General features: G+C 71.2%; 55 protein-coding genes and 1 pseudogene (1 of these 56 running past the window's edge). 27 read left to right on the top strand and 29 right to left on the bottom strand.

Annotated features, from left to right (window positions below; all coding sequences use genetic code 11):
- Nucleotides 1–210 precede the first annotated feature (210 nt).
- Complete coding sequence (locus EXE41_RS09575) at nucleotides 211–1101, bottom strand: hypothetical protein (protein WP_137690837.1); 891 nt, start codon at nucleotides 1099–1101, stop codon at nucleotides 211–213.
- 117 nt (nucleotides 1102–1218) lie between these two features.
- Here EXE41_RS09575 and EXE41_RS09570 point away from each other — a divergent pair, with 117 nt between their 5' ends.
- The 3 genes from EXE41_RS09570 to EXE41_RS09565 all read left to right on the top strand — a co-directional run bounded on the left by EXE41_RS09570 (nucleotide 1219) and on the right by EXE41_RS09565 (nucleotide 3803).
- Nucleotides 1219–2202: a nucleoside recognition protein gene (locus EXE41_RS09570; RefSeq protein WP_086216765.1), complete on the top strand. Its 984-nt coding sequence runs from the start codon at nucleotides 1219–1221 to the stop codon at nucleotides 2200–2202.
- Between the two features lie 58 nt (nucleotides 2203–2260).
- Nucleotides 2261–2425 carry a hypothetical protein gene (locus tag EXE41_RS19290; protein ID WP_167373072.1) on the top strand — a complete coding sequence of 55 codons (165 nt, stop codon included), beginning with the start codon at nucleotides 2261–2263 and terminating at the stop codon, nucleotides 2423–2425.
- Between the two features lie 136 nt (nucleotides 2426–2561).
- A complete protein-coding gene (locus EXE41_RS09565) occupies nucleotides 2562–3803 on the top strand; it encodes a CaiB/BaiF CoA-transferase family protein (RefSeq protein WP_094580439.1) in 1242 nt (413 codons plus the stop codon).
- A 113-nt stretch (nucleotides 3804–3916) separates the two neighbouring features.
- Here the strand turns inward: EXE41_RS09565 and aceA are convergent, their stop codons facing one another.
- From aceA to EXE41_RS09550, 3 genes are read right to left on the bottom strand one after another with little or no spacing between them, the layout of a single operon-like run.
- Entirely contained in the window at nucleotides 3917–4954 is a 1038-nt protein-coding gene (gene aceA / locus EXE41_RS09560; protein ID WP_086216767.1) for an isocitrate lyase, read from the bottom strand.
- Between the two features lie 4 nt (nucleotides 4955–4958).
- Nucleotides 4959–5171 carry a hypothetical protein gene (locus tag EXE41_RS09555; RefSeq protein ID WP_049931563.1) on the bottom strand — a complete coding sequence of 71 codons (213 nt, stop codon included), beginning with the start codon at nucleotides 5169–5171 and terminating at the stop codon, nucleotides 4959–4961.
- Nucleotides 5168–5500: a hypothetical protein gene (locus EXE41_RS09550; protein WP_049931564.1), complete on the bottom strand. Its 333-nt coding sequence runs from the start codon at nucleotides 5498–5500 to the stop codon at nucleotides 5168–5170. The genes EXE41_RS09555 and EXE41_RS09550 overlap by 4 nt, the downstream gene beginning before the upstream one ends.
- A gap of 352 nt (nucleotides 5501–5852) precedes the next feature.
- Between EXE41_RS09550 and thiL the strand changes: the two genes are divergently transcribed.
- Nucleotides 5853–6770: a thiamine-phosphate kinase gene (gene thiL, locus EXE41_RS09545; protein ID WP_086216769.1), complete on the top strand. Its 918-nt coding sequence runs from the start codon at nucleotides 5853–5855 to the stop codon at nucleotides 6768–6770.
- Nucleotides 6771–7159: 389 nt separating this feature from the next.
- Here thiL and EXE41_RS09540 read toward each other — a convergent pair whose 3' ends face one another.
- The 6 genes from EXE41_RS09540 to nadA form a co-directional block, all read right to left on the bottom strand.
- Nucleotides 7160–8302, bottom strand: coding sequence for a thiolase family protein (locus EXE41_RS09540; protein WP_086216589.1), 1143 nt, complete (start codon nucleotides 8300–8302; stop codon nucleotides 7160–7162).
- A 63-nt stretch (nucleotides 8303–8365) separates the two neighbouring features.
- Nucleotides 8366–9889, bottom strand: a complete 1524-nt coding sequence (gene gpmI, locus EXE41_RS09535) for a 2,3-bisphosphoglycerate-independent phosphoglycerate mutase (protein WP_137690836.1) — start codon at nucleotides 9887–9889, stop codon at nucleotides 8366–8368.
- A 122-nt stretch (nucleotides 9890–10011) separates the two neighbouring features.
- A complete protein-coding gene (locus EXE41_RS09530; protein WP_049931568.1) occupies nucleotides 10012–10965 on the bottom strand; it encodes a DUF6293 family protein in 954 nt (317 codons plus the stop codon).
- A gap of 109 nt (nucleotides 10966–11074) precedes the next feature.
- Nucleotides 11075–11899 carry a carboxylating nicotinate-nucleotide diphosphorylase gene (nadC, locus tag EXE41_RS09525; RefSeq protein ID WP_086216591.1) on the bottom strand — a complete coding sequence of 275 codons (825 nt, stop codon included), beginning with the start codon at nucleotides 11897–11899 and terminating at the stop codon, nucleotides 11075–11077.
- Nucleotides 11899–13446 (bottom strand): L-aspartate oxidase, encoded by a 1548-nt coding sequence (locus EXE41_RS09520; protein WP_137690835.1) that lies wholly within the window; start codon nucleotides 13444–13446, stop codon nucleotides 11899–11901. The genes nadC and EXE41_RS09520 overlap by 1 nt, the downstream gene beginning before the upstream one ends.
- Nucleotide 13447: 1 nt before the next feature.
- Nucleotides 13448–14578, bottom strand: coding sequence for a quinolinate synthase NadA (gene nadA / locus EXE41_RS09515; protein WP_137690834.1), 1131 nt, complete (start codon nucleotides 14576–14578; stop codon nucleotides 13448–13450).
- Between the two features lie 341 nt (nucleotides 14579–14919).
- Here nadA and EXE41_RS09510 point away from each other — a divergent pair, with 341 nt between their 5' ends.
- Nucleotides 14920–16227: an acetamidase/formamidase family protein gene (locus tag EXE41_RS09510; RefSeq protein WP_137690833.1), complete on the top strand. Its 1308-nt coding sequence runs from the start codon at nucleotides 14920–14922 to the stop codon at nucleotides 16225–16227.
- A gap of 155 nt (nucleotides 16228–16382) precedes the next feature.
- On the opposite strand, the gene EXE41_RS09505 is transcribed toward EXE41_RS09510, so the two are convergent.
- Nucleotides 16383–17369 carry a M48 family metallopeptidase gene (locus EXE41_RS09505; RefSeq protein WP_137690832.1) on the bottom strand — a complete coding sequence of 329 codons (987 nt, stop codon included), beginning with the start codon at nucleotides 17367–17369 and terminating at the stop codon, nucleotides 16383–16385.
- Between the two features lie 169 nt (nucleotides 17370–17538).
- On the opposite strand from EXE41_RS09505, the gene EXE41_RS09500 reads away from it, so the two are divergent.
- Complete coding sequence (locus tag EXE41_RS09500; protein WP_049931574.1) at nucleotides 17539–18618, top strand: aminopeptidase; 1080 nt, start codon at nucleotides 17539–17541, stop codon at nucleotides 18616–18618.
- Nucleotides 18619–18657: 39 nt separating this feature from the next.
- Here EXE41_RS09500 and EXE41_RS09495 read toward each other — a convergent pair whose 3' ends face one another.
- On the bottom strand, nucleotides 18658–19050 hold the full coding sequence (locus tag EXE41_RS09495; protein WP_049931575.1) for a hypothetical protein: 393 nt from the start codon (nucleotides 19048–19050) through the stop codon (nucleotides 18658–18660).
- A gap of 111 nt (nucleotides 19051–19161) precedes the next feature.
- Between EXE41_RS09495 and EXE41_RS09490 the strand changes: the two genes are divergently transcribed.
- Nucleotides 19162–19446 carry an amphi-Trp domain-containing protein gene (locus EXE41_RS09490; protein ID WP_089308128.1) on the top strand — a complete coding sequence of 95 codons (285 nt, stop codon included), beginning with the start codon at nucleotides 19162–19164 and terminating at the stop codon, nucleotides 19444–19446.
- 114 nt (nucleotides 19447–19560) lie between these two features.
- Here the strand turns inward: EXE41_RS09490 and EXE41_RS09485 are convergent, their stop codons facing one another.
- Nucleotides 19561–20118, bottom strand: coding sequence for a response regulator (locus EXE41_RS09485; RefSeq protein WP_049931577.1), 558 nt, complete (start codon nucleotides 20116–20118; stop codon nucleotides 19561–19563).
- A 260-nt stretch (nucleotides 20119–20378) separates the two neighbouring features.
- On the opposite strand from EXE41_RS09485, the gene EXE41_RS09480 reads away from it, so the two are divergent.
- The 3 genes from EXE41_RS09480 to EXE41_RS09470 all read left to right on the top strand — a co-directional run bounded on the left by EXE41_RS09480 (nucleotide 20379) and on the right by EXE41_RS09470 (nucleotide 23056).
- Entirely contained in the window at nucleotides 20379–21602 is a 1224-nt protein-coding gene (locus EXE41_RS09480; protein WP_049931578.1) for a proteasome-activating nucleotidase, read from the top strand.
- A 439-nt stretch (nucleotides 21603–22041) separates the two neighbouring features.
- Nucleotides 22042–22587: a pyruvoyl-dependent arginine decarboxylase gene (locus EXE41_RS09475; RefSeq protein WP_137690831.1), complete on the top strand. Its 546-nt coding sequence runs from the start codon at nucleotides 22042–22044 to the stop codon at nucleotides 22585–22587.
- 91 nt (nucleotides 22588–22678) lie between these two features.
- On the top strand, nucleotides 22679–23056 hold the full coding sequence (locus EXE41_RS09470; protein ID WP_006628157.1) for a DUF5811 family protein: 378 nt from the start codon (nucleotides 22679–22681) through the stop codon (nucleotides 23054–23056).
- A gap of 29 nt (nucleotides 23057–23085) precedes the next feature.
- On the opposite strand, the gene EXE41_RS09465 is transcribed toward EXE41_RS09470, so the two are convergent.
- The 3 genes from EXE41_RS09465 to EXE41_RS09455 all read right to left on the bottom strand — a co-directional run bounded on the left by EXE41_RS09465 (nucleotide 23086) and on the right by EXE41_RS09455 (nucleotide 26733).
- Nucleotides 23086–23994: a succinylglutamate desuccinylase/aspartoacylase family protein gene (locus tag EXE41_RS09465; protein ID WP_137690830.1), complete on the bottom strand. Its 909-nt coding sequence runs from the start codon at nucleotides 23992–23994 to the stop codon at nucleotides 23086–23088.
- 56 nt (nucleotides 23995–24050) lie between these two features.
- Complete coding sequence (locus EXE41_RS09460) at nucleotides 24051–25655, bottom strand: lipopolysaccharide biosynthesis protein (RefSeq protein ID WP_137690829.1); 1605 nt, start codon at nucleotides 25653–25655, stop codon at nucleotides 24051–24053.
- A gap of 91 nt (nucleotides 25656–25746) precedes the next feature.
- A complete protein-coding gene (locus EXE41_RS09455; RefSeq protein ID WP_137690828.1) occupies nucleotides 25747–26733 on the bottom strand; it encodes an aldo/keto reductase in 987 nt (328 codons plus the stop codon).
- 91 nt (nucleotides 26734–26824) lie between these two features.
- Between EXE41_RS09455 and EXE41_RS09450 the strand changes: the two genes are divergently transcribed.
- The gene (locus EXE41_RS09450; protein ID WP_233127177.1) at nucleotides 26825–27052 is read left to right on the top strand and encodes a hypothetical protein; all 228 of its coding nucleotides are present in this window, start codon (nucleotides 26825–26827) and stop codon (nucleotides 27050–27052) included.
- On the opposite strand, the gene EXE41_RS09445 is transcribed toward EXE41_RS09450, so the two are convergent.
- Nucleotides 27012–27434, bottom strand: a complete 423-nt coding sequence (locus EXE41_RS09445; RefSeq protein WP_094582958.1) for a hypothetical protein — start codon at nucleotides 27432–27434, stop codon at nucleotides 27012–27014. The genes EXE41_RS09450 and EXE41_RS09445 overlap by 41 nt on opposite strands.
- Before the next feature lie 66 nt (nucleotides 27435–27500).
- The gene (locus tag EXE41_RS09440) at nucleotides 27501–28583 is read right to left on the bottom strand and encodes an alanine--glyoxylate aminotransferase family protein (protein WP_137690827.1); all 1083 of its coding nucleotides are present in this window, start codon (nucleotides 28581–28583) and stop codon (nucleotides 27501–27503) included.
- A 145-nt stretch (nucleotides 28584–28728) separates the two neighbouring features.
- Here EXE41_RS09440 and EXE41_RS09435 point away from each other — a divergent pair, with 145 nt between their 5' ends.
- From EXE41_RS09435 to EXE41_RS09425, 3 genes are all read left to right on the top strand, one after another.
- Nucleotides 28729–29325, top strand: a complete 597-nt coding sequence (locus tag EXE41_RS09435) for a metal-dependent hydrolase (protein WP_176450665.1) — start codon at nucleotides 28729–28731, stop codon at nucleotides 29323–29325.
- Between the two features lie 97 nt (nucleotides 29326–29422).
- Nucleotides 29423–30451 (top strand): thymidylate synthase, encoded by a 1029-nt coding sequence (gene thyA, locus EXE41_RS09430; RefSeq protein ID WP_049931586.1) that lies wholly within the window; start codon nucleotides 29423–29425, stop codon nucleotides 30449–30451.
- Complete coding sequence (locus EXE41_RS09425; RefSeq protein WP_094495544.1) at nucleotides 30451–30984, top strand: dihydrofolate reductase; 534 nt, start codon at nucleotides 30451–30453, stop codon at nucleotides 30982–30984. Before thyA ends, EXE41_RS09425 begins: the two co-directional genes overlap by 1 nt.
- 42 nt (nucleotides 30985–31026) lie before the next feature.
- Here EXE41_RS09425 and EXE41_RS09420 read toward each other — a convergent pair whose 3' ends face one another.
- Nucleotides 31027–31443: a thiol-disulfide oxidoreductase DCC family protein gene (locus EXE41_RS09420; protein WP_086215411.1), complete on the bottom strand. Its 417-nt coding sequence runs from the start codon at nucleotides 31441–31443 to the stop codon at nucleotides 31027–31029.
- A gap of 214 nt (nucleotides 31444–31657) precedes the next feature.
- Here EXE41_RS09420 and EXE41_RS09415 point away from each other — a divergent pair, with 214 nt between their 5' ends.
- Together EXE41_RS09415 and endA are read left to right on the top strand one after the other, a co-directional pair.
- Nucleotides 31658–33325: an HTTM domain-containing protein gene (locus EXE41_RS09415; RefSeq protein WP_137690826.1), complete on the top strand. Its 1668-nt coding sequence runs from the start codon at nucleotides 31658–31660 to the stop codon at nucleotides 33323–33325.
- Nucleotides 33326–33380: 55 nt separating this feature from the next.
- The gene (gene endA, locus EXE41_RS09410; RefSeq protein ID WP_137690825.1) at nucleotides 33381–34547 is read left to right on the top strand and encodes a tRNA-intron lyase; all 1167 of its coding nucleotides are present in this window, start codon (nucleotides 33381–33383) and stop codon (nucleotides 34545–34547) included.
- A 96-nt stretch (nucleotides 34548–34643) separates the two neighbouring features.
- On the opposite strand, the gene EXE41_RS09405 is transcribed toward endA, so the two are convergent.
- Nucleotides 34644–34835, bottom strand: a complete 192-nt coding sequence (locus tag EXE41_RS09405) for a helix-turn-helix domain-containing protein (protein ID WP_241987210.1) — start codon at nucleotides 34833–34835, stop codon at nucleotides 34644–34646.
- Here EXE41_RS09405 and EXE41_RS09400 point away from each other — a divergent pair.
- Nucleotides 34824–35356: pseudogene (locus EXE41_RS09400) on the top strand (P-loop NTPase); the annotation flags it as partial. The gene EXE41_RS09405 and the pseudogene EXE41_RS09400 overlap by 12 nt on opposite strands.
- Nucleotides 35357–35373: 17 nt before the next feature.
- Here EXE41_RS09400 and EXE41_RS09395 read toward each other — a convergent pair.
- The gene (locus EXE41_RS09395; RefSeq protein WP_137690824.1) at nucleotides 35374–35865 is read right to left on the bottom strand and encodes a hypothetical protein; all 492 of its coding nucleotides are present in this window, start codon (nucleotides 35863–35865) and stop codon (nucleotides 35374–35376) included.
- 130 nt (nucleotides 35866–35995) lie between these two features.
- Here EXE41_RS09395 and EXE41_RS09390 point away from each other — a divergent pair, with 130 nt between their 5' ends.
- A complete protein-coding gene (locus EXE41_RS09390; protein WP_137690823.1) occupies nucleotides 35996–36598 on the top strand; it encodes an LURP-one-related/scramblase family protein in 603 nt (200 codons plus the stop codon).
- 27 nt (nucleotides 36599–36625) lie between these two features.
- Here EXE41_RS09390 and serS read toward each other — a convergent pair whose 3' ends face one another.
- From serS to EXE41_RS09375, 3 genes are all read right to left on the bottom strand, one after another.
- Nucleotides 36626–37996 carry a serine--tRNA ligase gene (gene serS, locus EXE41_RS09385; protein ID WP_137690822.1) on the bottom strand — a complete coding sequence of 457 codons (1371 nt, stop codon included), beginning with the start codon at nucleotides 37994–37996 and terminating at the stop codon, nucleotides 36626–36628.
- A 91-nt stretch (nucleotides 37997–38087) separates the two neighbouring features.
- The gene (locus EXE41_RS09380; RefSeq protein WP_086215416.1) at nucleotides 38088–38327 is read right to left on the bottom strand and encodes a hypothetical protein; all 240 of its coding nucleotides are present in this window, start codon (nucleotides 38325–38327) and stop codon (nucleotides 38088–38090) included.
- Between the two features lie 87 nt (nucleotides 38328–38414).
- Entirely contained in the window at nucleotides 38415–38936 is a 522-nt protein-coding gene (locus EXE41_RS09375) for a hypothetical protein (RefSeq protein ID WP_137690821.1), read from the bottom strand.
- Between the two features lie 127 nt (nucleotides 38937–39063).
- Here EXE41_RS09375 and EXE41_RS09370 point away from each other — a divergent pair, with 127 nt between their 5' ends.
- The 5 genes from EXE41_RS09370 (at nucleotide 39064) to yciH (ending at nucleotide 45478) form a co-directional block, all read left to right on the top strand.
- Nucleotides 39064–40431: a dihydroorotase gene (locus tag EXE41_RS09370; RefSeq protein ID WP_137690820.1), complete on the top strand. Its 1368-nt coding sequence runs from the start codon at nucleotides 39064–39066 to the stop codon at nucleotides 40429–40431.
- Nucleotides 40432–40646: 215 nt separating this feature from the next.
- The gene (locus EXE41_RS09365) at nucleotides 40647–41687 is read left to right on the top strand and encodes a MoxR family ATPase (RefSeq protein WP_086215419.1); all 1041 of its coding nucleotides are present in this window, start codon (nucleotides 40647–40649) and stop codon (nucleotides 41685–41687) included.
- 27 nt (nucleotides 41688–41714) lie between these two features.
- Complete coding sequence (locus tag EXE41_RS09360; RefSeq protein ID WP_094519839.1) at nucleotides 41715–42857, top strand: DUF58 domain-containing protein; 1143 nt, start codon at nucleotides 41715–41717, stop codon at nucleotides 42855–42857.
- Entirely contained in the window at nucleotides 42854–45130 is a 2277-nt protein-coding gene (locus EXE41_RS09355; RefSeq protein WP_089308142.1) for a transglutaminase domain-containing protein, read from the top strand. Before EXE41_RS09360 ends, EXE41_RS09355 begins: the two co-directional genes overlap by 4 nt.
- Before the next feature lie 54 nt (nucleotides 45131–45184).
- Entirely contained in the window at nucleotides 45185–45478 is a 294-nt protein-coding gene (yciH, locus tag EXE41_RS09350; protein WP_004596695.1) for a stress response translation initiation inhibitor YciH, read from the top strand.
- Nucleotides 45479–45597: 119 nt separating this feature from the next.
- Here the strand turns inward: yciH and EXE41_RS09345 are convergent, their stop codons facing one another.
- Nucleotides 45598–46431 carry a geranylgeranylglycerol-phosphate geranylgeranyltransferase gene (locus tag EXE41_RS09345; protein WP_086215422.1) on the bottom strand — a complete coding sequence of 278 codons (834 nt, stop codon included), beginning with the start codon at nucleotides 46429–46431 and terminating at the stop codon, nucleotides 45598–45600.
- 138 nt (nucleotides 46432–46569) lie between these two features.
- Here EXE41_RS09345 and EXE41_RS09340 point away from each other — a divergent pair, with 138 nt between their 5' ends.
- Both EXE41_RS09340 and EXE41_RS19060 read left to right on the top strand, forming a co-directional pair.
- Nucleotides 46570–47175 (top strand): helix-turn-helix domain-containing protein, encoded by a 606-nt coding sequence (locus EXE41_RS09340; RefSeq protein ID WP_137690819.1) that lies wholly within the window; start codon nucleotides 46570–46572, stop codon nucleotides 47173–47175.
- Nucleotides 47176–47245: 70 nt separating this feature from the next.
- Nucleotides 47246–47404, top strand: a complete 159-nt coding sequence (locus EXE41_RS19060) for a hypothetical protein (protein ID WP_155120037.1) — start codon at nucleotides 47246–47248, stop codon at nucleotides 47402–47404.
- A gap of 21 nt (nucleotides 47405–47425) precedes the next feature.
- On the opposite strand, the gene EXE41_RS09335 is transcribed toward EXE41_RS19060, so the two are convergent.
- The 3 genes from EXE41_RS09335 to fer all read right to left on the bottom strand — a co-directional run bounded on the left by EXE41_RS09335 (nucleotide 47426) and on the right by fer (nucleotide 49658).
- The gene (locus tag EXE41_RS09335) at nucleotides 47426–48661 is read right to left on the bottom strand and encodes a TIGR04347 family pseudo-SAM/SPASM protein (RefSeq protein WP_137690818.1); all 1236 of its coding nucleotides are present in this window, start codon (nucleotides 48659–48661) and stop codon (nucleotides 47426–47428) included.
- The gene (locus EXE41_RS09330) at nucleotides 48658–49053 is read right to left on the bottom strand and encodes an Htur_1727 family rSAM-partnered candidate RiPP (protein ID WP_086215424.1); all 396 of its coding nucleotides are present in this window, start codon (nucleotides 49051–49053) and stop codon (nucleotides 48658–48660) included. The genes EXE41_RS09335 and EXE41_RS09330 overlap by 4 nt, the downstream gene beginning before the upstream one ends.
- A 215-nt stretch (nucleotides 49054–49268) precedes the next feature.
- Nucleotides 49269–49658 carry a ferredoxin Fer gene (gene fer, locus EXE41_RS09325; protein ID WP_049931604.1) on the bottom strand — a complete coding sequence of 130 codons (390 nt, stop codon included), beginning with the start codon at nucleotides 49656–49658 and terminating at the stop codon, nucleotides 49269–49271.
- A gap of 264 nt (nucleotides 49659–49922) precedes the next feature.
- Between fer and EXE41_RS09320 the strand changes: the two genes are divergently transcribed.
- Together EXE41_RS09320 and EXE41_RS09315 are read left to right on the top strand one after the other, a co-directional pair.
- Entirely contained in the window at nucleotides 49923–50792 is an 870-nt protein-coding gene (locus EXE41_RS09320; RefSeq protein WP_049931605.1) for a CheF family chemotaxis protein, read from the top strand.
- 79 nt (nucleotides 50793–50871) lie between these two features.
- A complete protein-coding gene (locus EXE41_RS09315) occupies nucleotides 50872–51786 on the top strand; it encodes a hypothetical protein (protein WP_137690817.1) in 915 nt (304 codons plus the stop codon).
- A gap of 118 nt (nucleotides 51787–51904) precedes the next feature.
- On the opposite strand, the gene EXE41_RS09310 is transcribed toward EXE41_RS09315, so the two are convergent.
- Nucleotides 51905–52125 carry the final stretch of an MOSC domain-containing protein gene (locus tag EXE41_RS09310; RefSeq protein ID WP_137690816.1) on the bottom strand. The gene runs 682 nt beyond the window's last position, so the window shows 221 of its 903 coding nt (coding positions 683–903); the start codon falls outside the window, past its right edge — the gene reads right to left on this strand; its stop codon occupies nucleotides 51905–51907.

Raw genomic sequence — 52125 nt, 5'->3', positions numbered from 1 at the left:
ACTCGAAGGGGCGGGCGCGAATCGGGCGCAGGCGAAGTGAGGACCGCAGCGAGCGAGCGAAGCGAGCGACTGAGGATCACAGCGAGCGTGCGCCCGATTCGCGGCTGGGGCTTTGGGAGTATTCACCGCCGACCTGCTGAATCCCGTTTATAATCCGACGGGGAATTTGGAGGGAGCTCCCACCGAGCCGTCAACATCGACGTACTCTGCCTATTCTACGACCGCGAGCGCCACGCCCGCCACGTCGCGAACGCCGACCACCTGGTGTCGCCACCCGTCGCCGGCGTCGACGCAGAGCGTTCCCGCGTCCGTCACCGCGACCGAGACGCCGGGGCCGTAGCCGAGCGCGACGGGCGTCTCGTCCACGGGCAGGTCCGCGGGCGTCCACGTCTCCTCGCCCCACTCGCCGGCCCCGTCCGAGTGAACGAGCAGGTCACCGCCGACGACCGCCATCGCGTGCCCGTCGCCGTCGGACGCGACCGCCTCCGCGACCGCCTCCCGGGCCGTCATCCAACCGTTGCCAAGCCAGTAGAGCCCCGCACCGGTCGCCGCAAGCGGCATCCCGGCGCCGGCCACGTCGCGCGCGTCGTCGAGGCCGACGTCGGTGATGCCGCGCTCACCGACCCGGTACACCGCCTTCCCGCCCGCGACGAGACCGCCGTCGACCGCGCGCGGGTCCGTGACGGTTCCGATCCGCGTCGTCGACGAGACCGTCGCCTCGTCGCCCTCCCCGACGTTGATACGCTCGATCGCCCCGTCCTCGCGGGCGACAAGGAGCGCGTCGTCACGGTCCCTCGCCGCGCCGACCGCGACCGCCGGCTCGTCGTCGACCGACTCGAACGTCGGGTCGTCGCCGACCGCGGCGACCGAGAGCCCGTCGGGCGTGGCCGCGACGGCGAGGTCGGGGCCGCCGCCGCGAGCGAGGACGGTGACATCGCGGGCGGGGTCGCGGGCGACCATGTCGAACGCGCCGACCTTGTCGGCCGACAGCGAGACGCGGACGATCCCCGTCCCCGTCGCGACGTAGGCGTCGGTGCGGCCGGCGCTGCCCGCGTACACGCGCTTTTCATCGATCGAGATGTCATCCTCGGCGGGAGCCATCGGAGGGCCGTTCTCCGCGGCGGGACATAAGCCCCGCGCGGCGGCGCACGTTCCGACCCTCCGGGAACGCCCGCCCGTTCCGACGGCCATTTGAGCGCCCCTCGCGTACGCTGATTCGTGCAATCGGTCGCCGCCGAGCTCTCGACGCTGCTCGCGGAGGTGGCCCCCCGACTTGCCCGGATCACGGCGTTCATCGCGGGGGGCGTCTTCGCCGCCAACGTCGCCGTCGCGTTCGGGCTGGTCCGGTACGTCGCCGGGCTCGCGGGGTGGCTCACCCGACCGGCGAACCTCCCGGACGAGGTCGGCACGGCGATCCTCACGACCGCGGCGTCGACGACCGCGGGCTACGCGACCCTCGCGGAGTTCCGCGAGTCGGGGCTGCTCGACGACCGCGCGACGCTCGTCGCGGTGACGATGAACACGTTCTTCGGCTTCGTCCAGCACGTGTTCACCTACTACGTCCCGGTGTTGATCCCGATCCTCGGCGTCACCACCGGCGCCGTCTACGTCGGCGCGCGAGCCGGCATCGCGCTTTTGATCACCGTCACCGGCGTCGTCGCGGGCGGGTTCCTCCTCTCCGAGTCGAACGTCGACCGCGCCGCGCTCGCCGACGTCGAGGCGACCGGGCCCGAGGACGACGACCGTACCGACCGGGAGCGCGTGCGCGACGCGGCCGGGAAGTCGTGGCGGACCCTCCGGCGGATTGTCCCGCGGCTCGCGGTCGTGTACACGCTGGTCATCTGGCTCGTCACGACCTACGACGTGGCGGCCCTGACGAGCGTGGCGGAGCCGATCACGAGCGTGCTGGGCCTGCCGGGTGCCGCGGTGCCGGTCATCGCGGTGTTCACGCTCGACACGACCGCGGGCGCGGCGACGCTCGCCGGGACGGAAGCCGGGATCTTCACGACGCGGACCGCGGTCGCGTCGCTGCTCATCGGGAGCATCCTCTCGTTCGCCGTCTCCACGTTCCGGCGCTCGATCCCGTTCCAGTACGGGATCTGGGGGCCTTCGTTCGGGACGAAGGTGATCGCCGTCAACACCGCGCTCAAGCTCGTCTTCATTTCGGCGACGGTCGCGCTACTGCTCGCGCCGGTGTGGTGACAGGGCCGGCGGAGCCCGAATCAGTAGGTTCAACACCGGCCCGGATCGATCGGCGCACATGGCGCTCGAAAAGGACGTGGACTGTCCCGACTGCGGCGGGTCTCGTTCGTTCTACCGGACCGCGGCGATGACGCTTCACCTCGGCGAGAAGACGAAGTGGCGCTGTCCCGACTGCGGCTACGGCTACGTCGAGATCGACGGCATCGACACGCTTCCGGCCTGACGAAACCGTTCGCCGGCGCCGCCTCCTCGCCGGCCCCGGGTTTCCGTCCGCGGCGCCGCCGCAACACTCAGTACCCCCGGGACTGACCCGGGACACATGAACCGAATTCGGCGACGGTCCGCGGGGGTGAACGCGCGTGGTCGGTGAGGCGCGCGATCCCGACGGCGACACCGGACCGCTGGATGGCGTCACCGTGCTGGACCTCTCTCGCGTGCTCGTCGGCCCGTTCTGTACCATGCAGCTCGGCGACCTCGGCGCCGAAGTGCTCAAGATCGAGCGGCCCGGACAGGGCGACCAGACGCGGACATGGGTCCCGCCAGCGTTCGGCGAGGGCGAGGGCGAAGAGAGCGCCTACTACGTCAGCGTTAACCGGAACAAGCGGTCGATCCAGTTGGACCTGACGACCGAGTCGGGGCGCGCGGTCGCGCGGGACCTCGCCCGCGAGGCCGACGTGCTCGTCGAGAACTTCCGGGTCGGTAAGACCGCCGAGTGGGGCCTCGACTACGGCGACCTCGTCGACGAGAACCCCGGGCTGATCTACTGCGGCATTTCCGGCTACGGCGAGTGGGGCCCCGACCGCGACAAGCCCGCCTACGACATCATGATGCAGGCGCGGGGCGGGTTCATGTCGTTCACGGGCGTCGAGGACGGCCCGCCGGTCCGGATCGGCGTCGCGCTCGCCGACGTCGGCGCGGGGATGTACGCGACGCAGGCGATCCTCGCGGCCCTCCTCGAGCGCGAACTCGGCGACGGCCGCGGCCAGAAGATCGACGTGAGCCTGCTGGACGGGCAGGCCGCCTGGACCAGCTACATGGCGACGAACTACTTCGCCAGCGGCGAGCCGCCGGGACGGATGGGGAGCAAACACCCGAACATCGTCCCGTATCAGGCGTTCGAGACGAGCGACGGGTACGTCGTCGTCGCCTGCTCGTCGGACCCGTTCTGGCCGCCGCTGTGCCGCGCGATCGACCGCCCGGACCTGCTCGCGGACGAGCGGTTCGAGACCAACGAGGGCCGCGTCCGCCACCGGGAGGAGCTCGACCGCGAGCTGAGCGAGACGTTCGCGTCCATGACGACCGCCGAGGCGACCGCGGTCCTGGAGGAACACGACGTGCCCGCGAGCCGCGTCCGCGACGTGAGCGAGGTGTTCGCCGACCCCCAAATCGAGGCGCGCGGGATGGTCGCCGAGGCGGAACACCCGACCGCGGGCACCGTCACGTTCCCCGGCTCGCCCATGCACTTCTCCCGGACGCCGACGACCGTCCGGCGCCACCCGCCGGCGCTCGGCGAACACACGGAGTCAGTTCTCGACGAGTACGGCTACGGCGACGGCGACATCGCGGAGCTGAAAGAACGGGGAGCGATTCCGGACGGCTGACGGCGACGGGACGCTCGGTGGTCGGGTTCCGTCGAGCGCTCCGCCGTCGGTCGCCGTCGAGCGCTCCGCCGTCGGTCGCCGCCGAGCGCTCGGTCACCGGTTTTCCCGGGCGCTCAGTCGTCGTTTTCGGCCGTGATCGGGTCGCTCTCGTCTTCGGTGAACCCCGCCGACTCCTCCTGCCGCTCGCGGGCCTCGGGATCGAACTCGGCCTCGATGTCCTGATACCGCGGGACGAAGGAGAGCTCGTGGTGACTCTCCGTCTCGTGGCCGATGTACCGCTCTTCGAGGTCGAACTGCGCCTCCTCGTCGTTCTGCGCGATGTTCTCGAAGTCCTCGTAGGCCGCGTGGGCGCCCGAGTGGAGACCGTACAGCGTGATGAAGATGTACTGGTAGCCCAGGTCGCCGAGCTCCTCGAAGGTGAGCGGGTCCTCCTCGGCGCCCCACTCGAACGAGGAGGAGTAGTTGAAGGCCAGATCGAGGTCGGGGTGGGTCTCGTGGATCGTCTCGGCGTACTCGACCGCGTCCTCGCGGGACGGGTCGGGCATCTCGGGCCAGACGAGGTCGACGCCAGCGTCGGCGTAGATCCGGCCGCGTTCGAGGTGTTCCTCCCAGTCGCCGTTGGCGGAGCCGTACGCGTCGGTGCGGGCGATGATGACGGTGTCCTCGCTCTGCTTGGCGTCGACGGCGGCCTCGAAGCGCGAGCGGGCCTGCTCGCGGGAGACGATCTGCTTGCCGGCGATGTGGCCGCAGCGCTTCGGCGAGGTCTGGTCCTCGATGTGGACGGCGGCGACGCCGGCCTTCTCGTACTCGCGGACCGCGCGCCGGACGTTGTGGACGCCGCCGTAGCCGGTGTCGCAGTCGGCGATGACGGGGAGGTTCGTCGCCTCGACCATGCGCTTCGCGTTCTCGACCATCTCGGACATGGTGACCATCTCCAGGTCGGGGAAGCCGAACTGGCCGAGGACGGTCGAGTAGCCGCTCATGTAGGCCGCGTCGAGACCCGCCATCTCCGCGAGGCGGGCGTCGAGGGCGTGGTAGATCCCCGGCGCGAACGTGTACTCCTGCTCCTCGAACAGCTCGCGGAGCCGGCGGCCGGCCGGGTTGTCGATATCTCTGGTGAAGACGTCGTCGTCGAGTTCGTTGGGATTCATCGGGTTACTGCGTGGTGTCGTCGTCTGCGGTGTGGTTCGGCGCGGTGCGCCGGCCTGATCGGCGTTTGTCGGCGGGGCGAGCGGTCGGCGCGAACGTCGTCGGGTCCGGGCGCGGTCCGTCGCCGGTCCCCGCCATTGGGACGGTGCTGCGGGACGCGTCCTCGCCGGTCGACCGGGCCGAGCGCTCGCGGGAGCGGCGCGTCGCGTTCGCCGTCATCGCGAACCCCCGTCGGTCCGCGTCCGCGAGGCGGGACGCAGGTCGGGGACCATGGGCGCGTCGCGCTCGTCGTCGGCCGGCGGACGGGTCGGGCGACGGGTGTCGGCCCGCGGCGGCGACCCGGGCGAGCGCGTCCCCGTGGTCCGGCGCGTCGTGATCGTCGGGACCAGCGGCGCGCCGGCCTCCTCGGTGGGCGGGATGCGGCCGGGGATCGGCTGCGGAGAAGCAGTCCGGTCGGAGCGCTCCGCGGGCTCCGAGCCGGTCGTGCGGTCGGTCGTGCGATCGGTGCGTCGAGTCGTGTCGTCAGGCGTGTCGTCAGGTGTCGTCATCGGGTCGTGTGGGGGGTTGCGGCGGTCGTCTGGTGATCGGGTCGGTGCCTCGGGTCGTTGCGTGTCCGCGTACGGATACTGCCATTGCGACCGGAGCAAATCGGAGGAAGGCAATAAACATAATGATTGATAATGATAATATTCGTTATGTTGTTTTATTCGGTTAAATGTTCCATGACAACACGGCCCATACAAACGAAGACATCCGGGGCTGCGCGCCCCTCGCCGCCGGTGACAGCGTCCACAACACTGTCGGTGACGCCGCCGAGCGACATCGACGGCGTCGGACCGGGCCAGACCGAGCCGGGCCGGACCGATCGCTTATTGACCCCGCCGCGCGGAGCGTAGGGTAGTGAACGAGCGCGACGCTCTCCGGGCTCTCGCGGCCGACCTCCCGCACGCGGGCGACGACGCCGCCGTCGTCGACGGAACGGTCATCACGACGGACATGCTCCACGAGCGGACCGACTTCCCGGCCGGCACAACGCGGTACACAGCCGGCTGGCGCGCAGTCGGCGCGTCGCTGTCGGACGTGGCGGCGATGGGCGCGACCGCCCGGGCCGCGGTCGCCGTCTACGCCGACGAGGCGTTCGACCGCGACGAGCTGACCCGGTTCGTCGCGGGCGCGGTCGACGTCTGCGAGGCGGTCGACGCCGAGTACGTCGGCGGCGACCTCGACGAACACGTCGAGTTCACGACCGCGACCACCGCCGTCGGGCGCGTGACCGACGCCGGAGCCGTCACCCGAGACGGGGCGGGGCCGGGCGACGCCCTCTGCGTCACCGGCGAGTGGGGCCGGTCCGCGGCGGCGCTGCGGTTATTTAAAAGGGGAGACGACGGGGCTATCGAGCGCGCCAACGAGCTGTTCCGGTTCACGCCGCGCGTGGCCGACGGGCTCGCGCTCGCGGGGACGGCGACCGCGATGATGGACTCTTCCGACGGGCTGGCGCGCTCGTGTCACCAGCTGGCCGAGGCGAGCGAGGTCGGGATCGAATTGGAACGGGACGCGGTTCCGGTTCATCCCGCGGTCGAGGAGGTCGCGGAGGGGTCGGCGGAGCGGTTCGAGCTCGCGGCGCACTTCGGCGAGGACTTCGAGCTGTTGTGTGCGGTGCCGGAAGAGGACGTTTCGGGTGTCAGCGAGGCGTGTCCCGCGGGCCTCACGCGGATCGGTACCGTGGTTGAGGGGTCGGACGGCGACGCGGCGGCGCGCGTCACGGCCGACGGCGACCCCCTGCCCGACCGCGGCTTCACACACGGGACAAATAAATAACCGAAGTCTCAGTGAGTCATTTATAAATAATCGTCCGCAGATCGACGGCGAACACCGCCGATGCCCCGGTCGATCGGCTGTAAGATTCCGTTTTTAAATCTCTGACCGACACGAACGCCACCGAAGCCCCGGCCGTGAGGCGGTCGCACGCTCGCTGCGGTCCTCAGTCACTCGCTCCGCTCGTTTCTTGCGGTCCTTACGTCGCCTGCGACCGCCTCACGGCCGCCCCTTCGAGTCCCGCCCCCGCACCGCACAGCGCCTCACACCTCCCCAGCCTCGTCGGTGGTTCTTCGCTTCGCTCCGAACCACCGACTCCCTCGCGCGTGCTTCTCGCGCCCGGAGGGCGCTCGAAGGCACGCGCCACCGCAGAACGTCGCTTTTTAAGTTGTCTACCGCAGGAACTCGATCGCGGCGCCCTGCCCGAAGCCGACGCAGAGCGTCGCGAGCCCGCGGTCGGCGTCCTGTTTTTGCATCTCGTGGAGCAGCGTCACGGGGAGGCGCGCGCCCGAGGCGCCGAGCGGGTGGCCGATGGCGATGGCCCCGCCGTTGACGTTGTACTGGTCCTCGTCGATGCCGAGCTCGCGCCGCGAGTACTCGCACTGGGAGGCGAACGCCTCGTTGAGTTCGACGAGGTCGTAGTCGTCGATGTCCGTGCCCGCGCGGTCGAGCAGGCTCCGGGTGGCGGGCACCGGGCCGATCCCCATCACGGTGGGGTCGACGCCGGCGACCGCGTTCGTGCCGACCTCGGCGAGCACGTCGAGCCCGTGCTCCTCCGCGAACGCCCTGCTCGTGACGACGGTCAGCGACGCGCCGTCGGAGATCTGCGAGGAGTTCCCCGCGGTGACGCTGCCGTCGCCGGTGAAGGCGGGCGGCAGGTCGGCGAGCTTCTCGGCGGTCGTGTCCGGGCGGATCCCCTCGTCCGCCTCGACGAGCCCGTCGTCCGTCTCGACGGGGACTATCTCGTCGTCGAAGCGGCCCGACTCGGTCGCCTCGGCGGCGCGCTGGTGGCTACGGGCGGCGTACTCGTCTTGGGCCTCGCGGCTCACCTCGTACTCCTCGGCGACCTTCTCTGCGGTCATCCCCATCTGGAGCTGGAAGATGTTGTACTGTTCAGACAGCTCCGGGTGGAGGTGTTCGTAGGAGTCGCCGTCCATCGGGACGCGGCTCATGTTCTCGACCCCGCCCGCGATGATACACTCGCGGTTCCCGGCGGCGATGGCGTCCGACGCCGAGATGATCGCCTGCATCGAGGAGGCGCACCAGCGGTTGATCGAGGTGGCGGGCACCGACTCACCCAGCTCCGAGAGGAGGGCGATGACGCGCGCGACGTTGTTGTCCTGCTCGGTGCGTTGCTGTGCGACCCCCCACATCAGGTCGTCGACGTGGTCGCTCGTCAGCCCCGTCTCGTCGAGCGCATGGTCGATGAGCGTCGTCGAGAGGTCCTCGCTGCGGACGTCCTCGTAGACGCCGCCGTCTTTCCCCTGCGGTGTTCGGTAGGCGGCCGCGATCACGGGCGTGGTCTCGTCTGTCATGAACGATCACAAGCCCGACGACGTATTAAAACGCCGTGGAACGAGCGAGAATCGATCCGAAGTTTATCGTTTACTCTCCAGCAGGCTCTCGCCGGTCATCTCATCGGGGCGGTCGCGCTCCATCAGGTCGAGCAGCGTCGGGGCGATGTCGCACAGCGACCCGCCCTCGCGGACCCGCTTCGCGCCGTCGTCGCCGTCGGGCGTCAGGTAGACGAACGGGACCGGGTTGTACGTGTGGGCGGTGTGGGGGTCGTCCGCGGTACCCATGTCGTCGGCGTTGCCGTGGTCCGCGGTGACGACCGCGTGCGCGCCGGCGTCGGCGATCGCGGAGAGCAGGCGGTCGAGCTGGGCGTCGACGGCCTCGACCGCCTCGACGGCCGCCTCGAAGTCGCCGGTGTGGCCAACCATGTCGGGGTTCGCGTAGTTCAACACGAGCAGGTCGGGGTCGTCCGACGCGATGGTCTCGACGGCCTCGTCGGTCACCTCGGGCGCGGACATCTCCGGCTGCTGATCGTACGTCGGCACGTCCGGGCTCTCGACGATCGTCCGGATCTCGCCCGGGAACTCCACCTCTCGGCCGCCGTTGAGGAAGTAGGTGACGTGAGGGTACTTCTCCGACTCCGCGATCCGGAGCTGCGTGCCGCCGGCGTCCGCGACGACCTCGCCGATCGTGTTCGCGGGGATCTGCGGCGGGAACGCCACCGGGAACTCAAACGTCTCGTCGTACTCGGTCATCGTCGTCATGCGGACCTCGGGCTGGCCGAGGTCGAACTCCCACTCGGGCCGCGTGTCGGTCAGCATCCGGACCAGCTGTCGGGCGCGGTCGGCGCGGAAATTGAAGAATATCACCGCGTCGCCGTCGGCGAGGGCGGGCTCGTCGGCGACGAGCGTCGGCTCGACAAACTCGTCCGTCTCCCCGCGGGCGTGTGCCTCGCGGGCGGCCGCAACCGCGCTCTCGGCCTCGTTCGGGGCCTCGCGACCGACGATGGCGTCGTACGCCTTCTTCGTCCGCCCCCAGTTCTCGTCGCGGTCCATCGCGTGGTAGCGCCCCGTCACGGTCGCGACATGACCGGTGCCGCGCTCGTCGGCCTTCGCGGTCACGTCGGCGAGGAACTCGTCGGCGATCTCCGGGGCCGTGTCGCGGCCGTCGGTGAACGCGTGGCTCGTGGCGGGCACGCCCGCGTCGGCCGCGGCGTCGATCAGCGCGAGCAGGTGTTCCACGTCCGAGTGGACGCCGCCGTCGGAGACGAGCCCCATGAAGTGGACGCGGCCGCCGGTCGAGTCCGCGTGGTCGAGCGCGGCCGCGACCGCGTCGTTGTCCGAGAGCGACCCCTCCTCCAGCGCGTCCGTGATCCGGGTGTACGCCTGCTTGACCACCCGCCCCGCGCCGATGTTGAGGTGGCCGACCTCGGAGTTGCCCATCTGTCCCTCCGGGAGCCCAACGCGCCGCCCGTGAACCACGAGGCGGCCGTCGGCCCCGCGCTCCGTCGCCGCGTCGAACGTCGGCGTGTCGGCCGCCTTCACGGCGTCGCGGCGGTCGTGGTCGCCGAGCCCCCAGCCGTCGAGGATAACGAGTGCCGTCTCCATACCGCAGCGTGCCGCCCGGAGGCTAACTACCCTTCGATGGGCGGCATCTCGCTCGCCGCCGCTCGCGTCACGTCCCGGTCGTTCACTCCGCGTCCCGAGGGTTTACCTCACGTCCCAGCTGTTCACGCCACGTCCCGATCCTCGTCGGCGTGCGAGCGGACCCACAGCTCCCCGATCCGCGAGAGGCTCGTCCGGTAGGACTTCCCGTGCTCCTCGCGTTCGATGTACCCCTTCCCGCCGGGACCGAGCCGGTCGACGTTGTAGATCACCTTCGAGCGGAACGAGTCCGTGTACTCCTCGTTGAGCTCGGCCGCGAGCGTCTCCGCCAGCTCGGAGACGGACTCGAACTCGCCGTGCTCGCCGAGCGTGAACAGCACCAGCTCCTCGAACGGCTTGACGTTCTGGAAGGAGGCGACCGGCAGCTCGATCACGTGGCGGTCGCCGATCCGCTTCGCGCCGATGGTGGTGCCGCGCTCGTCGAACTCCGCGAGGAGGTCCGTGGTGCTCGCGAGCCGATCGGCGACGCGGTCGGGATCGACGCCCGCGTCCGCGAGCGCGTCGGCGTCGCTCCCCTGGTCGAGGTCGCGCAGGAGGTCGCGGGTCGCGCGGAGTTCCTCCGCCAACTCGGTTTCGAGGTACTTCTCGGGGGCGGTGTAGTAGGTGTGGATGCGGTCGCGGTCCGCCTGCCGCTCGACCATTATCGAGTGGGCCGCGGTCGCGAACGCGAAGGAGACGGGCCGGGGCATCGAACAGAGGTTCACCCACACCTCGCGCTCGTCGGACTCGTCGACTCCCTCCTCGCGATCGAGTTCGGCGTTGATCAGGTCGAAGGCGCGCTCGAAGGCGGCGTCGTAGTCGTACACGTCGTCCAACTGCTCGCGGACCGTCTCCGCGCCGAGCAGGTTCTGGAAGTCCTGTTCCAGTTTGCGCGCGATGTTGCGCGAGTACTCGACGTTGGCCTCGCTGCCGACCGTCCCCTCCAAGAGGATCACCCGGTCGACGTCGAACTGGTCCCGGATGAGGGGGGCGATCATCCGGTCGTAGTCGAACCCGACGGGCACGACGTGGGTCTGCATACCCTGACCGTGGGTGTGGGATTCATAAAAACCACCAGATCACTCCGCGACGCGAGCGGTCGCGAACGGAGCCGACCTCGCCGCCGGCGCCCGTCTCGCCGGCGGCGAGCTACCCGTCGCTTCCCGTCCGGAACGACAGGTCGAGCGCCGGCGCGGAGTGGGTGAGCCCGCCCATCGAGATCACGTCCACCCCGGTCGCGGCGTAGTCCGGGACGGTCTCGACCGTGATCCCGCCCGACGCTTCGGTCAGCGCGTCTCCGTCCGCGGCGGCCACGCGCTCAGCCGCCGCCGTCGTCTCCGGTGGCGCCATGTTGTCGAGTAGGACGACATCGGCGCCGGCCGCGGCGGCGCGCGCGGCGGCGTCCGGGCCCTCGACCTCGACCTCGACGCCCGTCGCGAAGGAGGCGCGCTCGCGGAAGCGCTCGATCGCCTCCGTCAGCCCCAGCTCCGCGACGTGGTTGTCCTTGACCATGACCATGTGCGAGAGGTCAAGGCGGTGGGTGTCGCCGCCGGCGGCCGCGACGGCGCGCTTCTCGACCCCGCGGAGTCCGGGCGTGGTCTTGCGGGTCGCCGCGACTTGGACATCCGGGTCGACCTCGCGGGCGGCCGCGACCGCGGCGTCGGTCCGCGTCGCCACTCCCGAGGCGTGGGCCGCGACGTTCACGGCGACGCGCTCGCCGCGGAGGACCGCCTGTGCCGGTCCCGCGACCCGCAGCAGCGCGTCGCCGGGCTCGACCGCGGTCCCGTCCGCGACGCGCTCGGTCACGGTCGCGTCGAGGTAGTCGAACACGGCGCTCGCGGCGTCGACGCCGGCCGCGACGCCGGACTCTTTCGCGACGAGCCGGCCGCTCGTCTCGCCCGGCACGTCGTTCGTCACGTCGTGGTGCCCCACGTCCTCGCGGAGCCAGCGCTCCACGTCGGCGTCGGTGAGCATCAGTCGTCGGCCGCCGGCCCGGGTTCGGCGGGCTCGGCGTCGTCCGCGACGTAGTGCGTCCCGACGCTCTCGTCGTTCGCCAGCGCCTGTCGCGTCACCAACAGCGCCGTCACGGTCGCGTTGCGGAGCTCGTACAGCGAGCGCGAGGTCCGCGTCCGGACGTAGGCGTCGACCTCGCCCTTGAGCCGCCGCAGGACGTTGAGCGCCCGTCGGAGGTCGGCGGGGTCGCGCTCGATTCCGACGTGCTCTCCCATCACTCGGCGGAGTCGACGGAACTTCTCGCGGGCGAACGCTGACGGGAGGTCGGGGTCGCGGTCCAGTAGGTCCGGGGGCGCGACCCGCTCTGGGTCCGCCGGCGCCCCGTCGGAACCTGCCGCCTCGGCCGCGTCGGCGCCCGCTCGGAGCCCCCAGACGAGCCCTTCGAGGAGGCTCGTGGAGGCGAGGCGGTTCGCGCCGTGGACGCCGGTCCGCGCGCACTCGCCGACCGCGTAGAGCCGGTCGAGGGTCGTCCGCCCGCGGTCGTCGACGGCGACGCCGCCGCAGAGGAAGTGTTCGGCGGGCGCGACGGGGATCCCCTCGTCGGGATCGACGCCGCGGTCGGCGCACTTCTCGGCGAGCCCGGGGAACGCGCCCGCGAAGTCGAGCGGCCCCACGTCGAGGCGAACCTCGCCCGTGGCGTCGCGCTCGGCGGCCACGGCCCGCGAGACCACGTCGCGCGGCGCGAGTTCGGCGTCGTCGTGATACTCCGGCATGAACCGCTCGCCGTCGCCGTTGCGCAGCAGCGCGCCCTCGCCGCGGACCGCCTCGCTGACCAGGAACCCCTCCTCGTCCGGGCCCGCGTCGTACGCCGTCGGGTGGAACTGGACGAACTCCATGTCGGTCACGTCGGCGCCCGCGAGCGCGGCCATCGCGACCCCGTCGCCGGTGGCGCCGCGGGGGTTCGTCGAGCGCGGGAACAGGTCGCCGACTCCGCCGGTCGCGAGCACGGTCGCGTTCGCGTACATCGGGACGCGACCGTCGTCCGACGCCACGACGGCCCCGTGGACCCGCCCCTCGCGCGTGATCAACTCCAGCGCGGCCGCGTCGCCGACGACCTCGACGCCGTCGCGTCCGTCGAGGTGGTTCAACAGCGGGACGTGGACGTGCTCGCCCGTCGCCGCGCCCACGTGGAGGATCCGTTCCTCGCTGTGGGCGGCCTCGCGGCCGTAGTCGAACGCGTCGGCGCCCGCCTCGCGGTCGAACTCGACGCCGAGCGTGTCGACGAGCACGTCCCGGACGGCGCCGTCGGCGTTCTCGACGAGCACGTCGACCGCGTCCGGGTCGGCCGTCCCGTCCGAGGCCGCCAGCACGTCGCGCTTGAACCGCTCCGGTCGGTCGCGGGCGACGGCGATCCCGCCCTGCGCCCACCACGACGCGGCGTCCGCGGGGCGCGTGGCCTTCGTCGCCACCGTCACTTCGCGCCCCTCGCGCGCTGCGGCGAGCGCGGCCGTCAGGCCGGCGATCCCCGAGCCGACGACCAGCACGTCTGCGGTCTCGTGGCCCGTCATCTCACACCTCCAGCATGCGGTCGAGCGCGACGCGCGCGAGCTCCTTCTCCTCGGGCGCGACCTCGACGACGTTGCGCTCGCGTCCGGCGGCCAGCTCTTCGAGCACCCACGCGAGGTAGTTCGGGTCGATCTGGCGCATCGCGTTACAGTCCATACACGCCTCGCCGCACAGCGGGACGACGTTCACCTCCGGGTGCCACCGCTGGAGGTGGCGGGTCAGGTGGACCTCGGTGCCGATCGCCCACGTCTCGCCGGGGTCGGCCTCGGCGACGGTCTCGCGGATCGTCGCGGTGGAGCCGACCACGTCCGCCGCCTCGACGACCTCCCGGCGGCACTCGGGGTGGACGACGACTCGCGCGTCCTCGTGGTCCGCCCGGACCTGCTCGACGTGTGACGGGCTGAACCGTTCGTGAACCTGACAGTAGCCGTCCCAGAGGATCACGTCGTTGTCGACGACCGCCGCCGCGTCGGCGGAGGCGGCGTCCCACGGGTCCCACTCGGCGATCTCCTCTTCGAGCCCGAGCCGGTGGGCGGTGTTCTCCCCCAGGTGCTTGTCGGGGAGGAACAGCACTTTGTCGCCCTCGTCGAGGGCGTACTCGAAGGCGCGGTGGGCGTTCGAGGAGGTACACACCAAGCCGCCGTGCTCGGCGCAGAACGCCTTGAGGTCGGCGTAGCTGTTCATGTAGGTGACCGGTACGACGTCCGCGTCGGTCGCGGCCGTCAGCTCCGCCCAGGCCGCGTCGACCTGGAGCGCCTCGGCCATCCCCGCCATCGGGCACGACGCCTCCATGCTCGGGAGGACGACCGTCTGGTCGTCGTCGGTGATGATGTCGGCGGACTCGGCCATGAACGTGACCCCGCCGAAGACGACGTACTCCGCGTCGGCCGCGGCGGCCTCCTTGCTCAGCTGGTAGGAGTCGCCGACGAAGTCCGCGTGCTCGACGATCTCGCGTCGCTGGTAGTTGTGGCCGAGGATTACCACGTCGTCGCCGAGCGCGTCCAGCGCCCCCTCGATCCGTCGCGTTCGCTCGGCCTCGTCGAAGTCGCGGTATTCAGGCGGAAGCTGTTCGAGATTATCGTACTTGAAGAGACTGAGTTCGGTATCGAACTCAGCGGTTTCCATTGCTGGCATAGTGTATTTTCGTCGCGTACTTTCTCACAGACTCGTATAGTGAAAAGATTTTGTCTTCAATAACCCTGTTCGACTGATTACAAGCTCTTTGAGTTCGTTCAGGAGCGCTATTTTCAAACATCTCGGGCGGTCTCGCCAGCGATCTCGGGAGCGCGGGCCGGTGACCACTCCCCGGGGGCCGCGAGCCCGACAGACCCCGAGTGCGGTAGGAGCTCCCCGCCGCGGGCGATCCGCCGAGCGAGCGCGCCTCGTGATTCCCGGGATTCGCGGCCCTCGGGATTCGCCGCGCGAGTGCCGCCTCCCTTACGGTTATGACGTGTCATACCGTACCACTATACGGTATGGCGCAAACAGAGGTCAAAGAGAAACTGTACGTCGACCAGTACACGCTCGGCCTCGTCGGGCCCGACCAGGAGTGGGCCGGGACGGTCGCCGACGGCGGCCGGGTGACGACGTACACGCCGCCGGGCTGTTGGGGGCCGATGGTGACGCCGTCGTTCCGCGGCGGCCACGAGGTGACGCGCCCGATCCGCGTCGAGGGCGCCGAGGTCGGCGACGCGGTCGCGATCCACATCCGCGACGTGGAGGTGACGAGCATGGCGACCAGCACGGGCTCGATGGCGGAGCGGGACGAGGCGTTCGGCGACGACCCCTTCGTCGACCACCGCTGTCCCGAGTGTGGGACGACGTGGCCCGACTCCGTCGTCGAGGGCACCGGCGAGGACGCGATCCGCTGCGCGGAGTGCGGCGCCAACGCCTCCTCGTTCGGCTTCGAGTACGGGTACACCGTCGCGTTCGACCACGAGAACGCGGTCGGGATCACCCTCGACAAGGACGGGGCCCACGAGCTCGCGACCGACGCGGAGCGCGTGATGGACATTCCCGAGAACGCCCGCCAACACCCGATCCTGCTGTACGAGCCGGACGGGATGCCCGGAACGCTGGGTCGCCTCCGCCCGTTCATCGGCAACATCGGCACCACGCCGCCGGTGACGATGCCCGACTCGCACAACGCCGGCGACTTCGGGCAGAACCTGATCGGCGCCGACCACGACTACGGGGTCGAGACCGAGGACGACCTCGACCTGCGCACCGACGGCCACATGGACGTGCCCGAGGTCCGCGCGGGCGCCACGCTGATCTGCCCCGTCGTCGTCGACGGCGGCGGGGTCTACGTCGGCGACCTCCACGCGAACCAGGGTGACGGCGAGCTCTCCCTCCATACCACCGACGTGAGCGGGACCGTCACGATGGACGTGGAGGTGATCGAGGACGTCGACCTCGACGGCCCCGTCCTCCTGCCGAACGAGGAGGACCTCCCCTTCATCAGCGCGCCCTACAGCGACGAGGAGATCGAGGCGGGCGACGACCTCGGAGACGAACACGGCGTCGACATCGACACCGACGCCGCCCCGATACAGGTGATCGGCTCGGGCGCGACCGCCAACGACGCCACGCAGAACGCCTTCGACCGCGCCGGGACGCTGCTCGGCATGAGCGAGGGCGAGGTCCGCGCCCGATGTACGTTCACTGGGGGCGTTCAGATCGGCCGGCTGCCGGGCGTCGTCCAGCTCGACATGCTCGTGCCCGCGGACGTGCTGGAGGAGTCCGGCCTCGGCGGCGTGACGCGCGAACAGTACGGGCTGTAAGTCGGAGCGTCCGTCGCCGCGGTCGATCGCCTCGCTATTGCTGCCGGCGGACCGACGGCACGCACCGGCAGAGCCCCGGTCGCTCGCCGATAGGTGACTGCTGGCCGAGCGGTGACGACCACCGCAATATCCTCCGGCCTCGTGCCCGACGCCTCTCACCGCCGCGCCCGCCCGCGCCCGGCGGTCGTCCGCGACGGCCCCGCCGGGATCCGGCGCGTCGGCCCCTGTGCCTCCGCCCTCTCTCGCAGGCGCTCGACGCGCTCGTCGGTCGACGGGTGCGTCGACAGCCAGCGCTCGACCGCCTCGTCGGTCCGCTTGTGCGTCGAGAACGGGGCGAACGACCACGTCGGATCGGTCGCGCGCTCGATCCGGCGGAGCGCCCGCGCGAGCGCCACCGGGTCGCCGGTCACCTCGGCCGCGCGGTCGTCGGCCGCGAACTCCCGCTTGCGCGACCGCGAGCGAGCGACGAGCGTCGCGAGGACGAATCCGGCGAACAGCGCGCCTGCGAGCGCCCGGTGGAGCCGCGCGAAGGGGCCGGACCGGTCGCCCGGTCGCCCGCGGATCCACGCCGACGCGGCGGCGAGCCCCGACAGCGCGAGCAGCGCCGGGAGGGCCACCACGGTGGCGATCCCGACCAGCGAGCGCCCGATCCCGTCGGCCATCGCGATCGCGAAGCCGTCGTTCCCCTCCAAGTGCGCCAGCTCGTGCGCGAAGATTGCCTCGATCTCGCGGGGGGCGAGCAGCCGGAACAGCGACCGGTCGATCACCAGCGCGCCGCCGTCCGCCCCGCCCCCGACCGCGAACGCGTTCGGCGCGCGGGCGTCGGTGACGTACAGCTTCGGGCGCGCGACGTCCATCCGCGCCGCGAGCGAGTCGACCCGGCGGTGGAGGTCCGGCGCCCGCTCCCGGGGGACGCGGTCCCCCTCCAGGTTCGCGAGGATCTGCGCGGTACCGAGCCGGTAGCTGAGGTACGCCGACCCGAGCGCGGCGGCCGCCAGCAGCGCGAGGAGGACCGGGAGGTCGGGGCGGGCGGCCCAAAGCACGCGTAGCAGGTCCGCGACGAACAGCGCCGCGGTCAGGTAGACGGCGAGCAGGGCGACGCCGACGACCGCCGCGGCCGCGCGGAACGCGAGCCGAGACATGGCCGGAGCTACGCGACGGCGGGGCAAACGCGTTGCGGCCGGGGCGGTCGCGGCGGTCGCCGGCGCCGCGTCGCGACGGCTCGCCGCCCGGGCTCTCGGCGTCCCGACCTCACCCACCCGCCACGCCGGAAGGAAAAGCGGTAATTCCCCGGCGGCGAAACCGGCTGTCATGGACGCACGCGTCCGCGAGCACGCCGAGATAATCGCCGACCACGCCACCGGCATCGAGTCGGGCGACGACGTGGTCATCCAGATGCCCAAGGAGGCCGAGGACCTCGCCGTCGCGCTCCACGAGGTCTGCGGCGACCGCGGGGCGAACCCGATCTACCTCAACTACTCGAAGCGCGCCCAGCGCGCCTTCAAGCGCTCCTCGGAGGAGTTCACCGAGCCGAGTCACCGCCGGGCGCTCTACGAGGAGGCCGACGTGTTCGTCATCGCGCGCGGCGGCGCGAACGCTACCGAGGACGCCGACATCGACCCCGAGACCAACGCCGCGTACAACCGCGCGATGGAGGACGTCAAGCGGACCCGCCTCTCGAAGACGTGGTGTCTCACGCAGTACCCGACCGCGAGCCACGCCCAGCTCGCCGGGATGAGCACCGAGGCGTACGAGAACTTCGTGTGGGACGCTGTCTCGCTCGACTGGGACGAACAGCGCGAGTTCCAGTCGAACATGGTCGAGATCCTGGACGAGGCGGACGAGGTTCGGATCGTGTCCGGCGAGGAGACCGACCTCACGCTCGACGTGTCGGGGAACTCCACGCTCAACGACTACGGCGAGGCGAACCTCCCCGGCGGCGAGGTGTTCACCGCGCCGACGCGCGACGGCGTCGACGGCGAGGTCCACTTCGACCTGCCCCTCTACCGCTACGGCCGCGAGATCGACGGGGTCCGGCTCCGGTTCGAGGACGGCGAGGTCGTCTCCCACTCCGCCGAGCGCAACGAGGATCTCCTCTCCGGCATCCTCGACACCGACGAGGGCTCGCGTCGCCTCGGCGAGCTCGGCATCGGGATGAACCGCCAGATCGACCGGTTCACCTACAACATGCTGTTCGACGAGAAGATGGGCGACACGGTCCACATGGCGGTCGGGTCGGCTTACCCGGAGACGGTCGGCGAGGAGAACGCGGTCAACGAGTCCGCCGAACACGTCGACATGATCGTCGACATGAGCGAGGACTCGGTTATCGAGGTCGACGGCGAGGTCGTCCAGCGGAACGGGACGTTCGTCTTCGAGGACGGGTTCTGAGGCGGCCGGCGTATCGAGCGCCGTCGCCGCGCGCGCCGCTCACGCCGACTCGGCGGCTCGCTCCGCGCTCCGGCGACCGAACGCCGCGTACGCGACGAGGAGGACGCCGAACAGCCCGACGGTGCCGAGCGCGGCGGGGACCGGGTAGTCGGCGAGCGGCGCGATCTCCCCCTCAGGCGTCCCGAACACGTCGACGACGCCGGTGCCAACCGACAGCGCGAGCACGGCGAGCCACATCGTTCCGACGGCGTACCCGAGCGGGACCAGTCGGTCCGTGCGTGCCGCGTGCGCGACGACCGCGCCGCCGCCGAGGACCGGGAGCGCGACGAGCGGGCCGGTCGGGTCGGGGAGAAGAACGCTCCCGCCGAGCGCGATCGCCGTCCAGTAGACGACGACGGCGACGGCCCTGCGGAGCGGGTCGGGGACGGACATGGCGTGAGCGTTCGGGCGGGTGGCACAAAACGGTCCGGGGCGTCCCGCCGCCCGCGCGTTCCCGCGGACACCGCGGCGACATTTATATCGCGAGGACGCGTACGGACCGGTATGCCCGAGGAAGTCATCTTCGAGTCCGAGAGCCGGCGGAGCCGCGAGGAGATTGCCGCGTACCTGCGGACGGTCGCGGACTCGCTCGACGACGGGAGCGCGATCACGCTCAGACGCGGCGAGGAGTCGACGACGCTGGACCCCCCCGCGAGACCGACCTTCGAGGTGAAGGCGGAGCGCGAGGGGCCCGCGGAAGGGCCGGGCGAGCTGAGCGTCGAGTTCGAGCTGGAGTGGGACGAGAACGGCGGCGAGGAGAGCGCGGACGGTGAGCTAGAGATCGAGTAGTCGGACTGTTCCGGGGTCGGCGACGAGAAGGGTGCGTCTCGTTCGCCGCCGACAGTCCCCCGTTCGCCGTCGACCGCCCGCCGTTCGTATATCGACCGCGTCGCGCGTGTCGCGCTACGGGACTTCGCCGGGGACCTCGACGAACGCGTCGCGTGCGGAGAGGTGATCGAGCGTGTCGTCGACCTCGACGCGGACCGACTCCATCCGGTCGAGGAGCTCCTCGTACTCGTCGGAGTTCGTCGTGCCCGCGGCCTCCAGCGCCGCCTTCTTGGAGGCGAGCGCGAAGAACTCCTGGCTGCGCTCGTCGAACGCGGCGCGGTGGAGCAGCACCTCGACGAGCGTGACCAAGTCCTCCTTGGTCACCGGCTTCGTCTTGTAGTCGTCGAACGGCATCTCGACGATGTCGACGTCCGGCTCGACGGCGGTCAGCATCGCCACGCGGGCGTCGTACCCCTCGTCGCGGATCGCGTCTAACACCTCATGGCCCGACATGTCGGGCATCCGTCGGTCCAGGAGGACCACGTCGACCGCGTCGTCCATCGCGTCGAGCGCCTCCTCGCCGCCGGTCGCGATCCGAACGTCGTAGGACGGGTCGAGGTACACCCGATACAGTTCCGCGAGGTCCGGCTCGTCGTCGACCGCGAGGACGGTCGCGTCCGGATCGCCCGTCATTGGCGGGACCTCCCGGTCCGTCCCTCGCGGTTCGCGAGCGCCGGACCGGCGCGTCTGCCCGCCGTTCGTGCGTCCATGAGCGGGTGTTAGCTCACCTCCGTCTAAAACGTTGACTCCCAATTATCGTATTTGATACCGCAGGAGGCTGAGGGCGTTCACCCCCGCTCCGGGGGCTCGGCGGTCGCGCTCGTCTCGCCGATCCAACGGTCTCTCCGTGACCCAAAGGCACATTTACGCCCGCATCCTATTCCGGATAACGAATGTCTCACAGCCCGTCACTCCCCGACCGCCCGCGGTTGGAGCTCGACCCCGAGATGAGCGACGCGGAGCGGCTGGAGGCGATCCGCCAGCACTACCGGCGGATCGTTCAGGTGAACGATGAACTGGAAGATCGGCTCGCCGACGCAGAAGGGCGCCGCGGCGAGCTGAAGGACGACGTCGAGCAGCTGAAACGCGAGAACGAGGTCCTGAAGACCTCCTCGCTGTACATCGCCTCCGTCGAAGAGATCACCGACGACGGCGTCGTGATCAAACAGCACGGCAACAACCAGGAGGTCCTCACGCAGGCCGCGACGCGGCTCGACGAGGACCTCCGTCCCGGCGACCGCGTCGCGATCAACGACTCGTTCGCGGTCCAGCAGGTGCTCGACGACGAGACCGACTCCCGGGCGCAGGCGATGGAGGTCACCGAGTCCCCGGAGGTCGAGTACGCCGACATCGGCGGCATCGACGACCAGATCCGGGAGGTTCGCGAGGCCGTCGAGGACCCCCTCGAGAACCCCGAGCAGTTCGAGACGGTGGGCGTCGAACCCCCGAGCGGCGTCCTGCTCCACGGCCCGCCGGGCACCGGGAAGACGATGCTCGCGAAGGCGGTCGCCAACGAGTCCGACGCGACGTTCATCAAGATGGCCGGCTCCGAGCTCGTCCGGAAGTTCATCGGCGAGGGCGCGCGGCTCGTCCGCGACCTCTTCGAGCTCGCCGCCGAGCGCGAGCCCGCCGTCATCTTCATCGACGAGATCGACGCGGTCGCCGCCAAGCGGACGGACTCGAAGACCTCGGGCGACGCCGAGGTCCAGCGCACGATGATGCAGCTGCTCTCCGAGATGGACGGCTTCGACGACCGCGGCGAGGTCCGGATCATGGCCGCGACCAACCGCTTCGACATGCTCGACGAGGCGATCCTGCGTCCCGGCCGTTTCGACCGCCTCATCGAGGTGCCCGAGCCCGGTCCGGAGGGCCGCGAGCGCATCCTCGAAATCCACACCGCGGACATGAACGTCGCCGACGGCGTCGATCTCGGCGTCGTCGCCCGCGACCTCGACGGGTACAGCGGCGCGGACATCGCCTCGCTGGCGACCGAGGCCGGGATGTTTGCCATTCGCGACGGCCGCACCGAGGTGACGCAGGCGGACTTCGAGCAGGCCCGCGATAAGCTTCAGGATGCGGATACAGAGGACGAGCAGGTCATCAACTACCAGTACTGAGGCGACTGCGACTACGTGATTGAAGTTCGGTTTTTGCGAGGTGCTGTTGTGCCCGTTTCTTCGGCTGAAATTCCAGCGGTTCGTTTATAAATAGTTGACTGTGGATCGGCGGCGACCACCGCCAAAGCCCCAGCCGTGAGGCGGGCGCAGGCGATGTAAGCACCGCAGCGAGTGAGCGGAGCGCAACGAGCGAGGGGCGCAACGAGCGTGCGCCCGCCTCACGGCTGCCCCTCTGAGTCCCGCCCGCACCGCGCAGCACCGCACCTCACGCTTCCCCAACCTCGTCGCTCGCTGCGCTCGCGACTCCCTCGCGCGTGCTGCTCGCGGCCTACCGGCCGCTCGCAGGCACGCGCCACCGCCTTTTTAATGATCTTTATACTCTCCGCGCCGGCGGGCGGGTTCGTAACCCCTTACCGCGCTCGCCGCCGATTCGCCGGTAATGAACACCATCCACGTCGCCGGCGGCGTCGGCGTCGCCGACACGGCGATGGCCTCCTACGACGCCGCGCTCGCGGACGCGAACCTCCACAACTACAACCTCGTGGCGGTCTCCTCGGTCGTCCCCGCCGAGGCGACCGTCGAAGCGGTGTCGGAGGCGCCGGATCTGGGTCCCGCTGGAAACCGGCTCACGGTCGTCGAGGCGCGCCGGACGATCGGTCCCGGGGACGAGGTCGACTTCCGCGAGGGCGGTCGCGCGGGCGCCGAGGGCGCCGAGTCGAAGCGGGCGCCCCGCCGACATCCCGACGCGGTCGCGGGGCTGGGCTGGACGACCGGCCCGGGACCGGGACTCTTCTACGAGGTGACGGGGGAAGATCCCGAGGGCGTCCGCGACCGGATCCACGCGGGGCTCGACGCCGGAGGCGACCTCCGCGACTGGGACCTCCCGGACCGCGAGACGCGCGTCGAGACGGTCGTCGCCGAGCCGGACCGGTACGCGACCGCGGTCGTGGTCGCGGCGTACGGCGAGTCCGAGCCCATCCTGTAGCCGGCGCGAGCGGTCCGGCGTCGGGTCGAAACCGCGGTCGCCGCCGCCGACGCCTTTTTGACTCGGCTCCGCGTACTTGTCGTGTCTTCGAATGAACGGCAACAACCCGTACGCCGGGGCACCGGGTGTGACGGACGCGGGCTCGCCCGCGGCCGTCGACCTCTCTCCGGACCAGGAACGGCAGCTCCGGCGCGCGGTCGCCGGAATCGTATCGCGCACGGAATCGTATCTGCCCGACAGCTACGCCGTCGGCTCCGAGCTGTCCGTCGGCGCGAACGGTCCGCAGGCGACGGTCGCCGTCAACCCCCCGGCCGGCCACCCCGTCTCGGCCGGGTTCACCCCCGACCCGGAGGACTTGGACGCCGGCATCGCCGAGTCCGACACCGACGAGGTCGCCCGCGGCCTCGCCGCCAGCGCGGCGGTTCAGGTGATGGACGCGGTCGGCGACATCACGCCGACCGCGAAGTGAGCTCCGGCTAACACGCAGTCCGACCGTTCTTACCGGTCCGCGCCGTTCCGCGCTCCGTCGCTTTCTCCCGTGCCCTCCGAGTCGTCGCGCGGGTACACCCGCAAGTCGCCCTCGCCCGGCGGCCCCAACGCGCCCGTGACGCGGCCGTACATGCCGAAGATGTCGTCGTACCCCTCCTCGCTCGCGAGGATCGGGACCAGCCCCGGCTCCTCGACGCGGTGGGTGTACACGTCGTCCTCCGCGAACACGGCGCCCTCCGGGATCGCCTCGAAGTTCGCGAAGTGGACGCGCGGCTCGCCGCCGCCCTTCGGCACCTCCTCGTCGCCTTTCACCACGACCGTCTCCGAGAACGTCGGCGGCTCGTCCGCGATCGCGCCGTGAACGCGGAGGAACGCTCGACACGCCTCGTGGCCGAACTCGACGGCCGCCTCGCTCCCCTGTCGGCCCACCTCGATCGAGACGGTGTGCGGGATCGTGGAGTCGAGCGTCGTCGACCGCAGGCCGCTCGCGTCGACGACGTGGTCGACCGGGAGCCCGGTGACGGTGCGGCGGACGGACTCCGTGAGGTCGCTGAAGATGGCGAACGGCGGCGGGGCGCTGTGGGAGGTGTGGAGCGCGAGCACGGCGTCGAACTCCTCCAACTCGGCGGCGAGCCGCGGCGCCAGCGCCCGCTCGTACTCGTCGCTGTCGGCGTCGCCCGGGAAGGCCCGGTTCAGGTCCGCGTCCGTGTAGCGCGTCTCGGCCGCGATCGCCGGTTCGTTGGCGAGTATCAGCCGGACGAGTCCGTCGGACTCCACGCGGTCGTCGTTCGGGTCGAGGGGTGGGAGTTCCTCGGCGAGCCGCTCCACTATCCGGACGCCGGCGGGCTCGTCGCCGTGGATTCCGCCGACGATCGCGACGCGGGCCGACCCCGCCGACCCGCGGTCGATCGTTTGCATACCGTGGGTACGACGCGGTCGGCCAATAAATCGTCGCGATCCGCACGCGGGGATCCTCAGCGGTCGAACCGCTCCGCGATCGCGGCCCGGTACCGGCGCGCCAGCCGCCGCGCGACGAACCGGTCGCGGGGGTCCACGCCGAGGAGTCGGAGCGCGGCCGCGTACGCCGCGAGCCCGATCACGCTCCCCGCGAGGACCGCCGGGAGACCGGCCAGCAGCGCCCGGACCGCGAACATCGCGGCGGCCGCGACGCCGCCGGCCGCGAGCGGGGTGAGGAACGTCCGGTCGAACGGCCACAGCCCCTCGAAGCGGCGGAGGAGGACGACCTGGATCCCGTTCTGGACCGCGATGGCGAGCGACGTGCCGAGCGCGGCGCCGACGAGCCCGTAGCGGACGACGAACGCGTACGTCAGGCCGACGTTGAGGACCGCGAGCAGCCAGTCGAGCGCCATCCGCGCGTACTGGTGGTCCGTCATCATCAGCAGCCAACCGGTCGCGCCGACCGCGCTCCCGACGAAGACGCCGCCGAGGTAGACGACGAGCGGGAGGTACCCGGCGACGTACGCCTCGCCGAACAGGCCGAGTATCTCCCGGCCGTACACCACGAGCGCGGCGAGTATCGGGACGACGGCCGTGACGATCTGGCGCGTGACGGAGCCGTACACCTCGTTGAGCGTCGCCGTCCGGTCGTCCGCGTACAGCTCCGAGGCGACCGGCGGGAGCAGTTGGTTGAAAGATAAGAGCGGGATCCACGCGACCGCGATCACCACGAGGACGACGTTGTACACGCCCGCCGCGGTCGCCGTCAGCAGCGCGCCGACGAGCAGCACGTCGACGCGGTTCTGGAACACCTTCCCGAGGCTGCTCATCGCGACGGGCGCGGCGTGGTCGTAGAAGCGGCGCGCCTCCGCGCGAGCACCGCGGAGCGTCGGGCGAACACCGGTGACGGACGCCGAGAGGGGGACGGCGGCCGCGGCGAGCAGTCCCGTCGCGGCGACGATGGCGCCGGCGACGCCGACGACCGAGTAGCCGAGCGCGAGCGCGCCGACGGCGCCGACCAGCCGGACGCCCGGGCGCAACAGCTTGTTGAACAGGACCTCGCCGCGGGCGGACCCCACCGCGCGGAAGAGCGCGGACGCGACCATCACGACCCCGAGCAGCCCGACGAGGCCGCCGAACGCGCGCATCGTTCCCGTGAACGCCGGCTCGGTGACGGTGCGGGCGTTTATCTCCGGCGCCGCGAGCCAGACGCCGGCCGCGATCGCGACCCCGAACCCGATCGTCGTCGCGTACGCGAGACCGGCGACGGCGCCCTGCCGGCCCCCGTCGTCCGCGTACTCCGGGAGGTACCGCTGGATCGCGGGGACGCTGCCGAACGTCACGAGCCGGGAGCAGAGCTGAGCGATCCGCCACGCCAGCGCGTACACGCCGTAGGCGGTCGGGCCGAGCCCGCGGGTCAGCGCGAACTCGGCCGCCACGATTAGCGCGCGCTGGCCGGCGACCCCGCCGGAGGTGAGCACAGCGCCGTGCGCGATCGTCTCTAACGCCTCGCGCTCGTCGTCGGGGATCTCGCCGCGCTCGCGCTCGTCGTCGGGCTCGGTCGCCGCCGCCTCGCGTTCGTCGTCGGGCTCGGTCGCCGCCGCCTCGCGTTCGCTCTCCACGGTCGTCTCTGCCGATCCGGTCGCGGTCGCGCAAAAAAAGGAACGCGTTTCGCGGCCGGCCCGACCGGACTCGCGGTCCCGCGGCCGCGACCTACCAGCGCTGGTGGACGTGTTCGCGCACGTGTTCGTCGTACACCGCCGCCGCGGCCTCGCGCTCGGCGTCGGAGAGCGCGGCGGCCACGCTCGCGGCCGCGTTCGCCCGGATGTGGTCGGGGGTCGTCGAGCCCGGGATCGCGGTCGAGACGGCGTCGTGGTCGAGGATCCAGCGCAGCGCGAACTCCGAGAGCGGCCGGTCGTCCGGCAGGCGCTCGTCGAGCGCGTCGGCCGCGTCGAGGCCCGCCTCGAAGGGGACGCCGGCGAACGTCTCGCCCACGTCGAAGGCGTCGCCGTCGCGGTTGTAGTTCCGGTGGTCGTCCTCGGGGAACTCGTCGTCGCGGGAGAGCGTGCCCGTCAGCAGCCCCGAGGCGAGGGGCACCCGGCAGATCACGCCCACGTCGCGCGCGGCGGCCTCGTCGAGGAACAGCTCCGCGGGCCGCTGCCGGAACGGGTTGAAGATGATCTGGACGCTCTCGACGCCGGGATACTCGATCGCCTTCAGCCCCTCCTCGACGCGCTCGACGCTGACGCCGTAGGCGTCGATCCGACCTTCGGATTCGAGCGTCGCGAGCGCGTCGAACGTCTCCGGCCGGTAGTACACGTCCGTCGGCGGGCAGTGGAGTTGGACCAAGTCAAGCGTCTCGACGCCGAGGTTCTCCCGCGAGCGGCCGACGAACCGGCGGAGGTTCGCCTCCGTGTACCCGTCGGGCTCGTGGGGGTCGAGTCGGCGACCGGCCTTGGTCGCGACGGTCACGTCGCCGGCCGCGATCTCGTCGGCGAGCGTCTCGCCGAGGATCCGCTCAGAGCGACCGTCGCCGTACACGTCGGCGGTGTCGAAGAAGTCGATCCCGGCGTCGCGCGCAGTCTCGACCGCCGCGACCGCCTCGTCCTCCGTGACCTCGCCCCAGTCGCTCCCGATCTCCCACGCGCCGTAGCCGACCTCGCTGACCTCGCCGACATCGCCGAGTTCGCGGTGGTTCATACTGTCCGCTACTGATCGCGGCGGGGGCAAGGGCGTTCCGGAGGCGGCGAGGCCGCGACGTTCCATTCCACCGCTCACTTTTACCTGGAGCGTGGACGACACGAGAGACATGGCGAAGCTCGGGCTGGTAGTGAACGCGGTCGGTCTCCTGCTCAGCGCGGTCGGCACCCTCCTGCTGTACGCGCACGTGACCGACGAGTACCACTCGCACATTCAGGACATCGGGTCGATCGCGGTCGGCTACCTCGGCGTGATCCTGTTCGGGATGTCGGTGTCGCTCACCGGGATCGCGCTGTTGCTGCGGCGGTCCGCCGACTGAGGCCGCCTCCCTCGTGCGGGAACGGGAGGTGCGCTCGTCCCTGGTCCCACTCGGCGTTCATCACCCGCCAGCGGGGGTTGTCCCGCCACAGCGACAGTTCGTCGCGTTCGGCGAGCCGATGCGCCGTGGACTTGTCGTGGCCGTTCGCCCGGTGGAGGATCTCTCTGAGCTCATGATACAGGATGAACCGGTCGTACCTCGACCACTTCTCGGAGATCCAGACCTCGTTCCTCGGGATGCCTAGGTCGTCGGCCGCTGGCGGGTAGATCAGCTCCCCGTCGAGTTCGACGCGGTAACAGGCGTTGTACTTCGCGATCCTCTCGTGGGGGACGTGTTCGACCGTCCAGCCGTGCTCCCGGATCGCCTCGCGTGGCGACGGCATAACCGGATCGCCCGCCGCGTCTGAGTTGAAGATATCGGCGGTTTGCGGGCTCGTCTCACTCCTCGTTCATAACACCGCCGCCAGCGCGTCCATCGTCTCGTCGACGCGCTCGACTCGCGCGTTGTGACCCATGTGGCCGACGCGGAGTACGTCTCCGGCGTCTTCGCCCAGTCCGGTCGCGAGAATCACGTCGTGCTCCTCGCGCAGCCGCTCCTGAAGCGCCTCGGCCCGACCGGGGACCTCGAAGGCGGTCACCGTCGGCGAACTGCGCTCCGGGTCGGGAACCGGCTCCAGTCCCAGCTCCGCACCGCGCTCGCGGCACCGGGCCGCGGCCGCCTCGTGTCGCTCTCGGACCGCGTCGAGGCCCTCGTCCAGCAGCAGCCCGAGCGCCGCGTCGAGCGCGACGACCTCGGTCGTCAGGTGCGTGTACGGGAACCCGTCGCTCACGTCGCGGAACGGGAGGAAGTTCGCGTACAGCGAGTGCGGGTCCCGCTCCTCCATCGCGGCCCACGCGCGCTCGCTCACCGCGGCGGTCGCGAGCCCGGGCGGCGCGCTGAAGCACTTCTGTGAGGCCCCGAGGCACACGTCGATCCGGTCCGTCGGGACCGAGACGCCGCCGAGCGACGAGACGGCGTCGACGACCGTGAGGACCTCCGCGTCTGCGGCCTCGATCCGGTCGAGCGCCGCCGTAACGTCGTTGAGCGCGCCGGTCGGTGTTTCGCAGTGGACCATCGTCGCGATGTCGAAGTCGGCCTCGTCCCCCGCCAGCGCCTCGTCGAGCGCGTCGACCGGGAGCGGCTCGTCGCGGTCGGCGGCGACCAGGGTCGGGGTCCCCCCGTACGACTCCACGAAGTCGGCGAACCCCTCGCCGTAGAGCCCGTTCGACAGACACAGCACCTCTGTGCCGGGCTCGACGAGCGACGCGACCGCCGCCTCCAGCCCGAGGATCCCCTCGCCGCCGAGGGCGACGACATCGCGGGCGTCCCCTCCGGGTGCGTCGGTGTCGACGCCGTAGACCCTCGCGAGCCGGTCGGTGAGCCGGTCGTATATCTCCCGGAACCGCGGGTCTACGTCGGGGTGTATCAGCTCACGGGACATCGCGTCGCGCACGGGCTCTGGGACCGCGGTCGGCCCCGGCGTCATGAGCATACGTCCCGGTTTGACCGCCCGTATATAAACCGTCCGCGCGAAGCGCGACGGTCGGCGCCGCGGTCGAGCGATCGAGACGGTCGGGCGACGGAAACGGCCGGGCGACATACTCATATATTTCTGTCGCCTGAGTACGATCACAATGATGCTCCCGACCCACGTGCTGGCGGGGATGCTGCTCGCGACCCCGCTGGCGCTCGTGGCGCCGGAGCTGGCGCCGATCGGGTTTGTCGCCGGCTTTCTCGGCGGCCTCACGCCGGATCTGGACATGTACGTCGGTCACCGGCGGACGCTCCACTACCCGGTGTACTACCCGGTGATCGCGGTGCCGGCGCTGCTCGCGGCGGCGCTGGCGCCGTCACCCGTCACCGTCGGCGCCGCGTTCTTCCTCCTCGGGGCGGCGTTCCACAGCGTCACCGACATGTACGGCGGCGGGCTGGAGCTCCGCCCGTGGGAGGGGAACTCCGACAAGGCGGTGTACGACCACCACCGGGATCGGTGGATCCCGCCGCGCCGCGGCGTCCGCTACGACGGCGCGGTGGAGGACCTCGCGCTCTCCGTCGCGATGTCGGTGCCGCTGTACCTCCTGCTCGACGGGCCGCTCCGACGGCTCGTCGTCGCCACGGTGATCGTCGCCGCCGTGTACGCGGTCCTTCGCCGGCGTCTCGCGGACGCCGCCGCAGTGTTCTTCCCGCTGCTGCCGGCGGTGTTGGACCCGTACGTCCCCGAGCGGTACCGGTGACTGCGGCGGGTTCGATCAACGTTATTAGGTTCCCCGCCCCGTTTCATCCGATATCAGCCCGCGCCGGCGACGGCCGTCCCGGCGCGTCCACCCCACCATGCAACAGTACCTCGATCTCGTCGACGACGCGCTCTCGACGGGCACGTACAAGCCGAACCGGACCGGCGTCGACACCATCGCGACGTTCAGCGGGCAGTACACCGTCGACCTCGCGGAGGGGTTCCCCCTCCTGACGACGAAGAAGATGGACGGCTACCGGTGGAACTCGCTCATCCACGAGGTGCTGTGGTACCTCTCCGGCGAGGAGCACATCCGGAACCTCCGCGAGGAGACGAAGATCTGGGACGCGTGGGCCGACGAGGAGGGGAAGCTCGACACCGCATACGGTCGGTTCTGGCGGCGGTACCCCGTCCCGGAGGCGGCGGCCGAACTCCCCGGCGAGACGTGGCCCGACGACGCGGACCGCTGGGTCACCGTGGAGGAGGACGACGACGGGACGCGGCGGCGCACGTTCGACCAGATTCAGTACGTCCTCGACACGCTCGAAGAGAACCCCCACTCCCGCCGGATGGTCGTGAACGCGTGGCACCCGGCGAACGCCGCCGTCTCGACGCTACCGCCCTGCCACTACACCTTCGTGGTGAACGTCCAAGACGGCCGGCTCAACCTCCACCTGACGCAGCGGTCGGGCGACATCGCGCTCGGCGTCCCGTTCAACATCGCGGCGTACGCGCTGCTGGCGAACGCGCTCGCGCAGCGGACCGGCTTCGAGGTCGGGGAGTTCGGCCACACGGTCGTCGACGCGCACGTCTACTGCGGCCGCGGCGAGCGCGGGAAGTGGTACGCGAACAATCTCCGCTACGTCCAGGAGCGGCTCGCGAACGTCGAGAGCAAGGAGGACTACCTCGACGTGAAAAGCTGGGTCGAGCGCACCGCCCCCGACGAGCCGAACGGGCAGGAGGGGTACGACCACGTGCCCGGCCTGCTCGAACAGCTGTCGCGGACGCCCCGCGACCGCCCGCGGATCGAGATCGCGGACAAGCCGCTGGACGAGCTGACCTACGAGGACGTCGAGGTCGTCGACTACGACTCCGCGGACGGCATCTCGTTCGCGGTCGCGGAGTGATGGCGGGCATGGATTCGAACCCGGACCTCGTCCTCGTCGCCGCCGTCGCCGAGAACCGCGTGATCGGCGACGGCGACGCGATGCCGTGGCACTACCCAGCGGACCTGGCACGGTTCAAGCGCCTCACGACCGGCCACCCGGTGATCGTCGGTCGGAAGACGTACGAACGCATCGCCGAGCGCGTCGGCGGCCCGCTCCCCGAGCGGACGAGCGTCGTGTTGACGACCCGCCCCGTCGACGACGGCGACTTCCCCGACGGCGCGGTCGTCGCGCACGACGTCGAGTCGGCGCTCGCGCGGGCGAGAGCGGACGCCGCCGACCGCGGCGTCGACGACGTGTACGTCATCGGCGGCGCGACGGTGTACGAGGCGTACCTCGACCGCGCCGACCGGATGGAGATCACCGAGATCCCCGAGCGCCCCGACGGCGACACGCGGTTTCCGGACTGGGACCGGGAGACGTGGGTCGAGCGCGCCCGCGAGACCGACGACGACCTCGCGTTCGTCACCTACGAGCGGCGCGACGCGGAGTGATCGGCGCGACGCGGAGTGAGCGAGCCGGGGGTAACGCCTCGCTCACTCGATGAACCGCGACTCCACGTCGCCGGTGGGCATCATACACCGGTCCTTCTTCCCGAACCACCGGTATCGGTTGTCGGCGACGAAGTCGTAGACTCGGTCGCGGACCGACTTCGGGACGTAGCGGAACGGCGAGAGCAGCCGGTAGCGGCCGCCGAGCCCCGACGCGATCTCGATGATCGCCGACGACTTCACGTAGCTCTCGCCGTCCTCGATCAGGACGACCGAGTCGAGGTCGTCGCTCGCAAGGTCGTGTTCGGCCAGCAGCGCCTGTCCCACGTCGGACTGGAGCGAGGCGAAGCGGTACTTCCCCTCCGCGTCGCGGGGGACGACGAACTGTACGAACCCGCTACAGAGGTTACAGACGCCGTCGAAGAGGATGACGGCCTCATCGTCGGGGATATCCCCGTCCATCACTCGCGAACCTACGTCGCCGCCGCAGTTCAGGATTGCGGTGGACCCGGAGCCGGGGTTGCGGTGGCGGCGGAGCGGAAGATTGCGGCGAGCGCAGAAGGGGGATACCGGTTGCCGGGTACCCCGGCGGGCGCCGAGGCGGACGCGGTCCGTCCCGCGCACGGAAAACTTATACAGGTCCCTCGGCCTCTCCAACAAGTTGGAGTCCGACATCATGGCTCGAAGTTCCTCCGTCGCGACCGCCCGATCGCGGTTCCGGACCGTCGTGCGACGGCTTTCGGCGGCGCTCGCCGCGCGGTGTTCGGTGGACCTGCGCGCGCTCGCCGCCTTCCGGATCGGCCTCGGTACGCTGGTGATCGCCGACCTGATCCGGCGGTCGCGCTCGCTGTCCGCCTTCTACACGGACGACGGCGTGCTCCCGCGGAGCGCGCTGTTCGCCGACTACGGGGAGGTGTACTCCGTCCACGCGCTCGTCGGTGAGCCGTGGGCCGTGGCCCTGCTGTTCGCGCTCGCGGGCGCGTTCGCCCTCGCGCTGCTCGCCGGCTATCGGACGCGGCTCGCGGCGCTCGCCTCGTGGCTGCTGCTGCTCTCGCTCCACGCCCGGAACCCGATGGTGTTGAACTCGGGCGACAGCCTGCTCCGCATGCTGCTCTTCTGGAGCGTCTTCCTCCCGCTCGGCGCCCGCTGGTCGGTCGACGCCCTCAGGCGGGCAGGCGCGGGGACCGACGCGGACGCCGCCGCTGGCGCGGGCGGCTCCGAGAGAGATCCCGGGGCGGACGACGGCGATGAGTCCGCGACAGCCGGGCCGTCCGGGTCCGCCGTGGCGACCGTCGCCACGATGGCGGTCCTGATACAGGTGCTGTTGATGTACGTGACGAACGGCATCCACAAGCGCGGGAGCGACCTCTGGATGGACGGCGAGGCGGTCGCGTACATCATGCAGGCGGACCACTTCACCTACCTGCTGGGGAACCACCTCGCCGAGTTCACCGGCCTGCTCCGCGGTCTCACGGTCCTGTGGATCGCGCTCCTGTTCGCCTCCCCGCTGCTGATCCTGCTCACGGGAATCCCGCGCGCCGCGATCGCCTCGCTGTTCGTCGGGATGCACCTCGGCATGGCGGTCACGATGCCGATCGGCCTCTTCCCCATCGTCGTCGTCGTCGGCTTCGTGCCGTTCTTCCAGACCCCGGTCTGGGACGCCGCGGAGCGCGCCGTGGATCGGTTCGGCCCGCCGGCGCCCCTCGAACGGTGGCGCGCGCGCCTCGAGTCCGTCGGAGAGTCGCTCGCCTCGCTCGACGCGTCGATACCCCGACCGACGCCGAGCGGCGCCGTCGCCGGCCTCCGCGCGCGAGTCGGACGCGGACGACCGCTCCTCTCGACGGTCGTGCCGTACGTCTTCCTCGTGCTGATCGTCCTCTCGAGCGCCCAGGCGGTCGGCTACGCCGAGACGCCAGACCCGGCCGAAAACGCCCTCGAAACCGTCGAGATGGACCAACACTGGCGGATGTTCGCACCGGATCCCACCCGCACGACCCGGTGGTTCGTGACGGTCGGCACCCTCGCCGACGGGACCGAGCGAGACGTGTTGCGCGACTCGCCCGTGGAGTTCGACCGGCCGACGCGCGCGGAGGCCACCTACCGGAGCGCGCGCTGGCGGAAGTACCTCGGCAACGTCGCGTCGACGGACAACGAGAACCACCGGTCGTACCTCGCGAACTACCTCTGTGAGGACTGGAACCGGACCCGCGAGACGGCCGTGGAAAACGTCACGATCCACCAGCAGTACGAGCGGACCGACCCCTACAACGGGAGCGTGGTGGCCGCGAACGGGTTCGAGCTGATCGAGTACGACTGCTCGGGCGAGTTCATCCAAGACGAGTGACCGGCCCCGACCGCCGACCGCAACCCCCTTCCCTCGCCCGGCCGCCGTGACGGGTATGCAACCGACGGGACACCTGCGGGGCGACGCGGTCCGCGTGGGCGGGGACGCCCGCCAGCGCTTCTACGACGCCCGGGGGTACGGGCGGCCGCTCGACGGCAACGAGATCGCGCTCTCGCGGGTCGAGGCCGCCCACCTCCTGTTCCGCGGCGACCTCTCCGGGATCGAACTCGGGGGCGACGCGGCGGGCGTGTCGGGCGGCGACCCCGTCGGCTTCGAGCGCTTCTTCGTCGCGAGCGCGGCCGCCGCCGACCGCTTCGCGGTGCGGTTCCTCGTCTACTCTGACCTCCGCGACCGCGGCTTCTACCTCTCGCCCGCCCGCGAGCCGTGGCCCGGGGGGAGCGACGCGCCGGGAGACGCGGTCGACTTCGTCGCCTACGAGCGCGGCGAGACGCCCGACACGGGCAAGATCAAGTACCCCATTCGGGTCGTCGGCGAGCGGGAGTCCGTCGCGGCCACGGGGCTCGCGGGCCGCACCCTCGCGGTCGTCGACGAGGAGTCCGACATCACCTACTTCGCGGCCGAGGGCGGCGCGGTCGACGGCGCGACCGACTACGAGCCCCCCGCCGACCTGAGCGGCGTCCTCCTCGCCGACCGCGTCGTCGTCTGGGACGCCCCCGAGGGGCTGTACGAGCGCGGCTTCTACGGCCGCCCGCTCACCGGACGGGCCGCAGACGTCGAGGGCGCGCTCCAGCTCTCCCTCGTCGAGGCCGCGTCGCTGGTCGCGGACGGCCGGCTGGCGCTGTCCACGTCGGTCGGAGACGAGGGGGGTGTTGCCGGCGACGACGCCGCCCGGATCGTTGCCCGCGGCCGCGAGGTGGAGGGGGACCGCTTCGACCGCCGGCTCGCGGTGTACGAGCGCCTCCGCGGTGCCGACGCGGTGCCGAAGACCGGCTTCAAGTTCGGCGCCGACTTCCGGACGTACCTCGACGTGGAGACGGTCGAGGACCTGCCCCACTCCGAACACCTGGTGCGCGTCGTCGAGGCCGACCACCGGTTCTCGCCGCGCGAGCTCTCGCTCGACGTGCGGCTCGCCGGCGGCGTCCGCAAGGAGATGGTGTTCGCGGTGACGTCGGTCGGCGGCGGCGGACGCGGCGTGCGCGCGGCGGACTGGGTCCGCGCCGCCGACGTGGAGTGGGTCTCGGTCGACCGACTGACGCCGTAGCCGACCGGCACCGGAGTTGAGGGATACCGCAGCCGACCGTCTCGCGGCCGACCGATCACCGCCCCGTGGCCGACCGGTCACCGCTCCGGGGGCCGTTCACGACACCGTCACGGTGTCGTCGAACAGCGCGGTGAACAGCTTGTTTTCGGCCGCGCGAAGGTGCTGCGTGAACGTCGTCTGCGAGATATCCATCATCGACGCCATCTCCTCTCCGGTGTGCTCGCTGGGCCACTCGAAGAACCCGGCGAAGTGCGCGGTGCGCGCCGCTTCGCGCTGCCGGTCGGTCAGCTCGGACCGGTCGCGCAGAACACGCTCACCGACCTCTTCGAGGACGTGTCGTGGGGGCAGCTCGACTACCTCGTGGTGGACCTGCCGCCGGGGACGGGCGACGTCCAGTTGACGGTGCTTCAGAACCTCCCCGTGACGGGGACGGTCGTCGTCACGACGCCGCAGTCCGTCGCCGTGGGCGACACCCGTCGAGGCGTTCAGATGTTCGGGGAGTACCGGACGAACGTGTTGGGCGTCGTCGAGAACATGAGCGGGTTCGTCTGGCCGAGCTGCGGGGACAGACACGAGATATTCGGCGAGGACGGGGGCGGACGCTCGCCGAATCGGTCGACGTCCCGTACCTCGGATCGCTGCCGCTGGACCCGGCCGTCCGCGCGGGAGGCGACGACGGTGAGCCGATCGTCTCCGACGGCGACGGCGAGGCCGCGGCGGCGTTCCGGGACCTGGCGGCCGCGGTCGCGAACAAGGTCGGCGTCCTCCGGCGTCACCACCGACAGCGGGAGAGCGAGGAGGCGGTCTGAGCGGCGCGCGCCGCCGTTCACGCCTCGATCTCGAAGGGGATCACGTAGGTCCTGTTGTTCGACCCGAGCGAGAAGACGTACTCGCCCGGCCGGTCGAGCACCGCGTCGCGCCGGTCGGACGCGTCCGTCGCGGTCGGGTCGTAGCGGAGCGCCCACGTCCGCGTCTCGTCGGGGGGCAGTTCGATCACGGTCAGGTTGTACGTTCCCGCCGGCGCGTTCGCCGCCGCCCGCCACTCGGGCGCCCCCGAGTCGGTGGCGTTCCGGAAGACGACCCACCGGTCCGGATTGATCGGGACCGGCTCGTCGCCCACGTTCGTGGCGACGACGCGGACGGTCTCCGCGTCCCGATCGAGGGACAGCGAGAGCCCGCCCGTCCGCTGGTCGGGACACACCGGATCGTCGACCCGTTCGCCGTCCGGTCCTATCGCGGGGCAGCCCGGAGCGCCGCCCGACAGGCAGCCGGCGAGGACGACGAGGCACGCGACCGCGACGAGGGCGAGTCGAGACATTACCGTCACGACGGTGCGCCGTTTCAAAAGGGGTCTCGGAGGCTACGACGATCGCTTGAGCTACCGGCCGGCCGCGGGCGCCGCGGAGAGAGCAGGAAGCTTTTTCCGGCGGTGACGCGCGTCGACACCCATGGTCGACCCCTCCACGTTCCCCGCCGAGTCGAGCGCGTACGACATCTCAACGGTGGACCTCAGCGACGACCGATACGAGGTCACGCAGTCGCTGGTCCGCAACAAGTACGCCGTCACCGACAGCGCCGGCGATGTCGTCCTGCGCGGGAAACAGAAGATGTTCAAGCTGAAAGAGGAGTTCCCGTTCGTCACGGCCGACGGCGAGGACGCCTTCTCGGTGAAGGCCGGCGGCATCATGGACGTCGCGGGCAACTACGCGATCACCGACGCGGGCACCGGCGAGGAGGTCGTCGTCTTGGACGAGGACCTCTCGCTTCTCGTCGAGAACTGGACGATTCGCGACCCCGACACTGGCGAGGCGCTGGCGACGATCCGGTCGAAAAACAAGGTGCTGTCCGCGCTCCGGCACCTCGTCGGCCCCGCGAACCTGATCCCGAACAAGTACGAGATATTCGACGCCGACGGCGGCCACGTCGGCGACATCGCGGGGCAGTTCTCGATGCGCGACACCTACACGGTCACCATCGACGACGCGAGCGGCGTGCCGAAGGAGGCGGTGATCGCCGCCGCGTGTATCCTCGACGCCCTAGAGAACAAGTAGCGGCCGCGACCGAGGGGGCGGCGCCGGCTACTCCCCGCCTAGCTTCGACTCGCCGACCGCGTCGTGACCGTCGATGACCTCGGTGCCGCCCATGTACGGGCGGAGCGCCTCCGGGACGGTGACGGTGCCGTCGTCGTTCTGGTAGTACTCTAGGATCGCGACGACAATCCGCGGGACCGCGAGCCCCGAGCCGTTCAGGGTGTGGAGGTACTCCGCGGACTCGTGATGCTCCTCTCGGTACTGGATCCCGGCGCGGCGCGCCTGGAAATCCTCGAAGTTGGAGACCGAGGAGACCTCCAGCCAGCGGCCCCCCTGCTCCGGGCCCTCGTCCATGTCGTCCGCGGGTGCCCACACCTCGACGTCGTACTTTTTCGCCTGCGTGAACCCGAGGTCACCGGTACACATCTCCAAGATACGGTACGGCAGTTCGAGGCGGCGGAGCACCTCCTCGGCCTCGTCGACGAGCCCCTCGAAGCGCTCGTCGCTCTCCTCGGGCCGGACGAAGTTCACCATCTCCACCTTGTTGAACTGGTGGACGCGGACGATACCGCGCGTCTCGGTGCCGTGTTCGCCCGCCTCCTGTCGGAAGTTGGGCGTGTACGCCTGGTACTTCAGCGGGAGGTCCTCGCCGAGGAGGATCTCGTCGCGGTGGAGGTTCGTGACCGGCACCTCCGCGGTCGGGAGCAGCCAGAGGTCGTCGTCGTCGTAGTCGTCCTCGTTCGACCCTTCGACGCGGTAGGCGTCCTCGGTGAACTTCGGGAGTTGCCCGGTGCCGCGCATCGACTCGGAGTTGACGGGGATCGGCGGGAACACGTCCTCGTACCCCTGCTCGCGGTGGACGTCGAGCATGAACTGGATCAGGGCGTGTTCGAGGCGCGCGCCGTCGCCCTTCGCGACGTAGAACCCGCCGCCGGCGACCTTCGCGCCGCGCTCGAAGTCGAGGATCTCGAGGTCCTCACCGAGGTCGTAGTGCGGCTCCACGTCGGCGGGGACCTCGCGGCGGTCGTCGAACCCCTCGCGGCGCACCTCGACGTTCTCCGACTCGTCCGCGCCGACCGGCACGGAGTCTTGGGGGATCTGGGGCAGTTCGAGCAGCGACGCCTCCAGTTCGCGCTCCAGTTCGCCGGCGCGCGCCTCGACCTCCTGGAGCTCCGACTTGAGCTCCTGCGAGCGCTCGATCGCCTCCTGGGCCGCCTCCTCCTCGCCGGCGGCTTTCAGCTCGCCGATCGTCGAGGAGACCTCGTTGCGCTCGTGGCGCAGGTCGTCGCCGCGCTGTTTCAGCTTCCGCCACTCCTCGTCGACGTCGAGTATCCGGTCGAGGTCGACGTCGACGCCCTTGTTGTCGAGCGCCTCGCGGACGACCTCGGGGTTCTCCCGGACGAACTGTCGAGACAGCATTTGTCGGGAGTTCCGCGGGGCGACCCAAAACCGTATCGGAGCGTCGTCACCGCGTGACAAGGATTCGGGCCGGGGCGCGGAACCGCGGGCCTCAGGGGATGAACGAGAACGTACCGAACGCCATCAGGAGGGCGAGCGCGGCGACGACGACGCCCATCACGCGCATCAGCAGGATCCGCGTGTCGCTCGGTTCGATCCGCCCCGTCGATCCGTCTGGCGAGCGGGTCTGCCAGCTCGTCATCTTTCGCGGGAACGCCGCCATCGCCAGCGCGCCGGCGCTAACGAGGAGGGGGACGGCAACGAAGAACAGCCGGAATGGTGCGGGGAGCATGCGCGGGGGAGTCTCGACGCGAGGCAACAAAGTGTTATGGAATTGGGAGGTCCCGCGGAGTCGGGTCGCCCGGTTCGCGCGTCGCCGTCAGTACCCGCCCGGTAACGCCATCCCGACGGCGAGCGCGGCGAGCGGCACGGCGGCGACGACCGCGTACCAGAGGCCGGCGGCGCCGAGGAGGAGCCACGTCCCGACGCCGTATCCCGTCGGGTCCCAGTCGACCCCGAACCGCGGCAGCACGGCGACCGCGGCCGCCGGGGCGACGAGGCCGACGAGGACGCCGCCGAGAAGCGCCGTTGAGAGGAACCCCGAACTCCACGCGGGCCCCGCCTCGCCGGCGCGCGCCACCGTGAGGCCGACCCCGACGAGGTACGGGACGGAGAGCCCGACCGCGACCGCAAGGTACGAGGGGAGGACCCGCCCCGCCGGGGGAAGCGCCTCGAACAGCGCCCGGAGGCGCGACGCCGCGAGGAACGGCGCGCACAGTCCCGCGGCGACGAGCCCGGGGAAGCCCAGCAGCGCGAGCGTCCACAGCCAGCCGACGACCGAATCGACGACCGCGAGAGCGAGGGAGAGCGGAACCGACGGAGCGGGGACGGGCGAGACCATGCGCGAGACGAGCCGCCGCGGGCGGCAAACCTCTTGTGGTGACCTGCGAGGCGTCGCCGTCGCGGTCGGCCGGCGCCCGCCCGGAACCACCAGCGTTTATCCCGCTCGCCGCGACCGGCCGACAACGATGCTCATCACGGGCGCGACGCTGGCCGACGGCCGGGTGCGAGACGTGCGTATCGGCGACGACGGACGGATCGACGCGGTCGCCGAGGGGCTCGGCGCCGACGGCGGCGAGCGCGTCCTCGAAGCCCGCGGGAGGCACCTCCTGCCGGGCGCTGTCGATGTCCACGTCCACTTCCGGGAGCCCGGCGGGGGGCACAAGGAGACGTGGACCTCCGGGTCCGAGAGCGCGGCCGCCGGCGGGGTCACGACCGTCGTCGACCAGCCGAACACCTCGCCCCCGACGGTCGACGGCGCGGCGTTCGACGAGAAGGCCGCGCTCGCGGCCGACTCGCTCGTCGACTACGGGATCAACGGCGGCGTGACCCCCGACTGGGACCCCGAGGAGCTGTTCGATCGGCGCCTCTTCGCGCTCGGCGAGGTGTTCCTCGCGGACTCGACCGGCGACATGGGGATCGACGCCGACCTGTTCGCCGACGCGCTCGACGAGGCGAGCGCCCGCGACGTGCCGGTCACGGTCCACGCCGAGGACGCGACGCTGTTCGACGACGGCGCGCTCAACGGCGACCTCGGCGGGGTCGGCACGGCCGCGACCGCCAACGCGTGGTCCGCCTATCGGACGGCCGACGCCGAGGTCGCCGCGGTCGAGCGCGCGCTCGCGACGGCCGCGGAGCGCGACGCCCAGCTCCACGTCGCGCACACCTCGACGCCGGAGGCGGTCGACGCGGTGACGGAGGCCCGCGAGGGCGGGTCGGGGGCCGACGAGGACGGGGGCGACGCCGACACCGCACTGGTCACCTGCGAGGTGACGCCGCACCACCTCTACCTCTCCCGCGAGCGGGCGCGGTCGCTCGGCACGTTCGGGCGGATGAACCCGCCCCTCCGGTCGGAGGAGCGCCGCGAGGCACTGTTCGCCCGGCTCGCCGCGGGCGACGTCGACGTGGTCGCGACCGACCACGCGCCTCACACGGTCGAGGAGAAGCGGCGGGGACTCGTCGACGCGCCGAGCGGCGTGCCGGGCGTGGAGACGCTGTACCCCCTGCTCCTGGAGTCGGCGCGGACGGGCGAACTGTCGCTCGAACGCGTCCGGAACGTGGTCGCCGCGAACCCGGCCGAGATATTCGGCCTCGACCGGAAGGGGCGGGTCGCGGCGGGGCGCGACGCCGACCTCGTCCTCGTCGACATCGCCGACCCCCGCGAGATCGAGGCCGCCGCGCTCCACAGCGCCCCCGCGTGGACCCCATTCGAGGGGCTCCGCGGGGTCTTTCCCGAGATGACGCTCGTCCGCGGCGAGGTCGTCTACGAACGCGACCCGGCGACGGGGGCGGCGTCGTTCGGCGAGCCCGTCGGGCGGAACGTCAGGGAGTCGTAATCGCGGGGGACCGAAGGGAATCGCGGAGCGCTGTGCGGAAACCGCGCGTCCGGGCGATCGACGGCCGAGACGCCGAAATCGGCCGCGACGGCGGATCGGGGGCGGCGGAACGCATATGCCGTTGCTCGCCTTAGCCGGTGTATATCGATGACCACGGGGAGCATTCGCACGGTCGCCTCGGGGCGGGAGCCCGACCCGGACGAGGTCGGCCGGACATGACCGACCCCGGAGAGTCCGGGCCGGTCGGGACGGGTCCCGCGGGGTCGGCCGACGCGGAATCGAGCGACGCCGAGGCCGCGGGAGCGACGACCGGGGCCGGCGCGGGGAGCGGACCGGAGACCCCCGCGGACGTCGCCACGCTCGCGGACCGCATCGTCGAGGAGGTCGAGGACGTGATCGTCGGCAAGCGAGGCGCGGTCGAGCACGTCCTCGTCACCGTGCTGGCGCGCGGCCACCTGCTCGTGGAGGACGTGCCGGGCGTCGGGAAGACGACGCTCGCGAAGTCGGTCGCGCGCTCGATCGACGGCTCGTTCAAGCGCGTCCAGTTCACCCCCGACCTCCTTCCCTCCGACGTCACCGGCGTCAACGTGTTCAACCGCCGCACCGACGAGTTCGACTTCCAGCCCGGTCCGGTGTTCGCGAACGTCGTGCTGGGCGACGAGATCAACCGCGCCCCGCCGAAGACGCAGTCGGCGCTCTTGGAGGCGATGGAGGAGAACCAGGTGACGACCGACGGGACCACCCGCGAGCTGCCGGACCCGTTCTGCGTGATCGCGACCCAGAACGACGTGGAGCCGGGACAGACGTACGAGCTTCCGGTCGCGGAGGTCGACCGGTTCACGAAGAAGATCCGGCTCGGCTACCCGGACACCGAGGAGGAGGCCGCGATCCTCGGGCGGCTCACCGGCGACCACCCGGTCGACTCGGTCGAGCCGGTCGCGACGATCGCGGACGTGCGGGCGGCCCGCCGGGTCGTCGGCGAGGTCGAGGCCTCGGAGGCGGTCCGGGAGTACGTGGCCCGGCTCGCGGTGTTCACCCGGCGGAACGCGAAGCTCGGGGCGAGCCCGCGCGGGAGCCTCGCGCTGATCCGCGCGTCGCAGGCCCGCGCCGCGCTCGACGGCCGCGGGTACGTGATCCCGGACGACGTTCAGACCGAGGCGCCGACGGTGCTCTCGCATCGGGTCCGGACCGAGTCGGGCGGGACCGACGGCGCGGACGTCGTCAGCGACGCGCTCGACCGGATTCGCGTGGAGTGACCCGCCCATGACGCCCCCCTCGCGCCGATGACGCCAGCGCTCACCCGACGAGGGCGCGTCGCCGGCGTCGTCGGCCTCGTCGCAGCCGCCAGCGCGTTCGCAGCAGGCGGCCGCGCCTTAGACGCGATCGTGATCCCGGTCGCCATCGCGCTCGCGGCCGGCTACGTCCAAGTGTTGCGGGTCGACGTGCCCGCGGTCCGCCACGTGGCGCCCGCCGACGGATTCGTCGGGGAGACGCGGGAGGTCCGCCTGGAGTTCGGACCCGACGCGGTCGGGGGCGGCGACGCCTCCCCGTCGTTCCTCGCCGACGTGTCTGTCCGGGTAGACGAGGGGCTTGACGGGCCGACGGCGCCGATCCGAGCGTCCGTCGGCACTGAGCCGGTGTCGTACCGCGTGACGTACCGCGAGCGCGGCGAGCGGACCCTCGGACCGATCGACCTCACCGTGACCGACGTGTTCGGCCTCTTCGAGCGCGAACTGGTCGTCGACGAGACCGACGCCGTGACGGTGTACCCGCCCCGCGACCCGATGCCGACGCGGTTCCGGCGGGCGCTGTACGCGGCCGACGCGGTCGACGTGAGCCGGCAACGGGAGGAGTTCGACCGGCTCCGCGAGTACACCCGTGGCGACGCGGTCCGCGACGTCCACTGGGCGACGACCGCCAAGCGAGACGAGATCGTCGTCAAGGAGTTCGCGGCCGAGACCGCGCGGAACCGGGTGACGATCGCGGGCGGGACAGACGTCGGCAGCGGGAAGGAACGACCGGTGTTTGCCGGTATCGACCACGGCGACACCGACCGGGCCGCGAGCGCGGTCGCGGCCGACGAGCTCGCCCGGGCGACGGTGAGTCTCGCGCTGGCGCTGCTCGACGACGGGGTCCCGGTCGACGTGCGGCTCCCCGGCGGTCGCGTCTCGGCGGCACCGGGCGGCCGCGGTCGACGAGAGGTGCTGGAGCTGGCGGCGGTGACCGGCCCGGGAGCTGTGGCCGACGACGAGGCCGACGTGACGATCGTCGCCGGGGCGGACGGCGCCCGGTTCCGCACGGGCGACCGGGCGGTCTCCTTCGCGGACCTGCGCCGCGAGGCCGAGGAGGAGGGCACGCCGACCGGAGCCCACGGCCCGCGCCGAGCCGAGAGCGCGGCGGACCCCGGGGAGGTGGCGTCGCCGTGAGCCGCGGTTCGTCGCTCCGGGAACCCCGTTCACCGGGCGAGCCGACCGACGGCGACGGGCGGCTCGCCGACCCGGCGGTCGTCGGCGTCGCGGTCGTCACCGCGGCGTACCTCGCCGTGTTCTTCCAAATAACGAACGTCGTCGGCGGGACGGGACGGACCGCCGGCGTCGTCGCGCTTGCCGGCCTCGGCGGCGTCGCGCTGGCGCGGGCCGTCGGCGAGCGGACCGCGCTGTGGCTGGCCGGCCTCCTCCTCGCCGCGGGGCTCGCCGCCTACGTCCTCGCGATCCCCGAGAGCCGGCGAGCGCTGTTCACGGCGCGGAGCGTCGCCTTGGACCTCCTCGCGCTGTCGACCGGGCTCTCCGTGTTGCGGCTGGCGCTCGCGGACGTCTGGGTGCTCGCGGTGGCGCCGGTGCCGACGTTCCTCGTCGGCTACTTCGCCGGGCGCGGGCGACACGTCGCGGCCGCGTCGGTCGCGGGAGGGACGCTCGGCTTCCTCGTGTTGACCGGCGACGCCGAGACGGGAGCCGCGGTCGCCGGGGTCGTCGGCCTGGCGCTCGCCGTCGGCCTCGCGACGCTCTCGACGCCGAGCCGGCGCCGCGGCCACGCGGGGACGTTCGCCGTGGTGGTCGCCGCGATGGTCGTCGCGAGCGCGACCGTCACCGTGATCCCGGCGGGGGCGGCGGCCCCGCTGGGGCTCGACCGCGGGACGACGACGTTAGAGTCGAGCCTGAGCGGCGACGACGAGCTGGACGTCGTCGGATCGACGCGGCTCTCGCCGGAGGTGCGGTACACGATCGAGAGCCCGGTCGAGCGGAACTGGCACACCGGCGCGTACGACACCTACACCGGCGATGGGTGGGTGCGGAGCGGCGAGCGGTCAGCGGTCAACGGCTCGCTGTCGGGCCCGCCGGGCGCGAGCGACCTCGTCGAGACGCGGATCACCTCGGAGGCCGAGTCGACCGCGCTGCCGGCGCCGTGGAAGCCGGTCTCGGCTCTGGGCGGCGGCGCGGTCGAGGTCGACGAGCGGGGGAGCCTCCGGCTCGCGGAGCCGCTCGAACCGGGCGACGGGGCGGTCGTCCGGAGCCGCGTGCTCGACGCAGACCCCGCGGCGCTCCGGAACGCCAGCGACGACTACCCGACGGCCATCGAGGAGCGGTACACGCAGCTGCCCGAGAGCACGCCCGGGCGGGTCGGCGACCGAACAGAGGAGATCGTCGCTGCCGCGGGCGCGGAGTCGCCGTACGAGCAGGCGGCCGCGGTCGAGGCGTACCTCCGCTCGGAGTACGAGTACACGCTGACCGTCGAGGAGCCCGAGGGGGACGTGGCGGACGCGTTCCTCTTCGAGATGGACGCCGGGTACTGCGTGTACTTCGCGACGACGATGGCGGCGATGCTCCGGTCGCAGGGGATCCCGACGCGCTTCGAGACCGGCTACACCCCGGGCCAGCGGGTGGGCGACGACGAGTACGTCGTCCGGGGACAGAACGCCCACGCGTGGGTGTCGATCTACGTGCCGGACCACGGCTGGGTGGCGTTCGACCCGACCCCGTCCGGGCCGCGCGACGAGACGCGGGCGACCCGGCTCGCGGAGGCGCGCGCCGACGGGGCGGAGAACGTCGACACGGACGCGTCCGTCCCGGACCGGACGCCGGACCCCGAACCGAACCAGACCGACGCGGAGACGACCGACGACGCGCCGAGCGGGGGGACGAACGACTCGACGGTCGGGAACGCGAGCGGCGGCGGCGCGGTCGGTCCCACCGACATCGCGCGGCTCGACGGGACCCGGACCGGAACCATTCCGGCGGCGGCCACGCGGTCGGCGAGGGGATCCGAGGCGGACGGGAGCGACGGCGGCCCGCTCGGGTCGCTCCCCGACCCGGAGACCGCGCTCTACTGGCTGCTCGTCGCGGGGCTCGGCGTCGCGGGGGTCCGCCGGACGGGACTCGCGGGACGAGTTCACCGTCGGATTGGTCCGGCGCTCCCGCGGCGGCGGCGCGATCCGAGGGCGGACGCCGAGCGCGCGTTCGGGGACCTCGAACGGCTGTTGGCCGGGCGCTACCGCGAGCGGCGCCCGGGGGAGACGCCGCGGAGCTACGTCGACGCGGTCCGGACGCTCGGCGCGGACGAGCGCGTCGAGACCGTCGCCGCCGCGTACGAGCGCGCCGCGTACGCCGGGTCGGTGACGCGCGCCGAGGCCGACGAGGCCCGGCGGGCCGTGCGCCGGCTCGCGCTCGAACGGCTGCCGCTCGTCGGGCGGTTCGTCCGCTGAACGGGGGGCTTCCCGACACTATTTAATATGGGCATCCTGTAGACTCAGGCTGTAATGTCGGAAGTCTGCTCGACGTGCGGACTGCCCCAGGAACTCTGCGTCTGCGAGGACGTCGCGAAAGAGTCCCAGCAGATCAGCATCCGCATCGACGAGCGCAGGTACGGTAAGGAGGTAACGGTCATCGAAGGATTCGACCCGAAGGACGTGGACCTGAGTTCCCTCTCGTCGGATCTCAAGTCGAAGTTCGCCTGCGGGGGCACCGTCGAAGACGGCGCCATCGAACTCCAGGGGAACCACTCGGGTCGCGTGGAGGACTTCCTCCGCGACAAGGGCTTCAACGTCGCGTGACCGTCACCTGACCGTCCGCCGTCGAGCGTCGGTTCGGACCGCAGTCGGCTCTCGTTTTTACCATGAGTCGCGTCCGGGAGCGACAGCACCGTCGACTCACGCGGCCGGAACGGACCGTCTCAGGCGACTACCGCGGCGCGGCCGACGACGAACGCCACCGCCGCGAGGAAGGTTCCGTACTTAAATCTGCGCTGCGCGGCGGCCGGGTCGGCGAAGCCCTCGTAGGCGGCGTACAGCATGACCGCGTCGGCGACCGCGACGACCGCGAGGTACGCCGCGCCGAGCGTCCCGGAGAGGTACGGTAGCGGGCTGACGGTCACGGCGACGCCGAGCGCGGCCGCGCCGATCCACAGCGCGCGGCGCTCGCCGACCGCGATGGGGAGCGTCGCGAGCCCCTCCTCGCGGTCGCCCGCCACGTCCTCGACGTCTTTGATCACCTCGCGGGTGAACGTCGAGAGACCGGCGAGCGCGGCGAGGACGAGGACCGCGCGCGGGTTCCCGACCGCGGCGCCGCCGAACAGGAACGTCGAGCCGACGAGGTAGGCGACCAGAGCGTTGCCGAGCCCGGGCGTACCCTTGAAGACGCTCGTGTAGGTGACGAGCGCGACGAGGTTCACCGCGGCGATGCCGATCGCGAGGGTCGGGAGTCGGACCGCGAACGCGACCGCGACCGCGAACCAGACGGCGGCGGTCGCGAGCGCGGTTCGCGGCGACACCGCGCCGCGGGGGATCGGCCGGTCCGGGCGGTTGACCGCGTCGATCTCGCGGTCGAAGTAGTCGTTGATCGCGTTGCCCGCGGCGACCGCGAAGACGGTCGTCGCGGCCGCCAGCGCGGTCGGGAGGGGGGCGCCGCCCGCGCCCGCGACGAACGCGCCGGTGGCCGTGAGCCCCCCGGCGGCGACGCAGTTGCCGAGGCGCGCGAGCTCAACGATACCGCGGAGCGCGTCTCGCACGTCGTCCGCCTACTCCCGCCCGCGAGGAATAAACGGTGCGGGATCGGTCGCGCTGCGCCGCCGGCCCGGCTCGGGTCGTCCAACCGGTCCGCGGGAATCCGCCGAAAAGTAAAACCGGCGCTGCCCGTACCGGCTGTCATGTCCGACGCCGCCGTCAGCGGGGACCGCCGCCTGCGGGTCGACCTCGACGTCGACCTCGTCGACGACAGCGGGTGTCCGATCGTCACCGAAGCCACCGAGGCCGCCGGGGTGGCTGTCAACGCCGTCGGCGAGGAGTGCGTCGTCGACGTGACGACGCCCGACGGCGACGTGCGCCGTGGGACAGGCGAAGTGAGCGAGGACTGCCTCTGTCACGCCTTCTCCCGGCTCGGCTACGCCCCGCACTTCCGGCGCGTCGAGGACGGGACGATCCTCGTGACCGTGTACGTCGACGACCGCGACGCCGTGCGCCGACTGGTCGAGGAGCTCCGCGAGGTCGTCGACCGGGTGCGGCTCGTCCGGCTCGCGGTCGTGGAGGGCCCCGACGCGACCGAGCAGGTCACCTTCGACCTCTCCGCGCTGACGCCGAAACAGCGCCGCGGCCTCGAACTCGCGGTCGTCCGCGGCTACTTCGACGACGACCGCGACGTGCGCCTGAGCGACCTCGCGGACGAGCTCGGGATCAGCAAGTCGGCGCTCTCACAGCGGCTCCGCACTGCGCAGGCGAAGCTGGTAACCGACGTCTTCGACGGCGTCGAAGGGTGAGCGCGGTCCTCTTGAAGGGATACACACGTGAAGCGGGACGCGGAGGTGGCGTCGACGCGTCGGGCCGGGTATGACCGACGACGAGCCACCGGTTCCCGAACCGGCCCGAGACGACGCCACCGTCGAACTCGTGCGCGACGCCATCGGCGTCGCGCGCGGCGAGGTGCCCGCGGAGCGGTTCTCGACGAAGTACGGCACGGGGATCGAGTCGGACGGCGGCCCGGAGTGAGGCCCGCCGCCGGACGGCGACTCAGTCGTCCGCGGGCGCGGACCGGTCGGGGCCGTCGATCCGTGCGAGGGCCTCCTCGCCGGCGCGCTCAGACTCCGTGAGGTAGCACTTCGGGTCGGGCGCGAACGGGTCGCCGTGCGCGGAGAGCGCCCGGAGCCGCGAGCCGCCGCGACAGATCGACTGGTACGCGCAGTCGGCGCACCGCCCGGAGAGGTGTTCCTCCCGCTCGCGGAGCCCGGAGAGGAGCGGGTTCGACTCGTCGGACCAGATCGCGCCGAACGAGCGGTCACGGACGTTCCCGGGCGAGTACCCCTGCCAGAACTGCGTCAGGTGGACGTTGCCGACGGGGTCGACGTCGGCGACGCGCTCGCCGGTCGGGTCGCCCCCGTTGCGTTCGAGGTACCGGTAGATGAGCCGGGCGCGATCCTCCCCCATCTCGCGGTCGGCGTACTCGACCAGGTGGCCCGCATCGGCGTAGTTGCCGACGAGCAGGGTCTCTATCTCCTCGCCCCGGTCGTGGTACTCGCGGGTGAGGTCACAGAGGTCGGTGACCGCCTTCCGAGTGGCCTCCGGGGAGAGGTCGACGTCGGAGATGTCGGCGCCGCGGCCGCCGTAATCGAGGTGGTAGAAGCAGAAGCGGTCGACGCCCACGTCGGCGAGCAGGTCGACGACGCCCGCGAGGTCGTCGACGTTGTGCTCGGTGATCGTGTACCGCAGTCCGGTCTTGAGCCCCACGTCGAGGCAGGCCTCGATCCCGCGCACGGCGGCGTCGAACGCGCCCTCCTCGCCCCGGATGCGGTCGTTGCGCTCGGGGAGTCCGTCGACCGAGACGCCGGCGTACTTGAGGCCGGCCTCCTTCAGTTCGCGGGCGCGCTCCCGGGTGAGGAGCGTGCCGTTCGTCGAGAGCACCGGCCGGATTCCGCTGTTGTCGGCGTACGCGACCAGCTCGGTGAGGTCCTCGCGGACGAGGGGCTCGCCGCCGGAGAAGAGGAGGACCGGGACGCCGAACTCGGCGAGGTCGTCGACGAGCGCCTTCCCCTCCGCGGTGGAGAGCTCGTTCGGCGCGCCCGCCTCGTCGGCGCCGGCGTAGCAGTGCTCGCAGTAGAGGTTACACCGCTTCGTGGTGTTCCAGACGACGACCGGGCGCTGCTGTACCTCCTCGGTGATCTGCGGCTTCTTCGAGCCGTCGGCCGCGTCGTAGCGGAGCCCGTCGCTCTCGGCGTCGAGCCCGCAGAGCAGCTTGCTGACGGATATCATCGCTGGTCCCCCGCGTCGTCGGCGTCGACCGCGTCGGCCGGGGGCGCGCCGCCGCAGGAGACGGTCGGCGTCCCCTCCGTCTCCTCGTAAACGCGCGGTTCGTCGGCGTCCCCGTCGCCATCGTCGCTCTCTCCGGCCTCCGCCCCGTCGTCCGCGAGCGACCCGGCGGAAAACCGGGAAACCTCTGCGGCCGGGCACACCCACACGTCGCGGGCGTACCACGCGAAGAGCTTGCTCGCCTCCTCGTGGGCGGCGTCCGGCGTCGGGGCGGCGACGGTTCCGACGTGGCGGAGCGGGTCCGACTCCGCCTCGCGGACGAACACCTCGAAGCGGCGACCGTCGGCCGACCGCGGCCCGTTCGCGCCCTCGCTTCGGTCCGTCTTCTCGACCATACCCCACCGTACGGATGGTTCCCCGAACGGGGTTTCGCGCGTTCCCACGGCCGCGAAATTCGACCGAACGGGTTCGGGCGAGACGGTAACGCGGAGGGGTCGCCGTCCGAGTCGAGCGACGGCGGCAGACCTGCCGCTCCCGGCTCCGAGAGAATCGAGGACCGCGTACGCCGCGATCCCGTGTGAGAGCGGCCGTTACCGAAGGAGAAACCCGATCAGATGACGCGGTTCTGCAGGTAGTCGAGGTGTTTCGCGTTGTAGACGATCTTGACCTCGTCGGTGGCCGGGCTCCCGATACAGGTGAGCCGGACGTTCTTCTCCTCGACCTCCTCGTCGGAGAGGATCTGCTGCATGTCCATCTCGATGTCACCTTCCTTGACGATGGACGCGCAGTTCGCGCACGCGCCGGCGCGGCACGAGAAGGGCCAGTCGTAGCCCTGCGCCTCGGCCGATTCGAGGATGTATTCGCCCTGGTTCACTTCGAGGGTGCCGTAGTCCTCTTCGTCGAGGCCGGCGTCTGCGGCCTCCTCGAAGAGATTATCGTCGTCCATCGACCAGCCGTGGTCGTCGAGCACTTCGTAGTTGAGGTATTCTACTGTGGGCATCACCTGACGGTTTGGTGCCCACCTCATTAGGCTTTGCTGTTCCCCGTCCGCCGCCGCCGAGACGAGAGCCCGACGACCGAACGAGTTCGCTTCCGCGGCCGAACGAGTTCGGCACGTTCCGTCGCCTCGTCCGGGGATCGGGGCGTCGTCGATCGGCCGGGTTCCTCACCGCCGGCGACCTCCGTCCGATCGCGTGACTGCGCGTTATCGCGACTGATACGAGGTGAGTAACAATAAATAGCGTACGACGCGCAGAACGTACCGATGGAGGAGTCCGTCGTCGCCGACTTCGTGGGCCGCGTTCACGCGGCGAGCCTGTCCGCCGACGAGCCGGCGACCGGTCGCGTCCTGTTGAGCCAGCGACGGCTGGTCCTCGCGACCGACGACGGCAAGGAGACAATCCCCCTCTCGCGGGTGTTCGACGTCGTCGTCGGGAGCGTCCCCGGCGACCTGCGCTCGTTCTTCAACGACAGCGTCACCGTCGCGTACGAGCGCGACGGGTCGCGGCGCTCGGCGCTCGTGGAAGGCGAACCCGACGACATGGATAAGTTCGTCAGGCTGCTGTTCACGTCCCTGTTGCGGAACGTCACCGTGACGGTGCGACACCCAGCGAAGGTCGGCGGCCGCGTCACGGACGCGACCGACCACCGCGCCTCGGTGTCGGTGTCGCCGGGCGAGATACGGTTCAACAACTGTCCGGACCCGTTCACGGTCGACCTCTCTTCGGTGATCGACTACGAGCGGACGGACCGCACCCTCGGCGGGAAGAAGCGCCCCGCGCTCGTCTTCGAACACGTCGTCGACGACCAGACGGTCACGTCGATCACGACCGTGCCGAACGAGCGCGCGCTCAACATCCTCGGCCGGTACATCAAGATCGAGTACGACGAGGCGATGGAGGACTTGGAGTCCTTCGACCCGACCGAAGAGCAGCTGGAGATCCTCGTCTCTATCTACTCCGCGGGCGGCGAGGCGAACATCGCGGACGTCGTCACCGGCGATGTCGCCCAGACGTCGATGATCCTCGACACGCTCCGAGAGGAGGACCTCGTCGCCGACGGCGACAGCGGAACCACGCTCACCCGCAAGGGACAGATGATCGTGAGCTCGTACCTCGAATCCGTCAACGCCTGAGCGCCGCACGCGGAGTTTGGGCCGGACGCGGCGCGCGCTCGGGGGAAGTTTCATAATCGTGTACCCGTAGGTATCTCTCATGCGAGACAGCAACCACCCCGGCGGCGAGTCGCCGCTCGACGCCGTGGTCCGCGAACGGGGACTCGACGCGCCCGACGGGGCGGGGAAGCCCGATCCGACCGGGGACTCGACGTGTCCGGGCGACGCCGGCGGTTCGGGGCCGCGAGTCGCCCGCGTGCCGGAGAGCCACACCCACGACACGTTCTCTGTCGAGGGGATCGAGACCGACCGCCGCGAGGGGTTACTGGAGGCGGTCCTGCGCGACGTCGACGGCGTCAGCGCCGCCTCGGCAACGCGGCGCAACGGGACCGTCGGCGTCCACCACGACCCGTCGCTCTCGCGGGACGCGCTCCGCGGGGTGCTCGAATCCTGCGGCCTCGTCGTCGCGCCCGGCGACGAGGCGTTCGAGTCCCGGCGCGCCTCGCAGTTCGCGTCGGCGCGCGTCGCGGTCGCGACCCTGTTCGGCCTGATGGTCGCGACGCCATACATCGCGGTGCTGTACCCGACCCGGGTCGAGTGGCTGTTCTACGACCCGGTGACCGTCCAGTACCTTCAGTCGATCCTCGACTCGCAGATGACGACGCACTTCTTCATCAACCTCGGCGCGCTCTCGGGGCTCGCGTTCCTCGTCGCCTGCGGCCCGACGATCCGTCGCGCGGCCGCGGCGGTGCGCGACGGTGAGTTCACCAACGAGGTCGCGTTCGTCGGGGGGGTCGCCGCCCTCTACGGCTACAGCACGCTCACCGCGTTCACCGGGCTGGAGGGCGCGGTCCACTACGACCTGGTCGCGTACGCGGTCGTCGTCGCGACCTTCTGGACGCAGTTCGGCGTCGCGGACACCGCGGTCGATCCCGCGTCGCGCGGCGAGTCCGCCGCGGAGCCGGCCGACGCCGACGCGGACGAACCGGTCGCGATGACCGACGGCGGGCGCTGACGCGTCACGGCGGTCGTCACTTTTACGATCGCGCGCTGATCCCGCTCTCGGCCGTTTCCGATTCCGCTCGCTGACCCGCCCGCTCGCCTTTTACCGTTCGTGCGTCGCTTCCGGAGAGTCACTCCGCCGCGTCCGCGCCCGCGACGGGCGTCCCGCTCTCGTCGACGGTCACGACGCCGTCGACGGTGACCTCGTCGCCGACGGAGAGGACGTCGCCCCACGATCGCTCCTCGACGACGGTGTTGACCATCAGCCGGAAGTCGTGGTCGAAGCGGTCGCTCGCGGTCCACTCGGGCAGCGTCTCGCGGCGCTTCCGGACGAACCGCTCGCGGAACCCGT

Origin of the sequence: Halorubrum sp. SD690R, assembly GCF_005435035.1 — an archaeon.
GTDB classification, from domain to species: Archaea; Halobacteriota; Halobacteria; order Halobacteriales; family Haloferacaceae; genus Halorubrum; species Halorubrum ezzemoulense.
This window is presented reverse-complemented; position numbering and strand designations above follow the sequence as displayed.

What these genes read in the sequence shown, in the direction of transcription:
- EXE41_RS09575 (WP_137690837.1), bottom strand. Translation starts at nt 1,101, where the DNA reads ATGGCTCCCGCCGAGGATGACATCTCGATCGATGAAAAGCGCGTGTAC.
- EXE41_RS19290 (WP_167373072.1), top strand. Translation starts at nt 2,261, where the DNA reads ATGGCGCTCGAAAAGGACGTGGACTGTCCCGACTGCGGCGGGTCTCGT.
- aceA (WP_086216767.1), bottom strand. Translation starts at nt 4,954, where the DNA reads ATGAATCCCAACGAACTCGACGACGACGTCTTCACCAGAGATATCGAC.
- EXE41_RS09555 (WP_049931563.1), bottom strand. Translation starts at nt 5,171, where the DNA reads ATGACGGCGAACGCGACGCGCCGCTCCCGCGAGCGCTCGGCCCGGTCG.
- EXE41_RS09550 (WP_049931564.1), bottom strand. Translation starts at nt 5,500, where the DNA reads ATGACGACACCTGACGACACGCCTGACGACACGACTCGACGCACCGAT.
- EXE41_RS09540 (WP_086216589.1), bottom strand. Translation starts at nt 8,302, where the DNA reads ATGACAGACGAGACCACGCCCGTGATCGCGGCCGCCTACCGAACACCG.
- gpmI (WP_137690836.1), bottom strand. Translation starts at nt 9,889, where the DNA reads ATGGAGACGGCACTCGTTATCCTCGACGGCTGGGGGCTCGGCGACCAC.
- EXE41_RS09530 (WP_049931568.1), bottom strand. Translation starts at nt 10,965, where the DNA reads ATGCAGACCCACGTCGTGCCCGTCGGGTTCGACTACGACCGGATGATC.
- nadC (WP_086216591.1), bottom strand. Translation starts at nt 11,899, where the DNA reads ATGCTCACCGACGCCGACGTGGAGCGCTGGCTCCGCGAGGACGTGGGG.
- EXE41_RS09520 (WP_137690835.1), bottom strand. Translation starts at nt 13,446, where the DNA reads ATGACGGGCCACGAGACCGCAGACGTGCTGGTCGTCGGCTCGGGGATC.
- nadA (WP_137690834.1), bottom strand. Translation starts at nt 14,578, where the DNA reads ATGCCAGCAATGGAAACCGCTGAGTTCGATACCGAACTCAGTCTCTTC.
- EXE41_RS09510 (WP_137690833.1), top strand. Translation starts at nt 14,920, where the DNA reads ATGGCGCAAACAGAGGTCAAAGAGAAACTGTACGTCGACCAGTACACG.
- EXE41_RS09505 (WP_137690832.1), bottom strand. Translation starts at nt 17,369, where the DNA reads ATGTCTCGGCTCGCGTTCCGCGCGGCCGCGGCGGTCGTCGGCGTCGCC.
- EXE41_RS09500 (WP_049931574.1), top strand. Translation starts at nt 17,539, where the DNA reads ATGGACGCACGCGTCCGCGAGCACGCCGAGATAATCGCCGACCACGCC.
- EXE41_RS09495 (WP_049931575.1), bottom strand. Translation starts at nt 19,050, where the DNA reads ATGTCCGTCCCCGACCCGCTCCGCAGGGCCGTCGCCGTCGTCGTCTAC.
- EXE41_RS09490 (WP_089308128.1), top strand. Translation starts at nt 19,162, where the DNA reads ATGCCCGAGGAAGTCATCTTCGAGTCCGAGAGCCGGCGGAGCCGCGAG.
- EXE41_RS09485 (WP_049931577.1), bottom strand. Translation starts at nt 20,118, where the DNA reads ATGACGGGCGATCCGGACGCGACCGTCCTCGCGGTCGACGACGAGCCG.
- EXE41_RS09480 (WP_049931578.1), top strand. Translation starts at nt 20,379, where the DNA reads ATGTCTCACAGCCCGTCACTCCCCGACCGCCCGCGGTTGGAGCTCGAC.
- EXE41_RS09475 (WP_137690831.1), top strand. Translation starts at nt 22,042, where the DNA reads ATGAACACCATCCACGTCGCCGGCGGCGTCGGCGTCGCCGACACGGCG.
- EXE41_RS09470 (WP_006628157.1), top strand. Translation starts at nt 22,679, where the DNA reads ATGAACGGCAACAACCCGTACGCCGGGGCACCGGGTGTGACGGACGCG.
- EXE41_RS09465 (WP_137690830.1), bottom strand. Translation starts at nt 23,994, where the DNA reads ATGCAAACGATCGACCGCGGGTCGGCGGGGTCGGCCCGCGTCGCGATC.
- EXE41_RS09455 (WP_137690828.1), bottom strand. Translation starts at nt 26,733, where the DNA reads ATGAACCACCGCGAACTCGGCGATGTCGGCGAGGTCAGCGAGGTCGGC.
- EXE41_RS09445 (WP_094582958.1), bottom strand. Translation starts at nt 27,434, where the DNA reads ATGCCGTCGCCACGCGAGGCGATCCGGGAGCACGGCTGGACGGTCGAA.
- EXE41_RS09440 (WP_137690827.1), bottom strand. Translation starts at nt 28,583, where the DNA reads ATGCTCATGACGCCGGGGCCGACCGCGGTCCCAGAGCCCGTGCGCGAC.
- EXE41_RS09435 (WP_176450665.1), top strand. Translation starts at nt 28,729, where the DNA reads ATGCTCCCGACCCACGTGCTGGCGGGGATGCTGCTCGCGACCCCGCTG.
- thyA (WP_049931586.1), top strand. Translation starts at nt 29,423, where the DNA reads ATGCAACAGTACCTCGATCTCGTCGACGACGCGCTCTCGACGGGCACG.
- EXE41_RS09425 (WP_094495544.1), top strand. Translation starts at nt 30,451, where the DNA reads ATGGCGGGCATGGATTCGAACCCGGACCTCGTCCTCGTCGCCGCCGTC.
- EXE41_RS09420 (WP_086215411.1), bottom strand. Translation starts at nt 31,443, where the DNA reads ATGGACGGGGATATCCCCGACGATGAGGCCGTCATCCTCTTCGACGGC.
- EXE41_RS09415 (WP_137690826.1), top strand. Translation starts at nt 31,658, where the DNA reads ATGGCTCGAAGTTCCTCCGTCGCGACCGCCCGATCGCGGTTCCGGACC.
- endA (WP_137690825.1), top strand. Translation starts at nt 33,381, where the DNA reads ATGCAACCGACGGGACACCTGCGGGGCGACGCGGTCCGCGTGGGCGGG.
- EXE41_RS09395 (WP_137690824.1), bottom strand. Translation starts at nt 35,865, where the DNA reads ATGTCTCGACTCGCCCTCGTCGCGGTCGCGTGCCTCGTCGTCCTCGCC.
- EXE41_RS09390 (WP_137690823.1), top strand. Translation starts at nt 35,996, where the DNA reads ATGGTCGACCCCTCCACGTTCCCCGCCGAGTCGAGCGCGTACGACATC.
- serS (WP_137690822.1), bottom strand. Translation starts at nt 37,996, where the DNA reads ATGCTGTCTCGACAGTTCGTCCGGGAGAACCCCGAGGTCGTCCGCGAG.
- EXE41_RS09380 (WP_086215416.1), bottom strand. Translation starts at nt 38,327, where the DNA reads ATGCTCCCCGCACCATTCCGGCTGTTCTTCGTTGCCGTCCCCCTCCTC.
- EXE41_RS09375 (WP_137690821.1), bottom strand. Translation starts at nt 38,936, where the DNA reads ATGGTCTCGCCCGTCCCCGCTCCGTCGGTTCCGCTCTCCCTCGCTCTC.
- EXE41_RS09370 (WP_137690820.1), top strand. Translation starts at nt 39,064, where the DNA reads ATGCTCATCACGGGCGCGACGCTGGCCGACGGCCGGGTGCGAGACGTG.
- EXE41_RS09365 (WP_086215419.1), top strand. Translation starts at nt 40,647, where the DNA reads ATGACCGACCCCGGAGAGTCCGGGCCGGTCGGGACGGGTCCCGCGGGG.
- EXE41_RS09360 (WP_094519839.1), top strand. Translation starts at nt 41,715, where the DNA reads ATGACGCCAGCGCTCACCCGACGAGGGCGCGTCGCCGGCGTCGTCGGC.
- yciH (WP_004596695.1), top strand. Translation starts at nt 45,185, where the DNA reads ATGTCGGAAGTCTGCTCGACGTGCGGACTGCCCCAGGAACTCTGCGTC.
- EXE41_RS09340 (WP_137690819.1), top strand. Translation starts at nt 46,570, where the DNA reads ATGTCCGACGCCGCCGTCAGCGGGGACCGCCGCCTGCGGGTCGACCTC.
- EXE41_RS19060 (WP_155120037.1), top strand. Translation starts at nt 47,246, where the DNA reads ATGACCGACGACGAGCCACCGGTTCCCGAACCGGCCCGAGACGACGCC.
- EXE41_RS09335 (WP_137690818.1), bottom strand. Translation starts at nt 48,661, where the DNA reads ATGATATCCGTCAGCAAGCTGCTCTGCGGGCTCGACGCCGAGAGCGAC.
- EXE41_RS09330 (WP_086215424.1), bottom strand. Translation starts at nt 49,053, where the DNA reads ATGGTCGAGAAGACGGACCGAAGCGAGGGCGCGAACGGGCCGCGGTCG.
- fer (WP_049931604.1), bottom strand. Translation starts at nt 49,658, where the DNA reads ATGCCCACAGTAGAATACCTCAACTACGAAGTGCTCGACGACCACGGC.
- EXE41_RS09320 (WP_049931605.1), top strand. Translation starts at nt 49,923, where the DNA reads ATGGAGGAGTCCGTCGTCGCCGACTTCGTGGGCCGCGTTCACGCGGCG.
- EXE41_RS09315 (WP_137690817.1), top strand. Translation starts at nt 50,872, where the DNA reads ATGCGAGACAGCAACCACCCCGGCGGCGAGTCGCCGCTCGACGCCGTG.